The organism is Streptomyces griseoluteus (genome assembly GCF_004784465.1).
Taxonomy (GTDB): domain Bacteria; phylum Actinomycetota; class Actinomycetes; order Streptomycetales; family Streptomycetaceae; genus Streptomyces; species Streptomyces griseoluteus.
Genome location: NZ_SRRU01000006.1, coordinates 345798 through 401836 on the forward strand (window position 1 = coordinate 345798; position 56039 = coordinate 401836).

52 protein-coding genes and 1 pseudogene (2 of these 53 cut by a window edge) are annotated in these 56039 nt (G+C 73.3%); 27 read left to right on the forward strand and 26 right to left on the reverse strand.

Features of this window, described 5'->3' with window-relative positions:
• Window positions 1–649 carry the start of a glycogen debranching protein GlgX gene (glgX, locus tag E5082_RS18705; protein ID WP_135792376.1) on the reverse strand. The gene continues 1484 nt to the left of window position 1, outside the view, so the window shows 649 of its 2133 coding nt (coding positions 1–649); the start codon lies at window positions 647–649; the stop codon falls past the left edge of the window.
• 434 nt (window positions 650–1083) lie between these two features.
• Between glgX and E5082_RS18710 the strand changes: the two genes are divergently transcribed.
• Complete coding sequence (locus tag E5082_RS18710; protein ID WP_135792377.1) at window positions 1084–2325, forward strand: SAV2148 family HEPN domain-containing protein; 1242 nt, start codon at window positions 1084–1086, stop codon at window positions 2323–2325.
• Window positions 2326–2419: 94 nt separating this feature from the next.
• Entirely contained in the window at window positions 2420–3145 is a 726-nt protein-coding gene (locus E5082_RS18715) for a 3'-5' exonuclease (RefSeq protein WP_135792378.1), read from the forward strand.
• A 16-nt stretch (window positions 3146–3161) separates the two neighbouring features.
• On the opposite strand, the gene E5082_RS18720 is transcribed toward E5082_RS18715, so the two are convergent.
• Entirely contained in the window at window positions 3162–4022 is an 861-nt protein-coding gene (locus E5082_RS18720) for a phosphotransferase enzyme family protein (RefSeq protein WP_135792379.1), read from the reverse strand.
• 152 nt (window positions 4023–4174) lie between these two features.
• On the opposite strand from E5082_RS18720, the gene E5082_RS18725 reads away from it, so the two are divergent.
• The 6 genes from E5082_RS18725 to E5082_RS18750 all read left to right on the forward strand — a co-directional run bounded on the left by E5082_RS18725 (window position 4175) and on the right by E5082_RS18750 (window position 9651).
• On the forward strand, window positions 4175–5101 hold the full coding sequence (locus E5082_RS18725) for a carbohydrate ABC transporter permease (RefSeq protein WP_229918856.1): 927 nt from the start codon (window positions 4175–4177) through the stop codon (window positions 5099–5101).
• Window positions 5098–5931, forward strand: a complete 834-nt coding sequence (locus tag E5082_RS18730) for a carbohydrate ABC transporter permease (protein ID WP_135792380.1) — start codon at window positions 5098–5100, stop codon at window positions 5929–5931. The genes E5082_RS18725 and E5082_RS18730 overlap by 4 nt, the downstream gene beginning before the upstream one ends.
• Complete coding sequence (locus E5082_RS18735) at window positions 5931–7211, forward strand: ABC transporter substrate-binding protein (RefSeq protein ID WP_135792381.1); 1281 nt, start codon at window positions 5931–5933, stop codon at window positions 7209–7211. Before E5082_RS18730 ends, E5082_RS18735 begins: the two co-directional genes overlap by 1 nt.
• Before the next feature lie 56 nt (window positions 7212–7267).
• Complete coding sequence (gene mgt / locus E5082_RS18740) at window positions 7268–8470, forward strand: macrolide-inactivating glycosyltransferase (RefSeq protein WP_135792382.1); 1203 nt, start codon at window positions 7268–7270, stop codon at window positions 8468–8470.
• A 156-nt stretch (window positions 8471–8626) separates the two neighbouring features.
• Complete coding sequence (locus E5082_RS18745) at window positions 8627–9172, forward strand: DUF1697 domain-containing protein (RefSeq protein WP_135792383.1); 546 nt, start codon at window positions 8627–8629, stop codon at window positions 9170–9172.
• A gap of 176 nt (window positions 9173–9348) precedes the next feature.
• Window positions 9349–9651, forward strand: a complete 303-nt coding sequence (locus tag E5082_RS18750) for a hypothetical protein (protein WP_135792384.1) — start codon at window positions 9349–9351, stop codon at window positions 9649–9651.
• 21 nt (window positions 9652–9672) lie between these two features.
• On the opposite strand, the gene E5082_RS18755 is transcribed toward E5082_RS18750, so the two are convergent.
• From E5082_RS18755 to E5082_RS18820, 14 genes and pseudogenes are all read right to left on the reverse strand, one after another.
• Complete coding sequence (locus tag E5082_RS18755; RefSeq protein ID WP_135792385.1) at window positions 9673–10413, reverse strand: sirohydrochlorin chelatase; 741 nt, start codon at window positions 10411–10413, stop codon at window positions 9673–9675.
• Between the two features lie 6 nt (window positions 10414–10419).
• Window positions 10420–11304: an ABC transporter permease gene (locus E5082_RS18760; protein WP_135792386.1), complete on the reverse strand. Its 885-nt coding sequence runs from the start codon at window positions 11302–11304 to the stop codon at window positions 10420–10422.
• Window positions 11291–12070, reverse strand: coding sequence for an ABC transporter ATP-binding protein (locus E5082_RS18765; protein ID WP_135792387.1), 780 nt, complete (start codon window positions 12068–12070; stop codon window positions 11291–11293). The genes E5082_RS18760 and E5082_RS18765 overlap by 14 nt, the downstream gene beginning before the upstream one ends.
• A 36-nt stretch (window positions 12071–12106) precedes the next feature.
• A complete protein-coding gene (locus E5082_RS18770) occupies window positions 12107–13219 on the reverse strand; it encodes an aliphatic sulfonate ABC transporter substrate-binding protein (RefSeq protein ID WP_135792388.1) in 1113 nt (370 codons plus the stop codon).
• A 255-nt stretch (window positions 13220–13474) separates the two neighbouring features.
• Window positions 13475–14806, reverse strand: coding sequence for a sulfate adenylyltransferase subunit 1 (locus E5082_RS18780; RefSeq protein WP_135792389.1), 1332 nt, complete (start codon window positions 14804–14806; stop codon window positions 13475–13477).
• 2 nt (window positions 14807–14808) lie between these two features.
• Entirely contained in the window at window positions 14809–15753 is a 945-nt protein-coding gene (cysD, locus tag E5082_RS18785) for a sulfate adenylyltransferase subunit CysD (RefSeq protein ID WP_135792390.1), read from the reverse strand.
• Complete coding sequence (gene cysC / locus E5082_RS18790; protein WP_229918855.1) at window positions 15750–16286, reverse strand: adenylyl-sulfate kinase; 537 nt, start codon at window positions 16284–16286, stop codon at window positions 15750–15752. Before cysC ends, cysD begins: the two co-directional genes overlap by 4 nt.
• 29 nt (window positions 16287–16315) lie before the next feature.
• Window positions 16316–17026 (reverse strand): phosphoadenylyl-sulfate reductase, encoded by a 711-nt coding sequence (locus E5082_RS18795; RefSeq protein WP_135792392.1) that lies wholly within the window; start codon window positions 17024–17026, stop codon window positions 16316–16318.
• Window positions 17023–17205 carry a hypothetical protein gene (locus tag E5082_RS18800; RefSeq protein WP_030802517.1) on the reverse strand — a complete coding sequence of 61 codons (183 nt, stop codon included), beginning with the start codon at window positions 17203–17205 and terminating at the stop codon, window positions 17023–17025. Before E5082_RS18800 ends, E5082_RS18795 begins: the two co-directional genes overlap by 4 nt.
• Complete coding sequence (locus E5082_RS18805) at window positions 17202–18899, reverse strand: nitrite/sulfite reductase (RefSeq protein WP_135792393.1); 1698 nt, start codon at window positions 18897–18899, stop codon at window positions 17202–17204. The genes E5082_RS18800 and E5082_RS18805 overlap by 4 nt, the downstream gene beginning before the upstream one ends.
• 126 nt (window positions 18900–19025) lie before the next feature.
• Entirely contained in the window at window positions 19026–19109 is an 84-nt protein-coding gene (locus tag E5082_RS33730) for a putative leader peptide (RefSeq protein ID WP_350748019.1), read from the reverse strand.
• Between the two features lie 101 nt (window positions 19110–19210).
• A complete protein-coding gene (locus E5082_RS18810; RefSeq protein WP_135792394.1) occupies window positions 19211–19789 on the reverse strand; it encodes a GNAT family N-acetyltransferase in 579 nt (192 codons plus the stop codon).
• 58 nt (window positions 19790–19847) lie between these two features.
• Window positions 19848–21182, reverse strand: coding sequence for a hypothetical protein (locus E5082_RS18815; RefSeq protein WP_135792395.1), 1335 nt, complete (start codon window positions 21180–21182; stop codon window positions 19848–19850).
• Between the two features lie 271 nt (window positions 21183–21453).
• Window positions 21454–21720, reverse strand: a pseudogene (locus E5082_RS18820) (transcriptional regulator); the annotation flags it as partial.
• Between the two features lie 412 nt (window positions 21721–22132).
• Between E5082_RS18820 and E5082_RS18825 the strand changes: the two are divergent.
• Window positions 22133–23272: a YihY/virulence factor BrkB family protein gene (locus E5082_RS18825; RefSeq protein WP_135792396.1), complete on the forward strand. Its 1140-nt coding sequence runs from the start codon at window positions 22133–22135 to the stop codon at window positions 23270–23272.
• Between the two features lie 112 nt (window positions 23273–23384).
• Window positions 23385–24929 carry a carboxylesterase/lipase family protein gene (locus tag E5082_RS18830; RefSeq protein WP_190045304.1) on the forward strand — a complete coding sequence of 515 codons (1545 nt, stop codon included), beginning with the start codon at window positions 23385–23387 and terminating at the stop codon, window positions 24927–24929.
• Window positions 24930–24937: 8 nt separating this feature from the next.
• Here the strand turns inward: E5082_RS18830 and mmuM are convergent, their stop codons facing one another.
• Genes mmuM through E5082_RS18850 form a run of 4 tightly spaced genes read right to left on the reverse strand, consistent with a single transcriptional unit; the run spans window position 24938 to window position 28390 of the window.
• On the reverse strand, window positions 24938–25834 hold the full coding sequence (gene mmuM / locus E5082_RS18835) for a homocysteine S-methyltransferase (protein WP_135792397.1): 897 nt from the start codon (window positions 25832–25834) through the stop codon (window positions 24938–24940).
• Window positions 25831–26523 (reverse strand): alpha/beta fold hydrolase, encoded by a 693-nt coding sequence (locus E5082_RS18840; RefSeq protein WP_135792398.1) that lies wholly within the window; start codon window positions 26521–26523, stop codon window positions 25831–25833. Before E5082_RS18840 ends, mmuM begins: the two co-directional genes overlap by 4 nt.
• On the reverse strand, window positions 26520–27098 hold the full coding sequence (locus E5082_RS18845; RefSeq protein WP_135792399.1) for a TetR/AcrR family transcriptional regulator: 579 nt from the start codon (window positions 27096–27098) through the stop codon (window positions 26520–26522). Before E5082_RS18845 ends, E5082_RS18840 begins: the two co-directional genes overlap by 4 nt.
• A 41-nt stretch (window positions 27099–27139) precedes the next feature.
• Window positions 27140–28390 carry an FAD-binding protein gene (locus E5082_RS18850; RefSeq protein WP_135792400.1) on the reverse strand — a complete coding sequence of 417 codons (1251 nt, stop codon included), beginning with the start codon at window positions 28388–28390 and terminating at the stop codon, window positions 27140–27142.
• A gap of 174 nt (window positions 28391–28564) precedes the next feature.
• Between E5082_RS18850 and E5082_RS18855 the strand changes: the two genes are divergently transcribed.
• From E5082_RS18855 to E5082_RS18890, 8 genes are all read left to right on the forward strand, one after another.
• Window positions 28565–29884 carry a radical SAM protein gene (locus E5082_RS18855; RefSeq protein ID WP_086696122.1) on the forward strand — a complete coding sequence of 440 codons (1320 nt, stop codon included), beginning with the start codon at window positions 28565–28567 and terminating at the stop codon, window positions 29882–29884.
• 231 nt (window positions 29885–30115) lie between these two features.
• Complete coding sequence (locus E5082_RS18860) at window positions 30116–31582, forward strand: cellulose-binding domain-containing protein (RefSeq protein WP_135792401.1); 1467 nt, start codon at window positions 30116–30118, stop codon at window positions 31580–31582.
• Between the two features lie 38 nt (window positions 31583–31620).
• Complete coding sequence (locus E5082_RS18865) at window positions 31621–33594, forward strand: PE-PGRS family protein (protein WP_135792402.1); 1974 nt, start codon at window positions 31621–31623, stop codon at window positions 33592–33594.
• 180 nt (window positions 33595–33774) lie between these two features.
• The gene (locus E5082_RS18870) at window positions 33775–34233 is read left to right on the forward strand and encodes a hypothetical protein (protein ID WP_135792403.1); all 459 of its coding nucleotides are present in this window, start codon (window positions 33775–33777) and stop codon (window positions 34231–34233) included.
• Between the two features lie 270 nt (window positions 34234–34503).
• Entirely contained in the window at window positions 34504–35595 is a 1092-nt protein-coding gene (gene rsgA, locus E5082_RS18875; protein WP_135792404.1) for a ribosome small subunit-dependent GTPase A, read from the forward strand.
• A 72-nt stretch (window positions 35596–35667) separates the two neighbouring features.
• Window positions 35668–37059: a DNA-3-methyladenine glycosylase 2 family protein gene (locus tag E5082_RS18880; RefSeq protein WP_135792405.1), complete on the forward strand. Its 1392-nt coding sequence runs from the start codon at window positions 35668–35670 to the stop codon at window positions 37057–37059.
• Window positions 37060–37067: 8 nt separating this feature from the next.
• On the forward strand, window positions 37068–37562 hold the full coding sequence (locus tag E5082_RS18885) for a methylated-DNA--[protein]-cysteine S-methyltransferase (protein ID WP_135792526.1): 495 nt from the start codon (window positions 37068–37070) through the stop codon (window positions 37560–37562).
• A 134-nt stretch (window positions 37563–37696) separates the two neighbouring features.
• Window positions 37697–38857: an SGNH/GDSL hydrolase family protein gene (locus E5082_RS18890; RefSeq protein ID WP_135792406.1), complete on the forward strand. Its 1161-nt coding sequence runs from the start codon at window positions 37697–37699 to the stop codon at window positions 38855–38857.
• Between the two features lie 12 nt (window positions 38858–38869).
• Here E5082_RS18890 and E5082_RS18895 read toward each other — a convergent pair whose 3' ends face one another.
• On the reverse strand, window positions 38870–39352 hold the full coding sequence (locus E5082_RS18895) for a DUF456 domain-containing protein (protein WP_135792407.1): 483 nt from the start codon (window positions 39350–39352) through the stop codon (window positions 38870–38872).
• Window positions 39353–40253: 901 nt separating this feature from the next.
• Between E5082_RS18895 and E5082_RS33735 the strand changes: the two genes are divergently transcribed.
• From E5082_RS33735 to E5082_RS18910, 3 genes are all read left to right on the forward strand, one after another.
• Complete coding sequence (locus tag E5082_RS33735; RefSeq protein WP_350882833.1) at window positions 40254–41267, forward strand: protein phosphatase 2C domain-containing protein; 1014 nt, start codon at window positions 40254–40256, stop codon at window positions 41265–41267.
• A gap of 70 nt (window positions 41268–41337) precedes the next feature.
• Entirely contained in the window at window positions 41338–43080 is a 1743-nt protein-coding gene (locus tag E5082_RS18905) for a pyruvate dehydrogenase (protein WP_135792409.1), read from the forward strand.
• 330 nt (window positions 43081–43410) lie between these two features.
• Complete coding sequence (locus tag E5082_RS18910; RefSeq protein ID WP_135792410.1) at window positions 43411–43854, forward strand: ATP-binding protein; 444 nt, start codon at window positions 43411–43413, stop codon at window positions 43852–43854.
• Window positions 43855–43916: 62 nt separating this feature from the next.
• On the opposite strand, the gene E5082_RS18915 is transcribed toward E5082_RS18910, so the two are convergent.
• Together E5082_RS18915 and E5082_RS18920 are read right to left on the reverse strand one after the other, a co-directional pair.
• Window positions 43917–44954, reverse strand: a complete 1038-nt coding sequence (locus E5082_RS18915) for a DUF2637 domain-containing protein (protein ID WP_135792411.1) — start codon at window positions 44952–44954, stop codon at window positions 43917–43919.
• Between the two features lie 197 nt (window positions 44955–45151).
• Window positions 45152–45994 carry a (2Fe-2S)-binding protein gene (locus E5082_RS18920; RefSeq protein WP_135792412.1) on the reverse strand — a complete coding sequence of 281 codons (843 nt, stop codon included), beginning with the start codon at window positions 45992–45994 and terminating at the stop codon, window positions 45152–45154.
• Between the two features lie 178 nt (window positions 45995–46172).
• On the opposite strand from E5082_RS18920, the gene E5082_RS18925 reads away from it, so the two are divergent.
• Window positions 46173–46961 carry a GntR family transcriptional regulator gene (locus tag E5082_RS18925; protein WP_135792413.1) on the forward strand — a complete coding sequence of 263 codons (789 nt, stop codon included), beginning with the start codon at window positions 46173–46175 and terminating at the stop codon, window positions 46959–46961.
• Between the two features lie 23 nt (window positions 46962–46984).
• On the opposite strand, the gene E5082_RS18930 is transcribed toward E5082_RS18925, so the two are convergent.
• Together E5082_RS18930 and E5082_RS18935 are read right to left on the reverse strand one after the other, a co-directional pair.
• Window positions 46985–47752: a hypothetical protein gene (locus E5082_RS18930; protein ID WP_135792414.1), complete on the reverse strand. Its 768-nt coding sequence runs from the start codon at window positions 47750–47752 to the stop codon at window positions 46985–46987.
• A gap of 208 nt (window positions 47753–47960) precedes the next feature.
• A complete protein-coding gene (locus E5082_RS18935; protein ID WP_135792415.1) occupies window positions 47961–49634 on the reverse strand; it encodes a PucR family transcriptional regulator in 1674 nt (557 codons plus the stop codon).
• Window positions 49635–49917: 283 nt separating this feature from the next.
• On the opposite strand from E5082_RS18935, the gene E5082_RS18940 reads away from it, so the two are divergent.
• Genes E5082_RS18940 through E5082_RS18960 form a run of 5 tightly spaced genes read left to right on the forward strand, consistent with a single transcriptional unit; the run spans window position 49918 to window position 55616 of the window.
• Window positions 49918–50811: an FAD binding domain-containing protein gene (locus E5082_RS18940; RefSeq protein ID WP_135792527.1), complete on the forward strand. Its 894-nt coding sequence runs from the start codon at window positions 49918–49920 to the stop codon at window positions 50809–50811.
• Window positions 50811–51362, forward strand: a complete 552-nt coding sequence (locus E5082_RS18945; RefSeq protein ID WP_135792416.1) for a (2Fe-2S)-binding protein — start codon at window positions 50811–50813, stop codon at window positions 51360–51362. The genes E5082_RS18940 and E5082_RS18945 overlap by 1 nt, the downstream gene beginning before the upstream one ends.
• A 1-nt stretch (window position 51363) precedes the next feature.
• On the forward strand, window positions 51364–53757 hold the full coding sequence (locus E5082_RS18950) for a xanthine dehydrogenase family protein molybdopterin-binding subunit (RefSeq protein ID WP_135792417.1): 2394 nt from the start codon (window positions 51364–51366) through the stop codon (window positions 53755–53757).
• A gap of 25 nt (window positions 53758–53782) precedes the next feature.
• Window positions 53783–54922, forward strand: coding sequence for an XdhC family protein (locus E5082_RS18955; RefSeq protein ID WP_135792418.1), 1140 nt, complete (start codon window positions 53783–53785; stop codon window positions 54920–54922).
• A gap of 55 nt (window positions 54923–54977) precedes the next feature.
• Entirely contained in the window at window positions 54978–55616 is a 639-nt protein-coding gene (locus E5082_RS18960; protein WP_086695270.1) for a LysE family translocator, read from the forward strand.
• Between the two features lie 84 nt (window positions 55617–55700).
• On the opposite strand, the gene E5082_RS18965 is transcribed toward E5082_RS18960, so the two are convergent.
• Window positions 55701–56039 carry the 3' portion of an Immediate-early protein 2 gene (locus E5082_RS18965; RefSeq protein WP_086695271.1) on the reverse strand. The gene runs 102 nt beyond the window's last position, so 339 of the gene's 441 nt are visible here — the last part of the coding sequence; the start codon falls outside the window, past its right edge; the stop codon is at window positions 55701–55703.

Genomic DNA, 56039 nt, shown 5'->3' on the forward strand with positions numbered 1-56039 from the left:
CCATGTCGACCAGGCGGTGGTCGTTGACGAACTGGTGGACCGGCATCAGCTCCAGCGCGGTCACGCCGAGCCGGGTCAGGTGCTCGATGACGGCCGGGTGGGCGAGCCCGGCGTAGGTGCCGCGCAGCTCGTCCGGCAGCCCCGGATGGCGCATGGTCAGGCCCTTCACATGGGCCTCGTAGATCACCGTGCGGTGGTAGTCGGTGCGCGGCGGACGGTCGTCGCCCCAGTCGAAGTAGGGGTTGATCACCACCGAACTCATGGTGTGCGGCGCGGAGTCCAGGTCGTTGCGCCGGTCGGGGGCGCCGAAGTGGTAGCCGTACACCTCCTCGCCCCACTGGACCGACCCGCTGACCGCCTTCGCGTACGGGTCGAGCAGCAGCTTCGCCGAGTTGCAGCGCAGCCCCCGCTCGGGCGCGAAGGGGCCGTGCACCCGGAACCCGTACCGCTGGCCCGGCATCACACCGGGCAGGTACGCGTGCCGGACGAACGCGTCGCTCTCGCGCAGTTCCACCGCCGTCTCGGAGCCGTCGTCGTGCAGCAGACACAGCTCCACTCGGTCCGCGGCTTCGGTGAAGACCGCGAAGTTGGTACCGGCACCGTCATAGGTGGCGCCGAGGGGATACGCCTCTCCAGGCCAGACCTGCATGCACTCGACTCTTCCAGGTGCGGGGCCCCGGTGGGGGCGCGTTGGCGGCGAGTCTCCCCGAAAGTGAGGGCACCTGACGTCTACCGCCCTCCGCTGCCGGCCGACCCGTGGTCACGGATGACCTCTACCCCCACCCGAAGGAGGGAAGCCGCGCCGTCCCCGGCGAGCCCGGCTAGGTCCGCCCGCGGCCGGGACGCTCCGGGCGGGGGCCACCGGCACACGAGCCGCTCACCAGCGGCGCGCCGCCCTCCGCACCGGTTCGCGCCGCTATGACTCCGCTCACTCCCTCCGCTCCCGAACGCCCGGAACGGCCACTGACGCAAGGCAAGTTGAGAAACCTACCTGTCCATCCGGCTGCATCGCCGACCGCTCCCGGAGTACCCTTCCTTGATCGTTGGGACGGGGAAGGTCCGGGGGACGGAAGGCGGTGCAGGGTGGGCTCGGGAGGGCTGGAGCTGCCCCCTGGTGGCGAGGGTCACGAGGGGAGCGGTTCCACGGACGTCCCGCCCGGCGCGGTGTCCCTGGCGCGTCCGATGGGCGCGGGGTCGATCGGACCGGAACTGGACTGGGACGCGGGCGCCTGGCTGGAGGTGCGCACCCGGGCCCAGCGGGCGGGCCGCGCCTACATCTGGCTCAACCTCGTCGAGCAGCGGCTGCGCGCCGTGGTGGCCGCCGTGCTGCGCCCCGTCTACGAACCCGTCCACGGCGACGACTGGGTGGTGGCCGCCGCCGGGCCGGCCGGCCAGGAGTGGGTGCAGCGGGCCGTGGCGGTGCGTGAAGTCAGCCGCCGCAAGGGCTACTTGCTCGACCCGGCCGACGACAATGTGCTGAGTTTCCTGACGTTGCCGCAACTGCGCGAGCTGATGGTGCAGCACTGGCCGTGCTTCGAGCCGTACTTCGACGAGCGCCGGGACCTCGAACTCGCCCTGGACGAACTGGAGGTGACCCGCAATGTCGTCTCCCGCAACCGGGCGCTGTCCGAGGCGGTGCTGAACCAGGCCGAGCGTGCCTCCGCCCGGCTGCTGGAGCTGCTGGGCGCCGCCGGTGACGTGCCCTCGGCGGGCCGGCTCCCGGTGGACGCGGTCGAGGACCTGGTCGGCGACCGGTACGCGGACGTGGTCGCCGTGCACTCCGACCGGGTGCGGCTGATGGGCCAGTTCCCGGCCGAGGACCTGTTCGGCGGGGCCCGCCGGCTCGACGCCATCGGCATCGGGCTCAACCTGCTGGTGCAGAACTTCTCCGGCCGCCGCCTGGTCCGGCTCGCGGAGTCCGGCTGCCGGGTCCGGCTGCTCTTCCTCAACCCGGCCTCCAGCGCGGTCAAACGCCGGGAGCGCGAACTGGGCATGAAGCGCGGCGAGTTGGCGCGCTCGGTCGAGATGAACATCCTGCACATGCGCCGCGTCCGCTCCCGGCTGCGCGACCCGGGCGCCTTCGAGATCCAGGTGTACGACGAGACCCCGCGCTTCACCGCCTACCTGGTGGACGGCGACGGTGCGGACGGCGTCGCCGTGGTGCAGTCCTACCTGCGGGGGGCGCGCGGCATGGAGTCGCCGGTCCTGGTGCTGCGCGGCGGCAGCCGGGTGGTCACGTCGGACCAGTCGGGCGATTCCGGACTCTTCCCCACCTATCGGGAGGAGTTCGAGCTGGCCTGGGCGGACTCGCGGCCAGTGTCCTGAGGTCCGCCGCCGACGGGCGGCCGGGGGCGTTGTCAGTGCCCCGTGTCATGGTGGAGCCACTGGGGGAACGCACCACCAAGAAGGGGGGCCGCCCATGGGCTGGCACCGGGAGCCGCTGATCGGCTTCGACCTGGAGACGACCGGGACCGATCCGCGTCAGGCGCGCATCGTCACGGGCGCCGTGCTGGAGGTCAGGGCCGGCGAGACCCTGGGACGCCGGGAGTGGCTGGCCGATCCGGGCGTGGAGATACCGGCCGACGCGGTCGCCGTGCACGGCATCAGCAACGAACGCGCAGCGGCCGAGGGCCGCCCGGCCGACCAGGTCGCCGACGCCCTGGCGAACGCGCTGGTGTCCGCCTGGGACTCGGGCATGCCGGTCGTCGCGTACAACGCCGCCTTCGACCTCACCCTGCTCTCCGCCGAGCTGCACCGGTACGGACTGCCCTCGCTGGCCGAGCGGCTGGGCGGCCGTGTCCCGGCCCCGGTCGTCGACCCGTACACCATCGACCGCCGGGTCGACCGCTACCGCCGGGGCAAGCGCAACCTGGAGGCGGTCTGCGCGGTGTACGGGGTGGTGCTCGGCACGGCCCACGACGCCTCGGCCGACGCGCTGGCCGCCGCCCGGCTGGCCACCGCGATAGCCGAGCGGTACCCGAAGATAGCCGGGCTGGGGCTGGCGGAGCTGCACCGCTGCCAGGTCGAGTGGTACGCCGAATGGGCCGCCGACTTCGAGGCGTTCCTGCGGCGCAAGGGCGAGGCGGACGCGGTCGTCGACCGGGTCTGGCCGGTGCGCGAGCTGACGGACGCCGTCGTGCCGTAGGCCGCTCCGGTCAGGCTCAGAAGGGGTACCAGCGCACCGACTCGTCCCCGTCCCGGAGGGACGCCACCCGGCGTTCGAACTCGGCGAGTGCCTTGGGGTTGGCCGGGGCGTGCTGGGCGACCCAGGCGCAGCTCGCCGTCTCGCGGGCGCCGCGCAGCACCGAGCAGCCCTCCCACTCGCGCACGTCCCAGCCATAGGCCGAGGTGAAGGCGTCGTACGCCTCGGCGGGCAGGCCGTAGCGGTCGCGGGAGAGGGCCATCACCACGAGGTCGTGCTCGCGCAGGTCGGCGGAGAAGGTCTCCAGGTCCACCAGGACCGGGCCGTCCGGGCCGATGTGCACATTGCGGGGCAGCGCGTCCCCGTGGATCGGGCCGGGTGCCAGACGGGGGGTCAGCGCGGCGGCGGCCGAGGCGAAGCCGTCGCGCCGGGCGCGCAGATAGGCCGCGTCCTCGGGGTCGATCGCGTCGCCCGCCAGCCGCAGCCAGCGCTCCACTCCGCCCAGCAGTTCGCGGGGCGGCAGCGGCACCGGGGGAGCGGGCAGGGCGTGCACGAGCCGCAGCAGCTCGGCCAGGTCGCGGGGTTCGGCGGGGCGTACGGCGTCGGGCAGCCGGTGCCAGACGGTCACGGGGTGGCCGTCGACGAGCAGCGGTTCGGGCCCGGCCGCGCGTACCGAGGGCACCCCGGACTCGGCCAGCCAGGTGGCCACGGCCAGCTCGCGGCGGGCCCGGTCGAGCAGTTCGGGGTCCCGGCCGACCTTGACGACCAGGTCTCCGGCGGCGAACACGGCGTTCTCGCCCAGGGCGAGGAGGCGCGCGTCCGCCGCCGGGGACAGCACCTTCGCCCCGGCCAGTACCGCCCGCGCCCGTGCCTCGTCCATCGTCCGCCTCCGTGCCCTGTGGTCGTGTCGTGTGTCCCGATCCGGGCCAGTCTCGCATTCGCACAGGTCGGGCGGTGTGCGGTCCCTTGACGGACCGCGCCGCGTTCACGACCATGAACACGCCAACCGGGCCAGGCAAAGGGGCTGATGCCATGACCTCGCCGGTGACCTCGCCGGTCGAAGCGCGGCGTCCGCCCGTGCGCACCGGCGGCCGCGACCACGCCGTCTGGTTCCTGGTGCTGCCCGCCCTGATCCCGATCCTCGTGCTCAGCGTGGGCCCGCTGCTCTACGGCGTCCTGCTGTCCTTCACCGACGCCCAGTCCGGCCGCACCGCGCCGACCCGCTGGATCGGCGCGCTGAACTTCCGGGACCTCCTGCACGACACGCTGTTCTGGGAGTCGTTCCGGATCGGCCTGGTGTGGGCGGTCGGCGTGACCGTACCCCAGTTCCTGCTGGCGCTCGGCCTCGCCCTGCTGCTCAGCCAGGACCTCAGGCTGCGCTGGCTCGCCCGCGCCCTCGCCATCGTCCCCTGGGCGATGCCCGAGGTGGTGGTCGGCATCATGTGGCGCCTGGTCTACAACCCGGACGCGGGCATCCTCAACGAGACGCTGCGCGACCTCGGTCTCGGCGACGGCCGGGACTGGCTGAGCGGTCTGGCCACCGCGCTGCCCGCCGTCGTCGTCGTCGGCATCTGGGCCGGGATGCCGCAGACCACGGTCGCCCTGCTCGCCGGCCTGCAGAACACCCCGCGCGAACTTCACGAGGCGGCCGCCGTGGACGGCGCCGGCGCCTGGCGGCGGTTCCGCGCGGTCACCTGGCCCGCACTCAGACCCGTGGCCCTCTCCATCACCGCGCTCAACCTGATCTGGAACTTCAACTCCTTCGCCCTGGTGTACGTGCTCACCAGCGGCGGACCCGGCGGAAAGACCCGGCTGCCCATGCTGTTCGCCTACGAGGAGGCCTTCCGCTACGGCCAGTTCGGCTACGCGGCCGCGATGGGCTGCGTGATGGTCGCCGTCGTCTCCGTGGTGCTCGCGGTGTTCCTCGCGGGCCGGCTGAAGGGGGGCCAGGACGCGTGAGGACCCGGCCCGCGGCCCGCGCGGGGCAGTACGCCGCCCTGCTGGCCTATCTGATCTTCCTGGCGTTCCCGTTCCTCTGGCTGCTGTCCACCGCGTTCAAGCCGCCACGCGAACTCGGCAGCCTCCACCCCACCTGGATTCCGCACCGCCCCACCCTCGCCAACTTCCGGCAGGCGTTCGACGAGCAGCCCCTCCTGCACGCCGCTCTCAACTCCCTGCTCGCGGCGCTCGGCGCGGCTGTCATCGCCGTACTGATCGCTACTCCGATGGCGTATGTCATGGCCCGGCACCGCACCTGGCCGGCGCGGGCGGCGAGCGGGTGGGTGGTGGTCAGCCAGGCGTTCCCGTTCGTGCTGGTCATCATCCCGCTGTTCCTGGTGCTGAAGCGGCTGCGGCTGATCGACTCCCTGGCCGGGCTGACCCTGGTCTACGTGGTGTGGTCGCTGCCCTTCGCGCTGTGGATGCTGGTCGGGTACGTACGGGCGGTCCCCGTCGAACTGGAGGAGGCGGCGGCCGTCGACGGGGCCGGGCGGCTGCGGACCCTGGTGTCGGTGACGGCGCCGCTGCTCGCGCCGGGCATCGCGGCGACCGCGCTGTTCGCCTTCGTCACGGCGTGGAACGAGTTCTTCTTCGCGCTCGTGCTGCTCAAGAGCCCCGGCAACCAGACCCTGCCGGTCGTGCTGACCCATTTCATCGGCGCGGAGGGCGTCGCCGACCTCGGCCCGCTGGCCGCGGCCGCGTTCCTCGCCACCCTGCCCTCCCTCGTGGTGTTCGCCCTGCTCCAGCGGCGGATCACCGGGGGTCTGATCGCCGGAGCGGTGAAGAGCTGATGCGGACCAGGATCACCATGGCGGTCGCCGCCCTCCTGCTGCTCCTCGCGGGCTGCTCCTCCGGCGGTCAGAAGGAGGGCGGGCCCGTCACCCTGCGCTTCCAGTCCCTCGCCTGGCAGCAGGAGTCGGTCGCCGCCAACAAGGAACTCGTGCGGGAGTGGAACGCCGCCCACCCGGACGTCCGGGTCGAGTACGTCCAGGGCAACTGGGACAGCGTGCACGACCAGTTGCTCACCTCCTTCGAGGGCGGCGAGGCCCCCGACGTCATCCACGACGCCTCCGACGACCTGGCCGACTTCGCCTACGGCGGCGACCTCGCCGACCTGAGCGGGCTGCTGCCGGCCCGGCTCAAGGCGGACATCCCGCAGCGCAGTTGGCAGGCGACCACCTTCGGCAAGGGCGTCTACGGCGTGCCCTTCCTCCAGGAACCCCGCGTGCTCATGGCCAACTCCGTCTGGCTGCGGAAGGCCGGGGTGCGCATCCCGACGCCCGAACACCCGTGGAGCTGGGCGGAGTTCCGCAAGATCACCGCGCGGCTCAGCGGTGACGGCAGGTACGGCGTCGCCTGGCCGCTGAAGGAGCCCGTGTCCGTCACCCTCAACCTCGGGCTCTCGGCGGGCGGCACGCTCTTCCAGCGGGGGAGCGACGGCAAGGTGAGTGTGCGGTTCCGGGCCGGTGACGCCGTCGTGCCGCGCACCGTGCACGACCAGGTCGCCCGCGACCGCAGCGCGCCCGCCTCGACGCTCGGCAGCGGGGGCTCGGACACGCTGCCCGGCTTCTTCGCCGGGCGGTACGCGATGGTCCCGCTGGGCTTCTCCTACCGCCAGCAGATCGAGCAGCAGGCCCCCAAGGGCTTCCAGTGGGAGGTGCTGCCCGCCCCGGCCGGCGCCGACGGGCTCACCCAGGGCGTCAGCCCGCAGACCCTCTCCATCGCCGAGGACTGCCCGCACAAGAAGGAGGCCGCCCGGTTCATCGACTTCCTGCTCAGGCCCCAGAACATGGTGCGTCTCGCCCTCGGCGACTGGATGCTCCCCACCGGCACCGAGGCCCTCGCCGACCCGGCCCTGCACACCACCGACCGCGGCTGGGCCACCGGCACCGCCCTGGCCGCCCGGCTGCGCCCGGCGCCCGCCCAGTCGGTGCGCGGCTATCCGGAGTGGAAGGACAAGATCGCCACTCCGGCCCTCCAGGAGTACTACAGCGGCGCCATCGGCCTCGCCGACCTGCGAAAGAGGCTGGAGAAGGACGGCAACCTGGTCCTCGCCCGCTACCAGCGCTGAGCGGCCGGGCGTAATTCGCTGGAGCGGGCCACCGGGCGCCACCTAGCCTCGACGGCATGACCCCCCAGCGCCCCGCACACATCGCCATGTTCTCCATCGCCCAGCACGGCCATGTGAACCCCAGCCTGGAGGTGATCAGGGAACTCGTCGCACGCGGCCACCGCGTCACCTACGCCATCCCGCCGCTCTTCGCCGAGAAGGTCGCCGCCACGGGCGCCGTGCCCGTGCCCTACACCTCCACCCTGCCCGGCCCCGACGCCGACCCCTCGGCGTGGGGGACCACGCTGCTGGACAACGTCGAGCCCTTCCTCGCCGACGCCATCCAGGCGTTGCCGCAGCTCATCAAGGCGTACGAGGGCGACGAACCCGACCTGGTCCTGCACGACATCGCCTCCTACCCCGCCCGCGTCCTGGCCCACCGCTGGGGCGTGCCCGCCGTCTCGCTCTCCCCGAACCTCGTCGCCTGGGAGGGCTACGAGAAGGAGGTCGCGGAGCCCATGTGGGCCGAGCCGCTGAAGACCGAGCGCGGCCGGGCGTACTACGCCCGGTTCGCGGGATGGCTCGCGGAGAACGGCATCACCCAGCATCCGGACCCCTTCGCCGGCCGCCCCGCGCGTTCGCTGGTCCTCATCCCCAAGGCGCTGCAGCCGAACGCCGACCGGGTCGACGAGCGCGTGCACAGCTTCGTCGGCGCCTGTCAGGGCGACCGCGCGGACCAGGGCACCTGGGAGCGGCCCCAGGGCGCCGAGAAGGTGGTCCTCGTCTCTCTCGGCTCGGCCTTCACCAAGCGGCCCGCCTTCTACGCCGAGTGCGTACGCGCCTTCGGAGACCTGCCCGGCTGGCACCTCGTCCTCCAGATCGGCCGGCACGTGGACCCGGCCGAACTCGGTGAGCCGCCCGCCAACGTCGAAGTGCACTCCTGGGTACCACAGTTGGCGGTGCTCCGGCAGGCCGACCTGTTCGTCACCCACGCGGGCGCGGGCGGCAGTCAGGAGGGGCTGGCCACGGCCACCCCGATGATCGCCGTCCCGCAGGCCGTCGACCAGTTCGGCAACGCCGACATGCTCCAGGCGCTCGGTGTGGCCCGCACCCTGCTCACCGAGGACGCCACCGCCGACCGCCTCCGCGAGACGGCCCTCGCCCTGGTGGACGACCCCGAGGTGGCGGCGCGGCTGCAGCAGATCCAGGCCGGCATGATGCGTGAAGGGGGCACGACGCGGGCCGCCGACCTGATCGAGGCGGAGCTGCCGGGGCGCTGACCTCGGTGGAGAAAGGTTGTTGAACCAGTCACAAGATCGTGGAGGAGTTGCCCGGCGCCCACTCGATCCGACAGAGTTTCCCGCGACGGGCGTACCGTCGGGTATGGCCGTCGTGCCCGCCCCCACGGGGCACGACGGCCGTTCTATCGTGGGCGGATGACGACGACGTACGCGGCGCTGCTGCGCGGGATCAACGTGGGCGGCAACAAGAAGCTTCCGATGGCCGACCTGCGGACTCTCCTTGCCGAGCTGGGCCATGACGACGTTCGCACCCATCTCCAGAGCGGCCAGGCGGTGTTCACCGCCTCCCAGGGCGACGAGGGCATCCTGGCCGGGGAGTTGAGCGCGGCCATCGAGAAGCGGTTCGGCTTCCCGGTCGACGTGATCGTGCGGGATCACGCCTATCTGACGGCGGTCGCGGAAGCCTGCCCGTTCCCCGCCGACGCGCTGGAACCCAAGCAGGTGCACGTCACCTACTTCTCCGGCCCGGCGGACCCCGAGCGCTTCGCCGGGATCGACACCGCCGCCCGCCTCCCCGAGGAGTTCCGCCTGGGGGACCGCTGTCTGTACCTCTACGCACCCGACGGGCTCGGCCGCTCCAAGCTGGCCGAGGAGCTGGGCCGCCCGCGCGTCACCCAGGGCCTGATCGCGACCACGCGGAACTGGAACACCGTCCGCAAACTGGTCGAGCTGACCGGCTGACGGCGCCCTCTACCGGAGGGCCGGCGAAAGTCAACCCCTTTCACTCCAAAGGGGTTGATTGCTGGTGCCGTCGGCCGCTTCGTGGGTAACGTCACCGACCGAGCCGACCCGGCACGCTTCCCTCGCCGCAGCCCGGCCCCCGTAAGGCCCCCGGATCAGGAGTGAGGACGACAGACGTGAACGCGTACAACCAGCCCGGCAGCACCTCCGGCCGACCGGTACCCGGCGGCGACGGTACCGACCTGGAGACCCTGATCCGGCTCGCGGACGGACTCGTCGCCGCGCTGCACGCCGAGTACCCGGTGCTCCTCGAACACGGCGAGATCATCCAGGCCGAGCTGGCCCTCGCGGCCGACGACGGCTTCCCGCCCAACCGGGGGCGCATCCGCCACCAGCTCGACGACCTCTGCATCGGCGCCGCCGCCGGCACCGGCACCCTCGAGTACACCCGGCGCCTGACCACGGCGCTCAATCTGTAGAGCGCTCGTTCTGTGGAGCGCTCAGGCGCCCACGGCCACCGGGACCGACCGCAGCGCCTCGGCGTAGCGGTCGAGCAGCACCCGCGCCACCTCCGGCGCCGGGCCCAGCACATCGGCCAGGACGTCCGCGTCGGCCGCGCCCCGCGCGATCCGGTCGGGCAGGAAGCCCGGCGCCAGCACATAGGGCGCGACGGCCACCCGCTCGCACCCCTGGGCGCGCAGCTCGCGCACGGCGTCCTCGGTGTGCGGGAGGCGGGCGGAGGCGAACGCGGGTCGCACGGCGCACCAACCGGTGCGCCACCACTCCCGCGCGATGTCGGCGATCACCGCGATCGCCTCCGCGTCGGAGGACCCCGCCGAGGCCAGTACGACCCCGGTCGAGGACTTGTCGGCGGGGCTGACCCCCGCCTCGTACAGGCGCCGTTCCAGCGCCGAGACCAGCAGCGGCGACGGGCCGAGCACCTCCGCCTGCCTCACCCGCATCCCGCGCGGTGCCTCCCGCAGCACGGCCGGGATGTCGGCCTTGGCGTGGAAGGCACGGGTCAGCAGCAGCGGCTGCGCGACCACCTCGCGCACCCCGTCGGCCGCCAGCGACTTGAGCACACCGCCGACCGAGGGCACGTTGAAGTCGAGGAAACCGGTCACCACCCTGAGGTCCGGCCGCATCGACCTCACCCGCGCGACCAGGGCGTGCACGGTCGCGGCGTGCCGGGGGTCGCGGCTGCCGTGGGCGACGATCAGGAGAACGGGTTTGTGGTGCATGGGAGTTCAGCTCTTCACCAGCAGGCCCCGGCTGCGCAGCACCCACCGCTCCAGCGGACTGAAGATCAGCAGGTCGACCGCGATGCCGACGAACAGGATCAGCAGGATGGCCTCGAACACCATCGCCATGTCGAGGGCGTTGCGGCCGTTCTCCAGCAACTGGCCGAGGCCGACGCCCAGATCGGGGAAGGACGCGATGATCTCGGCGGCCATCAGCGAGCGCCAGGAGAACGCCCAGCCCTGCTTCATTCCGGCCACATAGCCGGGCAGCGCGGCGGGCAGCGTGATGTGCCAGACGCCGCGCAGCCCGCCGGCGCCCATGGTGCGGCCCGCCCGCAGGAACAGCGGCGGCACCTGGTCGATGCCGGACACCAGGCCGTTGGCGATGGAGGGCACCGCGCCGAGCAGGATCACCGCGTACATCATCGAGTTGTTCAGCCCCAGCCAGATCACCGCCGGGGGCACCCAGGCCACCGAGGGCAGCGACTGGAGGCCGGACAGGATCGGCCCGATGGCCGCGCGCACGAATTTCACCCGCGCCACCAGCAGGCCGAGCGGGGTGCCGATGAGCAGGGCCAGGCCGAAGCCGAGCAGACCGCGCGAGACGCTGGTCCAGATGTAGCCGAGGAGCTTGCCCGCCAGCCAGTCCCGCTGGACCGCCTCCCACACCGCCCTCGGCGCGGGCAGCTTGGTGGGATCGGAGACGATCCCGAAGGACACCAGGGCCTGCCAGACCAGCAGCACCACCAGTACGGCGGTGACCGGCGGCAGCACCTTGGTGACCAGGGTCTGCCTCAGCGGCACCCGTGCGCCGTGCGGGGTCTCCAGGGCGTCGAGGCCCGCTTCCACGCTCCCCGTGTCGGGAGCCCGTGTCGTCTCAGTGCTGGCCATGGCGGCGGATCTCCCCTCGCAGCGCCTCGGTGATCTCCAGGGACAGTTCCGCCACGGGGGCGTCCTCGATGCGGCGGGGCTGCGGGATGTCCACCGTCCACTCGTGGGCCACCTTGCCCGGCCGGGAGGACAGCAGCACGACCCGCTGGGCCAGCCGTACCGCCTCGCGCACGTTGTGCGTCACGAAGAGCACGGACAGGCCGGTCTCCGTCCAGACGCGGGTCAGCTCGTCGTGCAGCACATCGCGGGTGATGGCGTCGAGGGCCGCGAACGGCTCGTCCATCAGCAGCAGTCCGCTCTCCTGCGCCAGCGCGCGGGCCAGTGCCACCCGCTGCCGCATACCGCCGGAGAGTTCGTGCACCCGCTTGCCGTACGCGCCCCCCAGCCGGACCAGTTCGAGCAGCGACTCGGCCTTGTCGCGGCGGTCGCCCTTGGGCACGCCCCGCAGGCGCAGGGCGAGTTCGACGTTCTTGCCCGCGGTCAGCCACGGGAAGAGGGCGTGCTCCTGGAACATCAGGGCCGGACGGCCGTCGGTGTCGATGGACCCGGTGCTGGGCCGGTCCAGGCCCGCGACCAGGTTGAGCAGGGTCGACTTGCCGCAGCCCGAGGCCCCCAGGAGGGTGACGAACTCGCCGGGCGCGACATCGAGGCTGATGTCGTCCAGCACGAGCTGCTGTCCGCCCGGGCCCGGATAGGACTTCGAGACGTGGTCGAGGCGGGCGGCGTACTCGACTGCCGGGCCGGCCTTGGTGAGGGTGGTGGCCATGGTCGTCACCTCCTGGGAACTCATGGGTTGGCGTCGTCAGTCGGTGCCGAGCCCGGCGGCGTCGACCTTGGGGGCGCCTTCGGCGCCGAGGACCTTGTTGAGCAGGGTCAGGTCGTAGATGCCCTTGAGGTCGGGCTTGGCCAGCAGGCCCGCCTTGACCGCGTGGCCGGCCTCGGTGTTCAGGGTCGCGGCCAGCGGGTCGTCGGTGGTCTGGATCGACTTCCACGCCGGGTCCAGCACGGCCGGGGCCAGCGCCTTGCCGGAGTCGGCCTCCAGCTGCTTGTTCGCCGACTCCTTCGCCGCGTCCGGGTTGGCCTTGATCCACTTGTTGGTGCGCACCGAGGCCCGCAGCACCGCCTCGACGGCCTTCGGGTGGGCCTTGAGGAACTTCTGCGACACGATCACGTTGGTGATCACGAACTTCTTGTCCGGCCACAGGTCGGACTCGTCCAGCAGCACCTTGCCGCCCTCGGCGACCAGCTTGGACGCGGTCGGCTCCGGCACCCACGCACCGTCCAGGGAGCCGGCCTTGAAGGCGTCCGGGGTCACCTTGTTGTCGCTGCGGACCACGGTGACGTCACCCTTGCCGCTCTGCGCGTCGATCTGGTAGCCCTGCTCCGCCGCCCAGTTGAGGAAGGCGACGTCCTGGGTGTTGCCGAGCTGGGGCGTGGCGATCCGCTTGCCCTTGACGTCCTTCAGCGACTTGATCTTCTTGGGGTTCACGACCAGCTTCACCCCGCCGGACGCCGAACCGCCGATGATCTTCAGGCTGCGGCCGCCGGACTTGGTGTAGCCGTTGATGGCGGGGGAGGGGCCGATCCAGCCGATGTCGATGGAGCCGGAGTTGAGCGCCTCGATCTCGGAGGGGCCCGCGTTGAAGGTGGCGTAGTCGGCCTTGGTGGCGCCCAGTTCCTTCTGGAAGAGGCCCTGCTGGCGGCCGACCAGCGCGGTGGCGTGGGTGAGGTTGCCGAAGTAGCCGATCTTGACCGAGTCCAGGCCGTCGATCTTCTTGGCTCCGGAGGCGACCTTCTGGTTGGCGGGGACGTCCTTGGCCTCGGACCCGTAACCGCAGGCGGCGAGGGCCAGCAGGGGGAGTACGGCGAGGACGGCGAGACCGCGGCGCGGCAGCGGCGAACGGTTGGCAGGCACGGGAGGCGTTTCCTCTCGTCGGCCCGGCGGTCACGGTGTCAGGCCGTGGCCGGGAGGTCGATGGGTCTTCGTCGTCGCAACCGGGACGTCGTCGGGTGGGGGGAGGGCATCGCGTGGGGGAGCAGGGCGCGCGAGCGGTGCGCGTACGTCAGCGCGCACATCGCGCGACCCCGCCCTGCCCGGAGCCGAGCGCGCCGCTGCCGATGCGGCCGCCCTCCTTGGCGAACGTCGAGAAGACCTCGGTGGTCTGCATGGTCAGAAGTCCCACCCGTCGTCGTCGGCCTCGGTCACCGGCTCGGGCGCGGCGAAGGACTCGCCGACCATGCCCGCGGTGAGGGTGGTGCCGTCGGCCGGGTCGATCAGGATGAAGGAGCCGGTGCGGCGCGAGTCGGCGTAGGAGTCGACCGGCAGCGGCTCGGCGGTACGGATCTTCACCCGGCCGATGTCGTTGGCGGCGAGCGTCCCCGGATGCGGGTGCAGGGACAGGTCGGCCAGGGTGAGCCGGGACGGGATGTCCTTGACGATCGCCTTGACCGTGCGGGTGCCGTGCTTGAGCAGCACCCGGTGGCCCACGGTCAGCGGCTGGTCGGCGACATGGCACACGGTCGCCTCCACGTCCTGCGTGGTCGCGGGCGCGTCCTTGCTCGGCACGATCAGGTCGCCGCGCGAGACGTCCACGTCGTCCGCCAGCAGCACGGTCACCGACTGGGTGGTCCAGGCCACGTCCACCGGCTCGCCCAGCAGGTCGATCCCGGCGATCCGGCTGGTGCGGCCGGACGGCAGCACCGTGACCTCCTCGCCCACCCGGAAGGTGCCGGACGCGATCTGTCCGGCGTAGCCCCGGTAGTCGGGGAGTTCGGCGGTCTGCGGACGGATCACGTACTGCACCGGCAGCCGGGCGTGGCAGTGCGCCAGGTCGTGGCTGACCGGCACCGTCTCCAGGTGCTCCAGCACGGTCGGGCCGCCGTACCAGTCCGTCCGGGGGGAGGCGTCGACCACGTTGTCGCCGGCGAGCGCCGAGATCGGGATCGCGGTGACCTCGGGGACGCCCAGCTCGGTCGCGTACGCCGTGAACTCCTCGGCGATGGCCGCGAAGACACGCTCCTCGTAGCCGACCAGGTCCATCTTGTTCACCGCGAGCACCACGTGCGGCACGCGCAGCAGGGCGGCGATGGCCGCGTGCCGGCGGGTCTGCTCGACCACGCCGTTGCGGGCGTCGACCAGGACCACGGTCAGCTCGGCGGTGGAGGCGCCGGTGACCATGTTCCGGGTGTACTGCACGTGTCCCGGCGTGTCGGCCAGGATGAAACGGCGGCGCGGGGTGGCGAAGTAGCGGTAGGCCACGTCGATGGTGATGCCCTGCTCCCGCTCGGCCCGCAGGCCGTCGGTGAGCAGCGCCAGGTCCGGCGCCTCCTGGCCCCGGCTCGCGGACGCCCGCTCCACGGCCTCCAGCTGGTCCACCAGGACCGACTTGGAGTCGTGCAGCAGCCGTCCCACCAGGGTGGACTTGCCGTCGTCGACGGAGCCCGCGGTGGCGAACCGGAGCAGGGTGGTGGCCGACAGCGCCTCGGCGGTGATCGTGCTCATGGTCAGAAGTACCCCTCGCGCTTGCGGTCTTCCATCGCGGCCTCGGAGAGCTTGTCGTCGGCGCGGGTCGCGCCCCGCTCGGTGAGCCGGGACGCGGCGATCTCGGTGATGACCGCCTCCAGCGTGGTCGCGTCGGAGTCGACGGCGCCGGTGCAGGACATGTCGCCCACGGTGCGGTAGCGCACCAGCCGCGTCTGGACCGGCTCGGTCTCCTTCGGCCCGCCCCACTCGCCGGCGGTCAGCCACATGCCGCTGCGGGAGAAGACCTCGCGCTCGTGCGCGAAGTAGATCTCCGGCAGCTCGATCTTCTCGCGGGCGATGTACTGCCACACGTCCAGCTCGGTCCAGTTGGACAGCGGGAACACGCGCACGTGCTCACCGGGGGCGTGGCGGCCGTTGTACAGATTCCACAGCTCCGGGCGCTGGCGGCGCGGGTCCCACTGGGAGAACTCGTCGCGCAGCGAGAACACCCGCTCCTTGGCGCGGGCCTTCTCCTCGTCGCGCCGGCCGCCGCCGAACACCGCGTCGAACCGCTCGCTCTGGATCTTCTCCGTCAGCGGCAGCGTCTGCAGCGGGTTGCGGGTCCCGTCGGGACGTTCCTTGAGCACACCCCGGTCGATGTAGTCCTGTACGGAGGCCACATGGAGGCGCAGCCCATGTGCGGCCACCACACGGTCCCGGTACTCCAGCACCTCGGGGAAGTTGTGCCCGGTGTCCACATGGAGCAGGGCGAAGGGCACCGCCGCGGGCGCGAACGCCTTCAGCGCCAGATGCAGCATGACGATCGAGTCCTTGCCCCCGGAGAACAGGATCACCGGGTTCTCGAACTCGCCGGCCACCTCGCGGAAGATGTGCACCGCCTCGGACTCCAGCGCGTCCAGGTGGGAGAGGGCGTACGGGCTGTCCGTGCCCTCGCCGCCACCCGTCACCTCGGCGACGGTCGTCATGCCAGTCCCCTCTCGTCCAGCAGGGCGCGCACCGCGGCCGCCGACTGCGTGACGCTCTGTCCCTGCGTCTCGATCCGGAGGTCCGGCGCCGCCGGCTCCTCGTACGGGTCGTCCACGCCGGTGAGTCCGGTCAGCTCGCCCGCGGCCTGCCGGGCGTACAGCCCCTTCACGTCCCGCTCGCCGCACACCTCGACCGGGGTCGCCACATGGACCTCCAGGTACGGGGTGCCGTTCGCCGCGTGCCGCTTGCGCACCGCCTCCCGGCTGTCCGCGTAGGGCGCGATCACCGGAACCAGCGCCAGCACGCCGTTGCGCGCGAGGAGTTCGGCCACGAAGCCGATGCGCTGGACGTTGGTGTGCCGGTCCTCGCGGGCGAAGCCGAGCCCGGACGAGAGGAACTCGCGGATCTCGTCGCCGTCGAGCACCTCCACCCGCCGTCCCTCGGCGCGCAGGCGGCCGGCCAGTTCGGTGGCGATGGTGGTCTTGCCGGCGCTCGGCAGACCAGTGAGCCAGACGGTGGCTCCGGTCGTCACGTGTTCTCGCTCCTCGTATCGGTCGGTGGTCATCCGTGCAGCCCGCATTCGGTCTTGCCCCGCCCGGCCCAGCGGCCGGCCCGCGCGTCCTCGCCCTCCAGCACCCGCCGGGTGCAGGGGGCGCAGCCCACCGAGGCGTAGCCGTCCATCAGCAACGGGTTGGTCAGCACGCCGTGTTCGGCCACATAGGCGTCCACGTCGTCCTGGGTCCAGCGGGCGATGGGGGAGACCTTGACCTTGCGGCGCCGGGCGTCCCAGCCGACGACCGGGGTGTTCGCCCGCGTCGGCGACTCGTCCCGGCGCAGTCCGGTCGCCCATGCCTGATACGCCGTCAGGCCCGCTTCCAGCGGCTTGACTTTACGCAGGGCGCAGCACAGGTCGGGGTCGCGGTCGTGCAGCCGGGGCCCGTGCTCCGCGTCCTGCTCGGCCACCGTCTGCTCGGGGGTGAGCGTGATGACGTTGACGTCCATCACGGCGTCGACCGCGTCACGGGTGCCGATGGTCTCCGGGAAGTGGTAACCGGTGTCGAGGAACACCACGTCCACGCCGGGCCGCACCCGTGCGGCCAGGTGGGCCACCACGGCGTCCTCCATGGAGGAGGTCACGCAGAACCGGTCGCCGAAGGTGTCCACCGCCCAGCGCAGCACCTCCAGCGCGGGCGCGTCCTCCAGCTCACGGCCCGCCCGCTCGGCCAGCTCCCTCAACTCGTCCTCGGTGCGCTCTGTCTGAGCGGTCGTCATATCCGGTCGTCCCCTCCGTCGTCGCCCCGCTTCAGCCCCCGGGCGAGCAGCCCGAGGAACTTCAGCTGAAAGGCGCGATTGCAGGCTCCGCATTCCCAGGCGCCGTGGCCCTCCTCGCTCGGGCGCAGGTCCTCGTCCCCGCAGTAGGGGCAGTGGAACGGTGCGGCACGCTCGCTCACGACAGCGCCTCCTCGTCGGCCCGCGCGGCCCACGCGGCGAACCGCTCGCCGTCCGCGCGCTCGGCCTCGAAGCGGCGCAGGACCCGCTCGACGTAGTCGGGCAGCTCCTTCGACGTCACCTTCAGACCGCGCACCTTGCGGCCGAAGCCCGCCTCCAGACCGAGCGCGCCGCCCAGGTGCACCTGGTAGCCCTCGACCTGGTTGCCGTCCTCGTCCACCACCAACTGGCCCTTGAGGCCGATGTCCGCCACCTGGATGCGGGCGCAGGCGTTCGGGCAGCCATTGAGGTTGATGGTGATCGGCTCGTCGAACTCCGGCAGGCGGCGCTCCAGTTCGTCGATGAGGGCGCTGCCGCGCGCCTTGGTCTCGACGATGGCCAGCTTGCAGAACTCGATGCCGGTGCAGGCCATCGTGCCGCGCCGGAACGGCGAGGGGCTGACCCGCAGGTCCAGCGCCTCGAGGCCGGCGACCAGGGAGTCGACCCGGTCGGCCTCGACGTCCAGCACGATCATCTTCTGCTCGGTGGTGGTGCGGACCCGGCCGGAGCCGTGCTCCTCGGCCACTCCGGCGATCTTCGCCAGGGTGGCGCCGTCGACCCGGCCGACGCGGGGGGCGAACCCGACGTAGAAGCGGCCGTCGCGCTGGCGGTGCACGCCGACGTGGTCGCGCCAGCGCTCCACCGGCTGCTCGGGCGCCGGGCCGTCGAGCAGCTTGCGGCCGAGGTACTCGTCCTCCAGCACCTGCCGGAACTTCTCCGGGCCCCAGTCCGCGACCAGGAACTTCAGCCGGGCGCGGTTGCGGAGCCTGCGGTAGCCGTAGTCCCGGAAGATCGAGATGACGCCCTCGTGGACGTCGGCCACCTCGTCGAGCGGCACCCAGGCGCCCAGCCGGACGCCGATCTTCGGGTTGGTGGACAGGCCGCCGCCCACCCACAGGTCGAAGCCCGGCCCGTGCTCGGGGTGCTCCACGCCGACCAGCGCGATGTCGTTGATCTCGTGCGCCACGTCCAGCAGGGGGGAGCCGGAGATCGCCGACTTGAACTTGCGCGGCAGGTTGGAGAACGCCTTGTTGCCGACGACCCGGCGCTGGATCTCCTCGATGGCCGGGGTGCCGTCGATGATCTCGTCCTCGGCGATGCCCGCGACCGGGGAGCCGAGGATCACGCGAGGGGTGTCGCCGCACGCCTCGGTGGTGGACAGCCCGACATCCTCCAGGCGCCGCCAGATCTCGGGCACGTCCTCGATCCTGATCCAGTGCAACTGGATGTTCTGCCGGTCGGTGATGTCGGCGGTGCCGCGCGCGAACTCCTGCGAGATCTCGCCGATCACCCGCAGCTGGGCGGTGGTCAGCCGGCCGCCGTCGATGCGGACCCGCAGCATGAAGTACTTGTCGTCCAGCTCCTCCGGCTCGAGCACCGCGGTCTTGCCGCCGTCGATACCGGGCTTGCGCTGGGTGTACAGACCCCACCAGCGCATGCGGCCGCGCAGGTCGTTGGGGTCGATGGAGTCGAAGCCCCGCTTGGAGTAGATCGTCTCAATGCGTGTCCGCACATTGAGACCGTCGTCGTCCTTCTTGAACTGTTCGTTGCCGTTGAGCGGGGTGTGGTGTCCCGCCGCCCACTGGCCCTCACCACGGTGACGACTCACCTTGCGGCGGGGCGCGGCGGCAGCGGGATCCTGGGGACTGGGGGCCATGGTTTCTACGTCCTTAGGAACAGGCGGAAAATCAGCTCTGGCCTGCGCGCGTCTGCGCACGCGGGCACACCTGCGCGGCGTTGCGCTGAACGGGGGGTGGAGCAGAGGCCGGCGGTGCTGGAGTGCTCAGCTCGCCCGACACATGGCGCTGGACATGCGGCCGAGGTCGACGTGGCGTCGACTCACCAAGGCGATTCCAGTTCCAGACATGACGGCAGCGTGTCACGCACGTCTCCGGGCAGTCCACCGTTGTCCGTCATCTGGACGGATCTATTCTGAATACCGAGACAACTATGGGTGGCGAGCACTGCTCAGTCGCCGAGGAACGCACCCGGCCACGGTCCGGGCGTCGGAAGGTCAGCCTCCAGCTCCACCTTCGTGTCGAACAGCGTGAAGCCGCGCCGCAGATAGTTGTCCAGGGCGTACGGGCCGTCCTTGCTGCACGTGTGCAGCCACACCCGCTTCACCGGGGTGAGATCCGGCCACCGCATCGCCAGGTCCCAGGCGCGCGCCGTCCCCACCGACAGCAGATGCCCGCCGATCCGGCGCCCCCGGAACGCGGGCAGCAGCCCGAAGTAGGCGATCTCCACCACGCCCTCCCCGGTCGCCTCCAGCTCGACGTACCCGGCGGGCGTGCCCCGCTCGTACGCCACCCAGGTCTCCACGCCGGGCCGCCCCAGATACTCCCGCCACCGGGCGTGGGTCCAGCCGAGCCGGTCGGTCCAGCGGATGTCGCCGCCGACCGAGGCGTACAGGAACCGGCTGAACTCGGGGGACGGCACCTCGGCCCGTACGATCCGCACCGCGTCGCCCTCGGGTGCCGCCGCGGGCAGGAGGTCGGACGGCGAGGTCTGTTCCAGGGACCAGGTGGTGACAGGGACGCTGCTCATGGGCACAGGGAATCATCCCGCCCACCGGACTGTCGATCGTCTTCGGCGGGATCACGGCTCAGTCCAGCGAGCGTTCCAGCGAGGCGAGCGGGACGGCGAAAAGCATCCGGTCCGACAGCGACCACACCTCGCCGGTCTCCTGCCAGTACGACAGCGACACCGCCGACTCGGTCCAGCAGTGGTGCGAGCCGTCCGACCCGCAGCGGGCCCCCTTCGCGCCGTCCGCGTCCTGCCGCCACAGCCCGCCCCGGCCGTCCTCGGCGCCGGGCAGCTGGCCGGTGTACCAGGACGCGCCGTCCGCGCCCGCGTGCCGGTACGACAGGACACCCCGCACCCCCCGCGCCTTGGTCCGGAACACCTCTACGGCGTCGGCGCGGCCGGTGGAGTCGGTGGCGAGCAGCCCGGCCCGCGTCGGGGCGGCGCTGAAGGCGTACCGCCACAGCCGGGCGCGGCGGGCGCCGTCCGGGGAGGTGCGCTCGGCCGCGACCAGGCTGTCCGGGGCGGTGCTCCGGTCCAGCGCCAGCGGGCCGGGACAGGGCGGGCGGCCACCTTCGCAGCGGCCGCGGGTGTAGCGGTAGGAGCCCACGGCGGGCAGCACGTACCGGTACCCGGCGGCCGACCAGCCGTGCGGCACCCGGCCGACGGCCGGCTCGTTGGTGGTGGTGCGCTGGATGCGGTCCAGGTCGTAGACGTAGAGCGCCTCGGCGCCGCCGTCGGACGCGGTGACCAGCAGCTTGCCGTGGTTCCAGACCATGCCGGAGATGCCCGAGGTCAGCGCCCGGTAGTCCCGGCCGCCGTCGGCCGGCACCACCAGCAGGACCCAGCGGTAGACCGGGCGGGCGGGGTCGTCGAGATTCGTGAAGGCGACGCGGGTCAGGCCGCGTTCGGCCGCGCGCCCGGTGTCGGTGGCGTGCGTCCAGCCGGTGAGTACGACGCGGTGGCTGCCCCAGACGCCGTCCTCGTCGGCGTCGCCGGAGGTGGTCACGGCGGCGGGGCGCCAGGCGGTGTCGGCGGTGTCGGCCGGGTCCCAGCAGTAGGAGCGGGTGGCCTCGGGGGTCAGCGGCAGGGAGGAGCGGTCGTCGTCCGCGCAGTCGGCGCCCGTCCGCATCCGGCGGTCGGCGTCGCCGAGCACGGTGTCCACGCCGACCGGGCGGCCCATGGCCGCGGCGAGCCGGTTCAGCACGGGGGCGGGCTCAAGGCGCTCCTGGAGGCGCAACGGGGCGGTGTCGGAGGCGGAGGTGAGCGGTTTGAGCGCGCCGGGGTTCCCGGCGACCTCGGCCTGGGAGGTGCTGATCAGCGTGGCCGCCGCGGTGAGCGCCAGCCCGGTCCCGGTGAGGGCCGCGCGCAACGCCACGCCCCGTCTGCGCCTGCGGTGTCTGCCGCGTTGCTTCATGTCTCCTCCCGAGGCGGGCCAACTGCGCCCGGCGATCGTCATGTTGCTCACCCGGCACGGGGCGGACCCGCCTCGGATGCTACGGCAGCATGCGGCGCGCCGGGGCCAAGAGGCCGCAAATACGCGGCAGGTGCCCGGTGTGCGGCAGGAGGCGCCCGGCGTGAAGGGGGGCGCTCAACGCGTCCCGTGTGCCGTGCGGCGCACCGCCACCCCCGGTGCCGTGGAGCGCGGCAGCAGGTCACGGGGGTCGTTCGGGAGCAGCACCTCGGCCTCCGCGCCCTCCCGCGACGACCATGATGTGCCGGGCCACGTCCGCGACCGAAAGCAGCCCCTCGCGCAAGCCCGGCAGGACGTGCCCCAGCGGCGACTCCTCCCGGCGGCGGCGCACCTCCTGGGCCGTCAAGAGCCCCGCCCGCACGTCCCGGTCGGGGTCGGCGCCGTCGCGCAGCATCCGGTCCCAGGACTGTCCGATCACCGGCCGGGGTGCCATCGGCGCACGTCGCCCGGCGAGCGTCGCGTCGCGGACCCGCGCGAGCATCCGCGCCGTGCGCGGCGCGACGGCGGCGGTCGGACGCGCCACGTCCCTCGGCGGGTTCACCACGGGAGTCCTTTCCTGACCGGACACGGCCTCCTCAAGCCGTCCGGACGGCGGTTTCCAGTCGGCCGACGCCCTCATGCTGCCGTCGGTCCGGGGCCGGGGAACACCGTCCGCGCACAGTCGGCGACAAGTTGCAACCCCCTGCGACCCTGGTGAACCCGGAAGGGCGGCAGGAGACTTGAGTCCCGCGCCGCCCGAGGGCGGCGTTCGCGCCCCGTCGCGGGCCCGTGTCGCGGGGGCGGTGCCGAGTCGGCGCGGCACCACCCCCGCGGCGCCGCACCGCCGGCCGGCCCGCTGCACAGCGCGCCCCCGCGAGGTGAGGGGCGCGTGGTGCGGCGGATACCGTTAGGACGTGCAGTCAGCAAGCGAATCCTCCCAGCGGCCCCACGGTCGCCTCCACCGGGCCAAGGCTCTCTACCGGAACGTCTCCAAACGGCGGACGGCCTGGCTGCTGCTGACGGACACCGTCAATTCCTGCATGGAGTACCGCATCCTGGGCCTCGCCGCCGAGGCCGCGTTCTTCACGCTGCTGTCCGTGCCCCCGCTGCTGCTCAGCCTCATCGGCCTGCTCGGCTACGTCGACGACTGGACCGGCGCGGACACCATCCACAGCCTGGAGACCAACCTCCTCGATGCCTCCCGCACCGTCCTGTCCGACAAGGGCGTCAAGGAGATCGCCGAGCCGATCCTGAACGACGTGATGAAGGGCGGCCGGCCCGACGTCATCTCCATCGGCTTCCTGTTCGCCCTCTGGTCGGGCTCGCGCGCGGTGAACGTCTTCATCGACACCATCACCGTGATGTACGGCCTCGACGGCGTCCGGGGCATCGTCAAGACCCGGATCATGGCGTTCCTGCTGTTCGTGGTCGCCCTGCTGATCGGTTCGGTGGCGCTGCCGCTGATGGTGGCCGGACCGGACGCGGTGGTCGGGGTGCTGCCCTGGTCGGCGACGGTCGTCCAGGTGCTGTACTGGCCGGTCGTCATCGTGCTCTCCATCGTCTTCCTGACCACGCTCTACCACGTCTCCGTACCGGTCCGCTCGCCCTGGATCGAGGACGTGCCCGGCGCGCTGGTCGCCCTCGCCATGTGGGTCCTCGGCAGCCTCCTGCTGCGCGTCTACCTCACCCACACCATCGAGGGCGCCACCATCTACGGCTCCCTCGCCGCCGCCGTCGCCGTGCTGTTGTGGATCGGTGTGTCCGCGTTCGCCGTGCTGGTCGGCGCCGCCGTCAACGCCGCCATCGACCGGGTCTGGCCCGCGGCGGCCACGGCTGCCGCCCGCGAGGCCAACGAGCGCCAGCGGGAGGCCCAGGTCGCGGACTACGTCGCCTGGGCGGCCGGGCTGCGCGACGCCGACCCGGACGACCCGGACATGCCGTCCGAGTTCCCCGAGCGCTGGTCCCGCTTCCTGCCCCCGGAGGACATCACCGGCCGGCTGCGCGGCCACACCCGGAACGGCCACCAGCCGCCCAGGGGCACCGAGGACGACTGACCGTACGTACGGTCGGTGCGCCGGAATAGATCCACTCCGCGCGGCGCTCTGGGAGACAGATGTGGTGCGTGCCGCCACGGCGGCCGCACCGGCGACGAAGGGCTGGTGGGCGATGACGGCTGACCGGACGGGCCCGGTGGCCCGCACCCCGTACGGCGCGGTACGCGGCCGGTACGAGCACGGGAACGCGGTGTTCCGCGGCATCCCGTACGCGGCACCCCCCTTCGGCGTCCGCCGCTTCCGCGCGCCCGAGCCGCCCGAGCCCTGGGCCGGCGTGCGCGACGCCGGAGCCTTCGGGCCGACCCCGCCGAAACCCCCGTACTCCGAGGCGTTCGCCCAGTACCTCTCCGACCCCTCGGTGCCCGGCGACGAGTGTCTGAACCTCAACGTCTGGACCCCCGAGCCAGGCCCCGGCGCCCGTCTCCCGGTGCTGGTCTGGCTGCACGGCGGCGCGCTGACCAGGGGTTCCTCGGCGGTGCCGGTGTACGACGGGCGGGCCTTCGCCCGCGACGGCGTCGTCCTCGTCTCGGTCAACTACCGGCTCGGCGTCGAGGGCTACGGTCTCTTCCCGGACGCCCCCGCCAACCTGGGCCTGCACGACCAGCTGGCCGCGCTGCGCTGGGTGCACGAGTCCATCGCGGCCTTCGGCGGCGACCCCGGCAATGTCACCCTGGCCGGGCAGTCGGCCGGCGCCATCAGCACGGGCGTGCTCATCGCGGCCCCGCAGGCACGCGGGCTGGTCCGGCGGGCAGTGCTGCAGAGCGGGGCGCCGGAGGTCTCGGACCGGCAGAAGGTGCGGCGCATGGTCCGCCGGATGGCCACCCGCCTGAAGATCCCGGCGACCGCGGCCGCCTTCGCCGGCGTCGACCGCGACCTGCTGCTGCGCACCCAGGCCGAGGCCGGCCGGCGCAGCAGCCCCGTCCTGGGCGGGCCCGGCTTCGGCGTCGTCGTCGACGGCGACCTCGTCCCCACCGACCCGCTGGCCGCCCTGACCGACGGCGACGCGGCGCCCGGCGTCGACCTGCTGATGGGCTGGACCCGCGACGAGTACCGGCTCTGGCTGGTGCCCGGCGGCCTGGTCGAGCACGTCGACCGGCTCGGCGCGGTCGCCCTGGCCGGCGCGATGGCCCGCTGCCACGTCGGCTCCGAGGTCCCGCGCGGCTACCGCGCCCTGCGCCCGGCCGCGGGCGCCGCCGAACTGGTCGGCCAGATGGTCACCGACCACATGCTCCGCCTCCCCCTGCACCGTCTGGCCGACGCCCGCCCGTCCGGCTCCCACGTGTACGAGTTCGCCTGGCCGTCCCTCCTCCCCGCCCTCGGTGCCTGCCACTCCCTGGAGCTCGGCTTCGTCTTCGACACCGGCGAGGTCGAGGAAGCCGTGAAGCTGGCCGGCAAGGGTACCCCCCAGTCCCTGGCCGACACCATGCACACCTCATGGGTCGACTTCGCCACCACGGGCGACCCCGGCTGGCCCTCCTGGGACGCCTCCCACCCGACCCGTGTCTTCGACACCACCGGTCCCCACCTGGCCCACGGCCCCCGGGACGCGGAACTCGCCCTCTGGACCCACCCCCTCGTCCCCCACCAGGCCCCTTCCGTCAGCCGGCTCGCGGCGGTCCGGCGACTGCGGAGGTCGCCGGTGCTGCGGAGGCGCTGACCGGAGGGTCAGAGGCGGCCCAGCGCCCGGGCGATCGCGGTGATCGTCTCCGGACCCACGCGGCAGCAGCCGCCCACGAGGCGGGCGCCCGTGGCCGAGAAGGCGGGGGTGAGGGTGGGGGAGTCGTCCCAGGCGCGGGTCCGGGCGTTCCAGGTCTCGCCACTGTTGGGGTAGGCGACCACTGGCTTTCCGGTTGTCCGGGCCGCTGTCTCCACCGCGTGCGGGACGTCCTCGGGGGCGCAGCAGTTCACGCCCACCGCGATGATCTCCTCGGCGTCGGCGGCCAGGGCGAACGCCTCTTCCAGGGGCTGGCCGGCGCGGGTGCGGTCGCCGTCGACGCTGTAGGAGAGCCAGGCCGGGACGCCCAGGCCGCGGACCGCGCGCAGGAGGGCTTCCGCCTCGTCGGTGTCGGGGATGGTCTCCAGGGCCAGGATGTCGGGAGCGGCCTCCGCCAGGACCTCCAGGCGGGGGCGGTGGAAGCGTTCCAGTTCGGCTCGGGTCAGGCCGTAGCGGCCCCGGTACTCGGAGCCGTCCGCGAGCATCGCGCCGTACGGGCCCGCGGAGGCGGCCACCCAGAGGGGGCGGGTGGCCTCGGCGCGGCGGGCGGCCTCGCGGGCCAGTTCCACGCTGGAGGCCAGCAGGCGCGCGGCTTCCGCGCGGTCGATGCCGCGCCCGGCGAAGCCCTCGAAGGTGGCCTGGTAGCTGGCGGTGATCGCCACGTCCGCCCCGGCCGTGTAGTAGGCGAGGTGGGCCTCGGTGATCGCCTCCGGAGCCTCCGCGAGCAGACGGGCGGACCACAGCTCGTCGCCGAGGTCGTACCCGGCCGACGCCAACTGGTTGGAGAGCCCGCCGTCCAGGACGAGCGGTGGCCCCTCGGTGAGGGCGGTGGCGAGGTCGGTGCTCATCCTCCGACGCTAGTCGAGGTGAGGGCCTCGGCGAGCCGGTCCGCGAACTCCTCAGGGTGTTCCAGGGCGCCGAGGTGACCGCCGGGGAGTTCCAGGAGGGAGCCGTCGGCCAGGAACTGGGCCGCACGGTAGGGGAGTTGACCGTGCGAGTCCGTTCCCGCGGCGAGCGTCAGCCGGGCGAGCGCGGGCGCGGGGACGTACGCGGTGAACGGGTGCAGGACGTGTGCGAGGAAGACGCCCATCGGAGTCGCGTCCGGCCCCTCGGCGGGCGGCCGGCCGGGCCCGTCCAGCGCCGCGATCAGCTCCCGGCGCCGCTCCGCCCCGTCCGGCAGCACCAGCGCGCACGGCGGCTCGTGCGCGAGAACGTGCGCCAGCCGGGCCGGGTGCCGCGCGGCCAGCGCGAGCGCCGCGATCCCGCCCGAGCTGGTCCCGAAGACGTACCCGCGCTCACCGGGCGGCAGCACGGCGGCCAGCACCCGGTCCGCGCCGTCGGCCCAGTCCTGCGGCCGCTGGTCCGGCACCGGCTCCCCGAGGCGCCCGTGCGCCAGGCCCAGCGGGTCGTACGTCACCACGGTGAACCGGCGCGCCAGCCGTGCGGTCAGCGGACCCAGTCCCATCGGATGCCCGGCGCCGCCCGGCAGGAGCAGCAGCACGGGGCCGGTGCCGGTGAGGTCGAAGTCGGGTGTCATGCCTGAGCCTCGCTGGGCCAGTGTTCGAGCGCCCGGTGCAACGCCTCGACCCCCTTCTCCCAGGAGGCGTCCACCGCGCGGTCGGCGCCGAAGCCGCCCGCCGATTCGAGTACGCAGTAGCCGTGGAAGGTGCTGCGCAGCAGGCGTACCGCGTCCGTGAGGTCGGGTTCGGAGAGGCCGTAGGCGCGCAGCATCCCGTAGGTGATCTCGGCGGTGCGGCGCAGGGCGGGGGAGTCCGCGATCAGGGACTGGTCGATGCGGATCTGGGTGGCCGCGTACCGGCCGGGGTGCTCCAGGGCGTAGGCGCGATAGGCGTCCGCGAAGGCGGTCAGCGCGTCCCGGCCCGCGCGTCCGGCGACCGCCGCCGCGATGCGGTCGATCAGCTCGCCGCCCGCGTACAGCGCCAGCCGGGTGCGCAGGTCGTTCAGGTTCCGGACGTGCGAGTACAGGCTCGCGTCCTTCACCCCGAAGCGCCGGGCCAGGGCGGAGAGGGTGACGTGCTCGAAACCGGCCTCGTCCGCGAGTTCGGCGGCGGCCGCGACCAGCCGGTCGGCCGTGATCCCCGCACGCGCCATGGACCCACCTCCTTGGATGCCTAGCCCACATCCTAGAGGCTCTAGGAAAGAATCTCCCGCACGAATGCATTGGCGAACTTGCCCGCCGGGTCCAGCCCGGCCACCAGTGCCCGGAAGTCGGCCAGCCTCGGGAACCGCTCCCGCACCACCGCCGCCGGCATTTCGAACACCTTCCCCCAGTGCGGCCGGGCGTCCAGCGCGCCGAGCGCGGCCTCCACCGCGCGCACCACGGGAAGCACGGCCGCCGCGTCCTCGATCCAGGTGAAGTGCAGGGCCACCGAGTCCCGCCCGTACGCCGGGCTGAGCCACTGCGCGTCGGCCGCGACCGTCCGTACCTCGCAGGTCAGCACCACCCCGGCGAGCGTCGTCCGGATCGCCTCCAGGGCGTGCAGCGCGGCCGGGGCGTCCGCCCTCGGCAACAGGTACTCCGACTGGAGTTCCGAGCCGCTGCTGGGCGTGAACTCGGCCCGGAAGTGCGGCAGTCGCTCGTGCCAGGGGCCGGGCACGCCGCCCTGCTCGGTGCAGTTGACCGCAGGCATCCCCGGCACCGGATGCATCGCCCCGGCCGCCGGCTCCGCCCACGGGAAGTCCACCGGCGCCTGATCGGTGCGCCGCTTCAGCCACACCTGCCGGAACCCCGGCGCCCGCCAGTCGGTGAACAGGCTCACGCTGTACGCCGAGGCCGCGACCGTCTCGTAGTCCAGTCCCTCCAGGGGGAGTTCGGCGAAGACATGCTGCTCGACCTCGTACGCCGGTTCCAGGTCGAGGGTGAGCGCGGTGACCACGCCGAGCGCGCCGAGCGAGGTCACGGCGCCGTCGAAACGGGCGTCGCCGCGGGCGATCCGCAGCGTGCCGCCGTCCGCCGTGATCAACTCGACCTCGCGTACCGCCGAAGCGAGCGGGCCGTTGCCCACGCCGGAGCCGTGGGTGCCCGTGGCGACCGACCCGGCGACCGAAATGTGCGGCAGGGACGCCATGTTGGCGAGCGCCAGCCCGTGCGCGTGCACCGTGCGGGCCAGCTCCGCGTACCGGACCCCGCCGCCGACACGTACCGTCCGGGCCGTCGTGTCCACGTCGATCACGGGGGGCAGTCCGGCCACCGACAGCAGCACGCCCCCGGCGCCTGGGTCCGCGATCCGGTTGAAGGAGTGCCCGCTGCCCAGCACCCGCACCCGCCCGCTGTCCGCCACCAGCGCCCGCAGCGCGTCCGGCGAGGTGGGCCGGTGGAACTCGTCGGCCGTGTACGTGATGTTCCGCGCCCAGTTGGTGACCGCCCGCGCCGACTTGGTCATCCCTGCCGTCCCTCCCGAGAGTGCCTGTGCCCAGACCCTCTCATCACTGCCACGACCTGCGAAGACCCGGACCGCGGGACAACACGTCGCATGCCTCACAGCCCCCCGCGAGGGCTTGCCGCGAAGTGGGGGCATACGGTGTGAGATGTACGTGTGAGCCGGGAGGAGACAGGGATGGGCAGCCGCACCGCGCTGGTCGAGGATCTGATGGAGCGGTTCCCGCATGTGCCGAGGGAGGCCGTCTTCAAGGAGGACCTGCTCCGGGGCGGAGTCGCCTTCGACGCCTCGGCCCTCAGCGACAACGAGGGCGGCGAGGTCAAGCCGAAGTCGTACTTCATCTTCTCCTTCGACCACGGCACCCTCCCGGAGCTGGGTGAGGCCGCCCTCCGCAGGCCGCCGGAGGAGATCATCCTCACCGGCGGCCCCTACGACCTGCGCCGTACGGTCGTCTCCGTGCGGGTGAACCCCGCCTCCCCCTACCGGGTCGCCGCCGACGAGCACGGCCGGCTCGGCCTCTACCTCGACGGCAAGCGCATCTCCGACGTCGGAGTGCCGCCGATGCCGGAGTACTACCGGCACAAGCTCTCCAACGGAAAGTCGGTCATGGAGGTGGCCCCGACCATCCAGTGGGGCTACCTGATCTACCTGACCGCGTTCCGTGTCTGCCAGTACTTCGGCGCCAAGGAGGAGTGCCAGTACTGCGACATCAACCACAACTGGCGCCAGCACAAGGCGGCGGGCCGGCCGTACACAGGCGTGAAGGACGTCGACGAGGTCCTCGAGGCGCTGGAGATCATCGACAAGTACGACACCGCCAAGATCTCCACCGCGTACACCCTCACGGGCGGGGCGATCACGACGAAGGTCCAGGGGCTGGACGAGGCCGATTTCTACGGGCGGTACGCCAAGGCCATCGAGGAGCACTTCCCGGGCCGCTGGATCGGCAAGGTCGTCGCCCAGGCGCTGCCCAAGCCGGACGTGCAGCGCTTCAAGGACTACGGCGTGCAGATCTACCACCCCAACTTCGAGGTGTGGGACGAGTACCTGTTCAAGATGTACTGCCCCGGCAAGGAGCGGTACGTCGGCCGGGACGAGTGGCACAAGCGCATCCTGGACTCCGCCGACGTGTTCGGCGCGAGCAACGTGATCCCCAACTTCGTGGCGGGCGTGGAGATGGCCGAGCCCTTCGGCTTCACCAGCGTCGACGAGGCCATCGCCTCCACCACCGAGGGGCTGCGCTTCTTCATGTCGCACGGCATCACGCCCCGCTTCACCACCTGGTGCCCCGAGCCGACCACCCCGCTCGGCAAGGCCAACCCGCAGGGCGCGCCGCTCGAGTACCACATCCGGCTGCTGGAGGCGTACCGCAACACCATGGACGACTTCGGCCTCTCCTACCCGCCCGGCTACGGCCCGCCCGGCCCCGGCAACGCGGTGTTCTCCGTCAGCTCCTTCATGGACAGCCTGTCCGCGGAGGAGCGGGTGGAGGTCTGAAGCGGCTTCGGGCCGCGGTTCTGAACCGCTGAGCGCCCGCTTCCGTATCCCCTGACGGAGTGGCGGGCGCGCGGCGGGCGGTCACGGTCACGCCGGGCGACGAGCCGCTCACCCGATCCGCCGGGTCCGCTTGTCAGCCCGGCGGCGGCGTGAAAGGCTCCTGCCTCCGCGAGGCCCCAACTCCACCATTACTGTGGTGAGTTGCCCCTCGCTCGTGGACGCTGGAGACCGATGCCCGATCTGCCGCCCCCTCAGGATGCCCCCGAGGCAGCGCTGTTCGCCGAGTGCTGGGACGCGGTTCTCTCCTACGCCGACCTGTGCACGGCCGGGGCGGGAACGGCACACCAACTGGCCGACGAGGCCTTCACGTTGGGGATGCGTGAGCTGCGGGCCGCGCAGGGCGCCGTGCGCGGCCGCACCGCCCGGCTGCCGGTCATCCCCCAACTCCTCACCGCTGTGAGGGAGACGGCGGCCGGGTGGGAGAGCGCGGGCAAGGGACACCAGCTCGACCCCGACCTCCGCCTCTGGCTCAACTCCGAGGCGGCCGCCCGTTACACGGGTCCTCCGCTGGGCCGGCCCATCGCGCTGCGGGGCCTGCGGGACATGCCCGAGGCCGACGCCACGCTGCTCTGGCTCGCCGAGGTGGAGTCGCTCCCGCTGCCCACGGTTGCCCGCCGGCTGGGCCTGGACCCGCTGACCACGGGCGCCGAACTCGACCAGGTCCGCGTGCTGTTCCACGACCGCTGCCACCGCGCCCACCGCGACACCCCGCTGGACGCCGAGTGCCGCAGCTACGCCCGCCTGCTGGACGCCGTCACCCGCTCGTCCGGCGCCGAGACCCCCGAGGACCTCTCCCGCCACCTCGCCACCTGCGTCCCCTGCGCCGAGGCCGCCGCCTGCCTGCGCCTGCACGGCGGCGGCGTCCCGGCCGCGCTGGCCGGGGGCGTCATCGGCTGGGGCGCCCTCGCCTACCTGGAACGCCGCCGCCGCGCCGCCGAGGTCCGCCTCGGCGTGGGCGCGCCCTCGGCGGCGGGGGCGCGGACGGACGACGAGGCGGCACGTGGCCGCGTACTGCGCGGCAGCCTCCTCGCGGCGGCGGGCCTGCTGTCGGCGGTGGCCCTGGGGGTCTCCCTGATGCCGTTCGGCACCACCCCGGACGACGCCGACGTGTCGGCCCGCTACGACCAGAAGCCGGTCGCCGCACCCGACACCCCGCACCCCGACCCCACCCCGGCCCCCTCCCGCTCGGCCGCGCCGGCCACCACGCGCACCGTCCCGGTCCCGGCGTCCCCGATTCCGACTCCGACCCGGTCTCGCAAACCGGCGCCCCCGGCACCGAAGCCCTCCGCGACCCCTGCCCCCACGTCCGCCCCGAGCACCCCCGCGACCTGCCGCGTCGCCTACCACCTCGACGACGAATGGAGCGACGGCTTCCAGGCCAGCCTCCGCATCACCACCGACACTCCCCTCTCCGACTGGCAGCTCACCTGGACCTTCCCCGACGGCCAGCACATCGGCCAGACCTGGGACGCGACCTCGCACCAGACCGGCGCCCAGGTCACGGCCGAGGCCAAGAGTTACAACCGCGAGGTAGCCGCCCACGGGACGATCGCGTTCGGCTTCGTGGGGACACATGACGGGGGGAACGGGGCGCCACGGGCGTTCCGGCTCAACGGGGAGCCGTGTGCGAACGGTTGACCGCTGCCGTTCGTGGGCCGTGGGGGAGGATGGCCGTCATGACGGACCGCCATGGTGAACTGCACGAACTGCTCCATCGCGCCGGCCTGGAGAAGGCCGGACACGGCCAGGTCTCCGACGCGTGGCCCGCGCGGGCTGCCTGGCGTCCCGTGATCGCGGCGAGCACGGAGCCCACGCTCGCGGTGCCGGACGACCGTCCCGATCTGGTCGCCGAGCTGAACCGGCAGTGGCACCGGCTCGCCGTCGAGCACGGTGTGATCGACGGGGACGGTGAGTTTCTGATCAGCGTCGCCGATCAGGGCTGCACGTGCTGGACCAGAGTGCGGCTGGCGGAGCAGTGGGATCTGGCCGGTCTCCTCGGCCCCAGGGCGGGTCAGCCGGAGTTCGTGACGATGTCCCCGGACGGGAAGAGTGTCCTGGGCGTCACCTGCGAGGAGTACGAGGTCTGGTTCGTGGCCGTAGCCCCGTTCACCGACTGGCTGGAGTCGTCGGCACGGGAGCGGGCGGTGGAGAGGCAGGGGGAGCGGGAGGCCGGGTGGGACATCGTCCTGCGGTGGAAGACCGCCTCGGCCCGGCTGCGCGGCGCGTGGCGCGAGGGGCTGGCCAGAAACCCCGCCGCCTCTCCCGCCGTACTGCGCCGCCTCCTCGATGTCGGTCCCGAGGAGCGGCTCTCGTCCTGGCTCAACTACCGCGACCTCCCCGATGACATGCTCGATGCCTGGGTCGCGCATCCCGAGTGGCGGGTACGCAGGAACTTGGCGGAGCGATGGCAGCTCGACGCCGAACGGCGCGCCGGACTCTTCCACGATCCCGACCCCCGACACCGGTGGGGATTGCTCACCTGCGCGGTGGACGGCCGCTCGCCGCTCACCGCCGCGACCTTCGCCCAGCTCGCCACCGACCCCGACCCGCGCGTGCGCGCCGAACTGGTGCGTCACCGCGACCTGCCGGCGCGCCATCTCGTCGCGCTCGCCGCCGACCCGGACCCCGACGTACGCAAGGAGGCCGTTCCGCGCGCCTGGACGCATCTGACTCCTCAGGCGCGGACGGCCCTGCTCGCGGACCCGGACGCCGGTGTGCGCGCCGAAGCCGTGCTGCTGCATCACGGCTCCACCCCGCTTCCGGCGGCCGGCTTCGCCGCGCTTCCCGGTGCCGCCGTGCGGGAACGCGCTGCGCGCACCTGCGTTCTCACCCGTGAGCTGGCGGAGGAACTGGTGAACGGCGCCGAGACCGCCCTGCGCAGCGCCGCCGCTCAGAACCCGCACCTGGACGCCGACTTGGTGACCGTGCTCGGCCAGGACCAGGACCCCGGCGTCCGCTGGCTGGTGTCCGTCCGCCCGGAACTCACCGAGGTGGAACGCGCCCGCGTGGCCATCGAGTTCGATCCCAGCGCCCGCTGTCACCCACTTCCCTGGGTCCGGGACCTGGAGCACGACGAGGAGGCCATGCGCCGCTGCGCCACCTCCGCGCACGTCATGCTCCGCCGCAGTGCCGCGTGCGCGACGAACCTGCCGCCCGACGTGGTCGAGCTGCTGGCCCACGACGAGGACTGGGTCGTCCGGCTCTTCCTCGCCGAGCACTGCGCCCAGGCCCCGGCCGGCCTTCTGCTGGAGATGGTGCGGAGCTGGAACGGCTACTCGTCCGCCCGGATGGCCGACCACCCGAACTTCCCCCGGCAGGGCACCCTCCGCTTCGCGGACGACCCCGACCCCCGCACCCGCCGGCTCGCCCTTCTCGATCCGGAGGCGCCCACCGAACTGGTGGAACGCTTCAGCCGGGACGCGGAGTGGGGCATCCGCCACTCCGCGCTGGGAGACGAGCGGCTGTCCGTCGCCTCCGTGATCCGCCTGCTCGACGACCCGCACTGGTTCGTACGCGAGACCGCGGCCGCCGACCCCCGCCTCCCCACCCGCGTCGTGGCCACCCTGCTGAACGACTCCACCACCGCGAAGTCCGCCGCGGCCAACCCCACCATCCCGGAAACCGTCATGCACCACCTGCTGGACCGGTAACCGGAGCGCACTGTCAGTGCCCGCCACCAGGTTCGGGACGTGGCCAACTCCTGCGCCGTGCCGTGCACCGATGACCTGCGCCGTAGGCGGAGGTCATGATGGCCGAAGACGCTCCGCAACCCACGACGTGGCCCGACGCCGTCCACCGCCTCGCTCGAACACCTCAGGGGACCACGACCGATGACGACCACCCCACTACGTCTCTTCGCCGACTACTTCCAGGTGCACGTGATGGACGAGGACGCGGAGGACGACCTCGGCGAGGCGTGGACGAATGAGGCGGTGTCGGACGGCATCGCCGTCTCCGGGCGGACACTCGGCATCGGTACCGGGACCAACGGGGACGTCGAGGTCCTGGTCGCACTGCTCGGCCATCCGCCGGGTGACGACACCGACGCCTTCGACCACGTGGTGGAAGCGAGCCTCCGGGTGCCCTCCGGCCGCATCGCGGTACTGGGCTGCACCGACTACCTACCGGACGCCGCCCGCTTCGACGTCCCCGCGGGCTTCGTCCGGGTCCGCGCCTCCAGGGCGAACCCGGAAGACATGCCCCAGGCGATCGAGCGGGTACACCTCCAGATCTGGCCGGCCCCCTACAGCGCCCCCGCCGTGCTCAAGCGGTGGTCAACCGGGGACTGACCGCTGGGGCAGCGCCTCGACGACTGCCACCCTCCGCGGCGAAATTCGATAGCGGCTCAGCGGAGGTGCCTCTAGAGTGAGAACCGCTTCGCGCGGCGGTAGTTCGCCTGCGCTTCAGGCCGAGTGAGGAATGGGAGGTGTGACCGATGGCTGTCTCTGCGATGGGCCTTGCCCGCGACCAGAAGTTCATCCACTCCACCTCCGTGGCCACCGGCTGATCCGATCGCGCCGTAGGCGCTCGCCGGGGTCACCCTTGTGAAGGGTCTTCCCTTGCAACTCTCCTCCTCGCACGCTCTTCTCCCCCTCGGCTGGGACTCCCACTGGGAAGCCGAGTTCACCCCCTACGCCCGTCAGGGTCTGCTTCCCGGGCGGGTCGTCCGGGTAGACCGGGGGCAGTGTGATGTCCTCACCGCGGACGGGGTCGTCCGCGCCGACACCGCGTTCGTGACGCCCAACGACCCGATGCGGGTGCTGTGCACGGGGGACTGGGCCGCGGTCGACCCCGACGGCGGCAGTCCCCGGTACGTCCGGGCCTACCTCCCCCGCCGGACGGCCTTCGTGCGGTCCACCTCGTCCAAGCGGTCGGACGGGCAGATTCTGGCGGCCAATGTGGATCACGCCGTGGTCGCCGTGTCGCTCGCCGTCGAGCTGGACCTCGGGCGGGTCGAGCGGTTCCTCGCGCTGGCGTGGGAGTCCGGGGCGCAGCCGGTGGTCGTGCTGGCCAAGGCCGACCTGGTGCCGGACCCCGCGACGCTCGCGCATCTCGTACAGGACGTCGAGACCACCGCGCCCGGCGTCCCCGTACTCACCGTCAGCGCGCTGCACGGCGACGGGCTGGACGTGCTCCGGGCGCTGATCGGCACCGGTACCGCCGTGCTGCTCGGGCAGTCCGGCGCGGGCAAGTCCACGCTGGCCAACGCGCTCGTCGGCGCGGACGTGATGGACGTCCAGGCCGCGCGGGACGTGGACGGCAAGGGCCGGCACACCACGACCACCCGCAACCTGCTCCCGCTGCCCGGCGGGGGCGTGCTCATCGACACACCCGGACTGCGGGGTGTCGGCCTGTACGACGCGGAGAGCGGGGTCGGCCAGGTGTTCTCCGAGATCGAGGAGCTGGCGGCGCGCTGCCGGTTCCACGACTGCTCCCACGCCACTGAGCCCGGCTGCGCGGTCGCCGCCGCCGTGGACTCCGGCGAGCTGCCCGTCCGGCGGCTGGAGAGCTACCGCAAGCTGGTCCGCGAGAACCAGTGGATCGTCGCCAAGACCGACGCCCGCCTGCGCGCCGAGATCCGCAGGGACTGGAAGCGCAAGGGAGCCGAGGGCCGCGCGGCGATGCGGGCCAAGCGGGGGCCCTGGACCTGACCCGTACGGGGGCCGGGCTGCATGTCCGTTTTCCGCTGGCCCGGCCCCCCTCCCACGTCCCACACTGGACGCATGACGGACGATGACAGCAGGTACGAGGCGGTGCGCAGCCGCGACGGGCGGTTCGACGGCGTCTTCTTCTTCGCCGTCCGGACCACCGGCATCTACTGCCGCCCGAGCTGCCCGGCGGTGACCCCCAAGCGGTGCAACGTGCGGTTCTTCCGCACGGCCGCCGCCGCCCAGGGGGCGGGCTTCCGGGCCTGCCGCCGCTGCCGCCCGGACGCCGTACCGGGGTCGGCCGAGTGGAACGTCCGCGCGGACGTCGTCGGCCGGGCCATGCGGCTGATCGCGGACGGCGTCGTCGACCGTGAGGGCGTCACCGGCCTCGCCGCCCGTCTCGGCTACAGCGCCCGGCAGGTGCAGCGTCAGCTCACCGGCGAGGTCGGCGCGGGGCCCGTCGCCCTCGCCCGCGCCCAGCGCGCCCACACCGCGCGCACCCTGCTGCGCACCACCGAACTCCCGGTCACCGAGATCGCGTTCGCGTCCGGCTTCCGCAGCATCCGCCAGTTCAACGACACCATCCGCGAGGTCTACGCCCACACCCCCACCGAGGTACGCGACGCCGCCCCGCGCTCCCGCCGGAGTGCCCCGGGCACCGGCATCCCGCTGCGCCTCGCCCACCGGGGCCCCTACCAGGCCGGCGCCGTCTTCGACCTGCTCGCCCGCGAGGCCGTACCCGGCGTCGAGGAGGTGACCGGCACCCCTGGCGGCCGCGTCCACCGACGCACCCTGCGGCTGCCGTACGGCACCGGCATCGCCGTCGTCCACGAGCGCGCCCACACCCCCGCACCGCGCGGCGGCACCCGGCCCGGCGGCTGGCTCGACGCCCGGCTGCTGCTCACCGACCCCCGCGACCTCACCACCGCCGTGCACCGGCTGCGCCGGTTGTACGACCTGGACGCCGACCCCTACGCCGTCGACGTCCGCCTCGGCGCCGACCCCCGGCTCGCCCGGCTGGTCGCCGCCCGGCCCGGCCTGCGCTCACCCGGTGCCGTCGACCCGCTGGAGATCGCCGCCCGCGTCCTGACCGGGTCGCCCGATGAGGTCGCACGGCTCGTTCTCCGGTACGGCAAGGCGCTCGACGCGCCCAGCGGCACCCTCACCCACCTCTTCCCCGAGCCCGCCGTCCTCGCCGAGGCGGAGGCCGGCACGCCGCTGGGCACGCTCGCCGCCGCCCTCGCCGACGGCCGACTGCGTCTCGACCCCGGCGCCGACCGGGACGAGGCCCGGCGCACCCTTGACGCCCTGCCCGGCATCACCCCGGCCGCCGTCGCCGCCCTCCGGGCGCGCGTCCTCGGCGACCCGGACGTCACCCCACCCGGTACGGACCTGCCCGAAGCCTGGCGGCCCTGGCGGTCCTACGCCGTTCAACACCTACGGGTCGCCGAGGAGCTGACCGACTGATGGCGATCATGGACAACCCCTACTGGACCGAACTGGCCTCCCCGGTCGGCCCCCTGCTGCTCACCGCCGACGCCGACGGCGCGCTGACCTCGGTCTCCGTGCCGGGCCAGAAGGGCGGCCGGACCGTCCAGGAGGGCTGGCGGCACGACCCCGGACCCTTCCGGGAAGCCACCGAGCAGCTCACCGCCTACTTCGCCGGTGACCTCAAGGAGTTCGACCTGCCGGTCCGTGTGCGGGGCACCGAGTTCCGCGAGCGGGTGTGGGCCGCCCTGGACGCCGTCCCCTACGGGGCCACCACCACGTACGGCGCGATCGCGGCCCGGGTCGGTGCCCCGCGCGCGGCGATCCGCGCGGTGGGCGGCGCGCTGGGCGCCAACCCTCTGCTGATCGTCCGCGCCTGCCACCGGGTCATCGGGGCCGACGGCACGATGACCGGGTATGCGGGCGGGCTCGAGCGGAAGATGTGGCTGCTGCGTCTGGAGGGGGTGCTGGGCGACGCGTAAGCCCGTAGGGGACGCCCGCGCTGGGCCGTGCGAGTGGCCCCCGGCGCTGGCGCCCCCTGGGGGCCCGCCGCGTGTGACACCGTCGCCTCCGGCGGCCCGGACACGCGGACGGGCCCGGCGCGAAAGGGCGGACAGTGGGCTACGTCGTACGGTTCCTCGCGGCCCTGCTGCTCGTCCTCACCCCGGCCCCGGCACGGGCCGCCGAGGCGCAGTCCTGGACCGGCACCTGGGAGGCCGCCCCCTCCGGCACCGCCCCCGCCCTGCCCGGCGCCGCGATCCGCAACATCGTCCACCTCAGCGTCGGCGGCCCCGAGCTGCGAGTACGCGTCACCAACCGGCTCGGCACCACCCCGCTGCACCTCGGCGCGGTCACCGTCGCCCTCCGGCAGGGCCAGGGCCCGGACGCCGTACCCGGCACCCTGCGCACCGCCACCTTCCAACGCGCGACCACCGCCACGGTCCCGCCCGGCCGGGACCTCCTCACCGACCCGGTCCGGCTCACCGTCCCGGCCGCCGCCGACCTCCTGGTCACCGTCCTCACCCCGGACGACTCCGGCCCCGCCACCCAGCACGGCACCGCCCTCCAGACCAGCTGGGTCGCGCTGGTCGGCGCCGGGCACGCGGCCGACGAGGACGGGTCCGCCTACCGCACCCCCATCAGCAACTGGTACTACCTCGCCGGTGTCGACGTACGCGGCACCGCCACCGGCAGCGTCGTCGCCTTCGGCGACTCCCTCACCGACGGCCACGGCTCCACCCACGGCGCCAACCACCGCTGGCCCGACCTGCTCGCCGCCCGCCACCGCCGGCTCGGTGTCCTCAACGCGGGCATCGGCGGCAACCGCCTGCTGCGCGACGGCACCGGCCCCGGTGCCCTCGCCCGGCTCGACGCGGACGCGCTGGACCGCGCCGGAGTCCGCTTCCTCGTCGTCTTCGAGGGCGTCAACGACATCAACGGCAAGCCCACCGCCGACGACGTCAGCGCCTACGCCGACGCCTACCGCACCCTCGTCGCCCGCGCCCACGCCCGGCACCTGCGCGTGGTGGGCCTCACCCTCACCCCGTACGCCGGCTACCCGGCACACACGCCGGCCCGCGAGAAGGTACGGCAGGGGGTCAACGACTTCATCCGCACCGGCGGGGCCTTCGACGCCGTCTGCGACGCGGACGCGGCGCTGCGCGATCCGGCCGACCCGGTGCGGCTGCTGCCGCGCTACGACCCCGGCGACCATCTGCACTTCGACGACGACGGGATGCGCGCGGTCGCCGACTGTGTGAGCCGCGTCCTGCTGTGACCCCGTGCGGGGTCAGCCCCACAGCACCGCGCCCAGCCACCCGGCCGCGATCAGCAGGCAGGCGAAGAGTTCCGTGAACACGCTGGAGCCACCCGAGCGCATCGCCGTACGCAGCGCGGCCATCGCCTCGCCGTGGCGGCCGAGCCGGAGTCGTTCGCCCAGGTAGATGCCGCCCATGAAGCCGGGCAGCGCGCCCACCACGGGCAGCAGCACGAAGCCGACGAGCGCGCCGACGCCCGCGTACACCGCCATCCGGGGCGTCGCGCCGCTCGCCCGCAGCCGGCGTGGGGGCAGCGTCCAGCGGACGATCTGCGCCAGCAGCAGGACGACGGTCGCGCCGAGCAGGAGCGCCCAGGCCAGGCCGGACGGGTTCGTCAGCGCCCACCACAGGACCCCGGCCCACACCAGCCACGAACCCGGCACGCCGGGCACCAGCACCCCGCACAGGCCGAGCGCGATCACCAGGCCGACCAGCAGGAGTTCCCACGCTCCCATCTGCCCAGCGTGCCCGAGCCCGTACGGAACCGCAGATCTCGTACGGCCGTTCGCCCAGTCCCCCGATGCGCTGGGCGAGGAGGGCCCGATTTCGCCGATGCCCCGTTTCCGCGCGGCCCGCGTGGTGACAATTACCGGCATGAGTCAGCAGGGGGACGGGCCCACTCGCCAGGACGACGACTGGTGGGGTCAGCTCTACGACGAAACGGCCGACGACACCGGACCGGCACCGGCCCCGGATTCCCTGGACGACCGGTACGCCTCGGCGAAACGCACGACGGGGCGGGGGCCTGGCGGCGCCGAGGACAGGGGAGCGCGGCGGGAGGGCTCGCCGTCCTCGCCGGGCAAGAGATCCGACGGCCCGGCTCCCGGGCAGCGCCCGTCGTTTCCGCCCCAGCGGGGCGCCGAGCCCGCTGCCGGCGGAGGGGAGCCTTCGGTTCCCGGTGCTCAGCCAGGGGCCACGCCGGCGTCGGATGCGCGGCGGACCCCGCCGACCGCTCCTCCCGCGCCGGGTGCTCCGGCGCCGCCGACCGCTCCTCCCGCGCCGGACGCGCGGGCGCCCCGGCCCGCCGGCCCGCCCCTTCCGGGCACCCCGGTCTCGCCTCCCGTACCGGATGCGCGGCGAACTCCGCCGGCCGAACCGGCGGTCCCTCCGGTGCCGGATGCCCCGGTACCGCCGACAGAGCCCTCTGCGCCGGACCCCCGGCGGGCGACGCCCACCGCTCCAGGGCGGACGCCGGTTCCGCCGAGCGCCCCGGACACACCGGCAGGCCGGGCCCCGGTGTCGCCCGCCGCCCCGGACCCGCGGCCGGACCGCCGGCCCGCCGCCCCGGACCCGCGGCCGGACCGCCGGCCCGCCGCCCCCGACCCCCGGCCCGGCCGGCCCCCCGCCGTCCCGCCCATGCCCGGCTGGCCCGCCCCCACGGCGGAACAGCCCCCCGAGCCCCGCGACCCCGGCGCCCCCCGAGGTCCCGTGGTCAGCGGTGTAGCCCACTTCACCCCCGCCGCGCCCCCCACCCCCGACTACGTCGGCTCGCGGCCGCCCACCTACGCGCCCGAGCCCACCGCGCTGCCCGCCGCCGATCCCGAGGAGCTCGGGGAGTTGGTGCCGGACACCGTGCTGGAGGGGGCGCGGTACGGGGCGTACACCTTGCGGGCGGTGTCGCTGCGGGGCGACTCCGCGCGGTATCGGGGGGAGGCGCGGCGGGACGCGCTGCTGGTGGCGCGGTTCGGCGCGGGCGAGCAGGCGCTCGTGCTGGTGGCGATGGCGACCGGCACGCGGGCGGTGCCCGGTGCGCACCGGGCGGCGGCCGAGGCGTGCCGGTGGATCGGGCAGGCGGTGGGACGCAGCCACGAACGCCTGGTCGAGGACCTGCGGGCGGGCCGGCGCGGCGACCTCAAGTCCGGGCTGAACCGCCTCACCGACCGCACCCTGGGCAAACTCCGCGCCGCCTCCGGCGAGCCCACCGCGAGCCTGCGCTGTCTGCTGCTGCCCGCCGACCCCGACTGCCGCACCCGCGTGTTCTTCGGCGCCGGCGAGGGCGGCCTGTTCCGGCTGCGGGACGGCGAGTGGGGGGACATCGAACCGGCCGTACCGGCGGAGGGCACCCAGGACGGCGACCGGCTCACCATGGACCTCGGCATCCCGGTCCCGCCGAGCCCGTACGAGCCCGCCGAGCCGGCGCAGATGCCGTTCCGGTTCCGGGCCGCCCTAGCCCGGCCGGGTGATGTGCTGATGATGTGCACCTCCGGCCTCGCGGACCCGCTGCGCGGCGAGGCGTCCCTCGGGGCGTTCCTGGGGCGCCGCTGGTCGCGCGCCGCCGCGCCCGGTCTCGCCGGGTTCCTGGCGGACGTCCGGACGAGGGTGAAGGGGTACGCCGACGACCGTACGGCCGCCGCCGTTTGGGAGGCGTAACCGCGGCCCCTGTGACTTCATGGAAGCGCAGGGGCGTATCCCAGGGACCGCGAAGGGGCGGACGACCGTCATGGCCAAACAGAACGTCGCCGAGCAGTTCGTCGACATCCTCGCCCGCGCCGGCGTGCGCCGTATGTACGGCGTCGTCGGCGACAGCCTCAACCCGATCGTGGACGCCGTGCGCCGCAACGCCGCGATCGACTGGGTGCATGTGCGGCACGAGGAGGTCGCCGCCTTCGCGGCCGGCGCCGAGGCGCAGATCACCGGCAAGCTCACCGCGTGCGCGGGCTCCTGCGGCCCCGGCAACCTGCACCTGATCAACGGCCTCTACGACGCCCACCGCTCCATGGCGCCCGTACTGGCGCTGGCCTCCCACATCCCGTCCAGTGAGATCGGCCTCTCCTACTTCCAGGAGACGCACCCGGAACGGCTGTTCCAGGAGTGCAGCCACTACAGCGAGATGATCTCCAACCCGCAGCAGATGCCCCGGCTGCTCCAGACCGCGATCCAGCACGCCATCGGCCAGCGGGGCGTCAGCGTGGTCACCCTGCCCGGCGACGTCGCCGACCAGCCCGCGCCCGACCGGTCCTTCGAGAGCGCCCTGGTCACCTCCCGGCCCACGATCCGCCCCGGCGACGCCGAGATCGACCGCCTGGTGGAGCTGATCGACCAGGCCGACAAGGTCACCCTGTTCTGCGGCGCGGGCACGGCGGGCGCGCACGCCGAGGTGATGGAGTTCGCGGGCCGTATCAAGTCCCCGGTGGGCCACGCCCTGCGCGGCAAGGAGTGGATTCAGTACGACAACCCGTTCGACGTCGGCATGAGCGGGCTGCTCGGGTACGGCGCGGCCTACGAGGCCACCCACGAGTGCGAGCTGCTGCTCCTGGTCGGCACCGACTTCCCGTACAACGCGTTCCTGCCGGACGACGTGAAGATCGCGCAGATCGACGTACGGCCCGAGGTCATCGGACGGCGTTCGCGGCTGGACCTCGCGGTGTGGGGGGACGTCCGCGAGACGCTGCGGTGTCTGATCCCCCGGGTGCGGGAGAAGACGGACCGCCGCTTCCTGGACAAGATGCTGAGGAAACACGCCGACGCGCTGGAGGGCGTGGTCAAGGCGTACACCCGCAAGGTGGACAAGCACATCCCCATCCACCCCGAGTACGTGGCGTCCGTGCTGGACGAGCTGGCGGACGACGACGCGATCTTCACCGTCGACACCGGCATGAACAACGTCTGGGCCGCCCGCTACATCTCGCCCAACGGCCGCCGCCGGATCATCGGTTCGTTCTCGCACGGCTCGATGGCCAACGCGATGCCGATGGCCATCGGCGCCCAGCTCGTGGACCGGGACCGGCAGGTCGTCGCCATGGCCGGTGACGGCGGGTTCACCATGCTGATGGGCGACTTCCTGACCCTGGTGCAGCAGGATCTGCCGGTCAAGCTCGTCCTGTTCAACAACTCCGCGCTCGGCATGGTGGAGTTGGAGATGCTGGTCGCCGGGCTGCCGTCGTACGGCACCACCGACGTCAACCCCGACTTCGCCGAAGTCGCCCGCGCCTGCGGGGTGTTCGGGGTGCGGGTGGAGAAGCCCAAGCAGCTGGCCGGGGCACTGAAGGACGCCTTCAAGCACAAAGGCCCGGCGCTGGTGGACGTCGTCACCGACCCCAACGCCCTCTCGATCCCGCCGAAGATCAAGGCCGACATGGTCACCGGGTTCGCGCTGTCCGCCTCGAAAATCGTGCTGGACGGCGGCGTCGGCCGGATGCTCCAGATGGCCCGCTCCAACCTCCGCAACGTCCCCCGGCCCTGAACTCGCCCTGAGAAGCGGCGATTTCCGGTCAGTTTCACCGGGAGTGACCGATTGGGGGCACAGGGTGCCCGGATGGGCCCGCAGGAGCCCTCAGACGGCTCCTGCGGCGCCTTTCGGCCGTCTCGGCGCTTTCCGTACGCGTGTCGAGGCGGTCGGTGGACGGCCCGTACGGCCGCCGCGCGTGGCCGAACACCCGGCGGTCGGGCCGCGGCCATGACTGGCCGTTGGTCCGCTGGGCAACCATCCGTCGTGGACGCGGTCGACCAGAAGGAGAGGGCCGGCGACGTGTGGGCGGGGGTCATGACGAGGCAGGTGCGAGGGGGCGGTCCCATGACGGCGGGGGCCTCTCCGGCGGACACGGGAGACGGCGAGACCGGCGGTACACGTGAGGCGCGCCGGCTCAGACGCGAACTGGCGCGGGCCGACCTCGCGGCGGTGCCCGCGGCGCGGCGCGAACTGCGCGCCCTGTTACGGCACTGGGACCGGCCCGACCGGTCCGACATAGCGGAACTGCTCACCAGCGAACTCGTCACCAACGCCCTGGTGCACACCGACGACGACGCGGTCCTCACCGCTGTCGTCTCCCCGCGCGGACTCCGTGTGGAGGTGAGGGACTTCATGACCAGAGGGCCCCTGATGCGCACCCCCACCCCGGACGAGGACACAGGCGGCCGCGGCCTGGTCCTGGTGCGCTCCCTCGCGGACGCCTGGGGGGTACGGGCCCACGCGGTGGGCAAGTCGGTCTGGTTCGAACTGGGTTCGGCGGCCGCATAGACGACGACGGGGTGGGGACGCGCTCCTGACGAATCGCGTCCCCACCCCGTCGCCGCTCGGCCTCAGCCGAACTGCTGCTCAAGGTCCTTCAGTTTGCGCTCCAGCGAGTCGAGCCGGGGCAGCGTCATCGTGTCGTCCTCCGCGGTGAGGTCGACGGTGAGCGGTTCGGTGCCCTTGCGGACCGACTGCAGCGAGGGCCGTGAGCGGGCGGTGAGCTTTTCCGCCGCTATGGCCGGCTCCCCGGTCGCCGGTGCGGGGGCGCGGTCCATCTGCACATCCACCGTCCGCGCGGGCGTCCGGCTCACCAGGCTCCGGCCGCCTCGGCTCAGCGCTTTCAACTGGGCGCGCTCCACGCGTTGCTGGTCGCGCCGGCGCTGACGTGCCTCGCTCTTCTCCCGCTTGTCGTCGCGTACTTCCTCGACCGCCTCGTCCAGGCTGCGCACACCCTCCAGGAGCATGAGCGACCACGCCCCATACGTCTCGCGCGGCGCCCGCAGCCAGCGGACGATACGGATCTGCGGCAACGGGCGCGGCACCAGGCCCTGTTCACGCAGGGCCGCCCGACGGGTCTGCTTCAGCGCCCGGTCGAACAGCACCGCCGCCGACAGGGACATGCCGGAGAAGAACTGCGGCGCTCCGTCGTGGCCGATTCCCCGGGGCGCGTGCACCCAGTTGAACCAGGCCGCGGCGGCGGCGAACATCCACACCAGCATCCGGGAACCCAGCGCGGCGTCGCCGTGGCTGGCCTCGCGCACGGCGAGGACGGAGCAGAACATGGCCGCGCCGTCCAGGCCGAACGGCACCAGGTACTGCCAGCCGTCGGTGAGGCCGAGGTTCTGCTCGCCGAAGCCGACCAGGCCGTGGAAGGAGAGGGCCGCCGCCACCGCGGCGCAGCAGAACAGCAGGACGTACGAGGCGGTGCCGTAGATCGCCTCCTTGCGCCTGCGGCGCTCCTCGCTGCGTTCCCAGGAGTCGTCCGCACCCGCCTTCTCCCCGGAGGAGCGCTTGCCGCGCGCGAGCACCGCGATCGCCGCCAGCACGCCCAGGAGCAGCACGGCGCCCGGAAGCAGCCAGTTCAGCGATATGTCGGTCATTCGCATCAGGGGTCCCTTGCCTTGGGATAGGGCGTATCGCCCGTCATAGTGACCCATCCCCGGCGGTCGGCCGGGGATTTCGAGGCAACGGTCCTTCAAAGGGGCGCGAGGGCGGTGCGATGACGCCGTTCTGCTCGAACTGTGTGCTGCGGAGGGGTAGTTGAGTTCGATTTCCGCCGCTCGAACGAGTGGTTCCGGCTAGCTCAGGCCGCGGCGGCCGCCGTCAGCCTGGCGACGCGGTCGTTGTCGCAGGTGCGGGGGCAGGTGGCGCAGGTGTCCTCGGGGCGCAGCGTGTAGAACATGCAGCAGCTCACCCGGTCGCGGGTGGCCAGCGGGGCGCCGTCCGGACCGGTCAGCTCACGGAACGCAGCCGAGCCCGCGTACGGGCGGGTGCTGCCCGGCAGCAGCAGTTCCAGCTCGCGCATCGCGCGCCGCTCCTCGCCCTCGCCGAAGAGGGAGGCGAGGTACCACAGGCCCTCGACGATCTCGTCCGTCGCCATGCCCCACAACGCGCGGCCGCGCCGCCGCATCCGCGGGCCGAAGCCGCCCAGTACCGGTTCGAGATGCTCGGCGACGGCCGCGCGCACCTCGGCGCGCAGCGCCTCCTCGTCGGCCACCACGACCGCCTCCGGCAGCCCGGCCGCCGGGTCGTCCGGCAGACAGGCGAAGGTGCCCGGCCGTACGGTCATCCGGCCCTCGGTGCGGTGGTAGGCGACGTGGGCCGCGGGCAGCCGCGGGACGCGCCGGTGCAGGAACCAGGGGACGGTGATCAGCAGGCAGGCGGGCCACGCGTAGCGGTGCAGGCCGAAGCCGGCGATGACGTCCGGCCGCGCGCGCCGGCCGTAGTCCCGCAGCACCTGGGCGTCGTCCCAGGCGAGGAAGGAGTCGAGCTGGGCGCCGCCCGCCGCGAGTCCGTCGGCGGTGACCCAGCCGTCGCCCACGGGCAGGGGGTGTGCCGGGTCCTCCGTGACCGTCACGGTCAGTCCCGGAAAGACCTCGCCGAGCCGGGCGTACGCTGCGGTGAGCGGCGAGGCCGTAGCGAGCATGGCGGGACCACCGATCCTTCGAACACGAGGGCGGGCGTACAGGTAAGGCTAACCTTACCCATCTTTCCGGGAATTTGAAGTGCCGCCTCCTGCGCCTAAGGTGCTTGACGGACATGTGACGGTCCGTCGTCCGTGTCCGGGGCCGGACCCCGGCCGCCGAACAGCCCGAGGAGGACCCGTGACGCAGGGCCTGCACGACGTCTCCGGTACGGGGCTGCCCCGGCACGCCGCCCAGCCCGCCACGCGGGTACCGGACCGGTCCCGCGAGCGGGCCGAGGGCGTCTCGGCGGTACGGGGCGAGCACACCCACAGCGAGCCGCCGCTGCCCCGGCCGCGCGCGGTCGTGCAGCGGGCCTCGGTGCGCGGGCAGATCCTCGACGCGCTGCGCTCCGCGCTGACGACCGGGGAACTGTGTCCCGGCGAGGTCTATTCGGCGCCGGTGCTCGGCGAGCGGTTCGGGGTCTCCGCGACGCCCGTCCGCGAGGCCATGCAGCAGCTCGCGCTGGAGGGGGCCGTCGAGGTCGTCCCCAACCGGGGGTTCCGGGTGGTGCGGCGCGGGGCCCGCGAGCTGGCCGAGCTGGCGGAGGTACGGGCGCTGCTCGAAGTCCCCGTCCTGCTGCGGCTGGCCGGTACCGTCCCGGCCGCCCGTTTCGCCGAGCTGCGCCCGCTCGCCGAGGACACCGCCCGCGCGGCCGCCGCCGGCTGCCCGGCCCGCTACGCCGAGGCCGACCGCGCCTTCCACCGCGCCCTGCTCGCCCTCGCGGGCAACGAACAGCTCCTCCGTATCGCCGAGGACCTCCACCGCCGCGCCCAGTGGCCCCTCGCCACCACCCCACCCCGGCAGCACCGCGCGGTCCTCCTCCGCGACGCCGCCCAGCACACCGCCCTGCTCGACGCGTTGGCCTGTGGGGACGTGGACGTGGTGGGGGACCTGGTGGCGGAGCACTTCGCGCAGCGGGACCAGTAGCGGGACCGGGGGACCCAGCCCCCTCAGGCCGTGGCCGCCCCCGCTGCCGGTGGGCTCAGGTGGTCGGCGAGCCAGGTCGGAAGGCCGCCCAGCAGGCGGAAGAGGCGGCCGGCCTCCTCGCGGAGACGGGTCGCCTCGGGTTCGGGTTCTGTCTCGGCGAGGGAGACCAGGGCGGGGGCGGTGCCGATCAGGTAGCCGAGGTCTTCGCGGAGGCGGAGGGATTCGGCGAAGCCATGTCGGGCCTCGGCCAGCTCGCCCTCGCGGAGGGCCAGTTGGGCGAGGTGGCGCCAGGTGCAGGAGAGGAGGAGCGGGTCGGACTGGGCGGTGGCGCCCGCGTGGGCCCGGCGGTACGCGGCGCGGGCGGCCTGCGGGGAGTGGGTCAGGTTCTCGGCGAGCAGGCCCCGGCGGAAGTCCAGCAGGGCCCGCCCCGGAGCCCCCGGCGGGATCAGCGCGGCGGCCCGGCCGAGCGCGGCCCGCGCCTCGTCCGCCCGGTCCCGTACGCGGTGGAGCGTGGAGGTGTAGGCGAGCCGGCCCCGCTCGCAGGCGGCCGCCCCGCGCTCCTCGTCGGTGTGGGCCCGTGCCTCGGCGGTGCGCAGCGCGTCCTCGGCCGCCTCCCAGCCCCGCTCGGTGTACAGGCACCGCTCCACCAGCAGCGCGGCCCGCTGGAGCGTCGCCCGGGGGGTGTCCGTGGGCAGGAGGGCCGCCGCGTCGGCCCAGCAGGCCCGTGAGCGCAGCCGCCACACCGCGGTCTGGAGCGGATCGTCATCGGCGGTCGTTCCGTCACCAGACATGGCGGGATGCGCCACGTTGCCCTCCCCGAGCACGCCGTCGAGCTGTTGAGTGCGTGCATTCCAGCACCGATCACCGGGCCGGGCCAAGAGGGTGGGTGAAACTTTTCACAAAGTTGCGGACCGGGGGCCGAACGGCCGTCCCGTGGCGCCGGAAGATCGAATCCGCTCCCCGGCGCCGACCGCGCTGATCACGCCCGTACGGCCGTACTCAGCTCATCCGCAGCGCGAGGAAGAAGTCCAGCTTGTCCTCCAGCCGGGACAGGTCCCGGCCCGTCAGCTGCTCGATCCGCCCCACCCGGTACCGGAGGGTGTTGACGTGCAGATGGAGCCGGCTCGCGCACCGCGTCCAGGAGCCGTCGCTGTCGAGGAACGCCTCGAGGGTCGGGATCAGCTCGGCCCGGTGCCGCCGGTCGTACTCGGTGAGCGGGTCCAGCAGCCGGGCGGTGAAGGCGCGCCGCACGTCGTCCGGGACGAACGGCAGCAGCAGCACGTGCGAGGCCAGCTCCTGGTGCCCCGCCGCGCACACCCGGCCGGGCCGGGCCGCGGCGACCCGGCGGGCGTGCCGGGCCTCCTCCAGTGCCCCGCGCAGCCCCTCCGCCGAGTGCACGGCGGCGGACACGCCGAGGGTGAGCCGCCCGTCGCCCTCCAGCCCCGCCGACAGCGCCTCGCGCACCGACCGCAGCAGCGCGTCGGCGTGCAGTCCGGCCTCGGAGCCGTCGTGCTCGGCGGAGACCGCGGGCAGCGGCACCAGCGCCACCGCCTCGTCCCCGGAGTGCGCGACGGCGACCCGGTCGGCCGGCTCCGGGCCGGTGGCCAGCGGGTCGACGAGGACCTCCTCCAGCAGCGACTGGGCGACCGGCCCGCCCGCCGCCGTCCCGTCCTCCCACTCGACCCGGGCCACGACGACCTGCCAGTGCGGCGCCGCCCCGAGCCCCGGCAGCAGCACGGGCGCGGCGACCCTGAGGCGGGCCGCGATCTCGGCGGGCGCGGCCCCGCCCTGCACCAGCTCCAGCACCTCCTGGGCGAGCCGGCGCCGTACCGTACGGGCGGCGTCGCGCCGGTCCTGCTCGACGGCGATGAGCTGGGTGACACCCCGGAGCAGGTCGAGCCGCTCCTCGGGCCAGTCGGCGGCGTCCGCCTCCACGGCCAGCAGCCAGTCCGACAGCACGGTCTCCCGTACGTCCGGCACCGCCTGCGGCGCGCGGCCGGAGGAGCGGACCGGGAACAGGGAGTACGTGACGCCGTCGAGCTGCACCCGGTGCGGTCCGCGCCGCCCGGTGCGTACGGCGGCCAGGTGCTCGGCGGCGAGCCGCGCGCAGGTCTCCGGCGGCAGTGCCGGGCCCGCGACCTCGGACCCGGCGATCAGGCGGCCCGTGGGGGAGAGCACCCAGGCGCGCAGGTCGAGATCGCTGCCGAGCAGGTCGAGGACCACGTCCGGCCCGCCGCCCGCCGGGCCGGAGGTCATCATGCGCCGGTGCCGGTCCACCACGGCGGCGAGGTCACCGGCGCGCTCGCCGGAGACCTGGCGCACCACGTGCTCGGTGATGGTGGCGAAGGCCACCGACTCGTGCACCGCGAACAGCGGCATCCGGTGCTGGGCACAGGCCACCAACAGGTCCTCGGGTATGTCTCCCAGCTCGGCCTCCCCGGCGGCCAGGGCGGTGACCCCGGCCTGTACCAGGAGGCGGACGAACGGCTCGGAGTCGGTGGCGTCCCGGCGCCAGGCCAGACCGGTGAGGACCAGCTCGCCGCCGGAGAGGTAACGGCTCGGGTCCCGCAGGTCGGTCGTCATGACCCCGCGGACCGTACGGTCCAGTTCGTCCTCGCCGCCGAGCAGCCGCAGCCCCAGCGCATCGGTGTCCAGCAGTGCGCGCAGCCGCATCTCGTCGCCGCCGTTCTGTGTCGAAACTCTTCGTGATCTGGATGGGTGACGGAGGCGGAGCCGGCGCGGGGCGCGCGGCCCGTGCCCCGCGCCTGCGGTGTCTCCTGTGTTTCCGGAGGAAAACGGAGGGGTTGCCGAGGGCCTTCGTTCATACGAATCTACAAGATGACCGCCGTGGCCAGCCAACTCCTTCGGGTTTTCGGTGACTGACCCCGTTGGAAGAAGGACCGGTGTACTGACTTCACGAGCCCCGTGTCATGAGACGGAAGAAGAGAGCCGGGCCATGGAATTCCTTCGCCCCGCAAGCTGGCAGGAGGCGCTCGCCGCGAAGGCCGAGCACCCCACCGCCGTGCCGATCGCCGGGGGCACCGATGTGATGGTGGAGATCAACTTCGACCACCGCCGCCCCACCCACCTCCTGGACCTCACCCGCATCGGCGAGCTGACCGAGTGGGAGACCGGCACGGACTCCGTACGCCTGGGCGCCTCCGTCCCGTACGCCCGGATCATGCGCCACCTGCGTGCCGAGCTGCCCGGTCTCGCGCTCGCCGCGCACACCGTCGCCTCGCCGCAGATCCGCAACCGGGGCGGGGTCGGCGGCAACCTGGGCACCGCCTCGCCCGCCGGGGACGCCCACCCGGCGCTGCTCGCGGCCGGGGCCGAGGTCGAGGCGGAGTCGGCGGCGCGCGGCACCCGGCTCATCCCCGTCGACACCTTCTACACCGGGGTCAAGCGCAACGCCCTGGAGCCCGACGAGCTGATCCGCGCCGTCCGGATCGCCCGGGCGGACGGCCCCCAGCAGTACTCCAAGGTCGGCACCCGCAACGCCATGGTCATCGCGGTGTGCGCCTTCGGCCTCGCCCTGCACCCCGAAACCCGTACCGTCCGCACCGGCATCGGCTCCGCCGCGCCCACCCCGATCCGGGCCGAGGTGGCCGAGCAGTTCCTCAACTCGGCCTTGGAGGAGGGCGGGTTCTGGGAGAGCGGACAGATCATCGCGCCGTCGGCCGTGAAGCAGTTCGCCACCCTGTGCGCCGCCGCCTGCAACCCCATCGACGACGTGCGCGGCACCGCCGGCTACCGGCGCCACGCGATCGGCGTGCTGGCCCGCCGCACGCTGATGTGGGCCTGGGAGTCCTACCGGGGCGGGCACCGGGTCACCGAAGGAGCCGCGTGATGCGCGTCAGTCTGACCGTCAACGGACGCCCGCAGCAGGCCGACGACGTCTGGGAGGGCGAGTCCCTGCTCTACGTGCTGCGCGAACGCCTCGGCCTGCCCGGTGCCAAGAACGCCTGCGAACAGGGTGAGTGCGGCTCCTGCACCGTCCGCCTGGACGGCGAGCTGGTCTGCTCCTGCCTGGTCGCGGCCGGCCAGGCCGAGGGCCGCGAGGTCGTCACCGTCGAGGGCCTGGCCGACCACGCCGCAGGGCGCCGAGCCACCGCGCCCGGCGTCGGCCTGGACGAGGCCCGGCGCTGGCAGCCGGTGCCCGGGGAGGGCGCACGACTGGCGCCGATCCAGCAGGCGTTCATCGACGCCGGCGCCGTCCAGTGCGGCTTCTGCACCCCCGGCCTGCTGGTCGCCGCCGACGAACTCCTGGAACAGAACCCGGAGCCCACCGACGCCGACATCCGCGAGGCGCTCTCCGGCAACCTGTGCCGCTGCACCGGCTACGAGAAGATCATGGACGCGGTCCGCCTGGCGGCCGCCCGGCAGGCCGAGGAGGTCTGACATGCCCGCATCCGGACCGGCCGGCGTCCCCACGAAGATCACCCAGGGCGCCCAGGCAGCGGGCGGCATCGGCGAGTCCACGCTCCGCCCGGACGGCATCCTCAAGGTGACCGGCGAGTTCGCCTACTCCTCCGACCTGTGGCACGAGGACATGCTCTGGGGCCACCTGCTGCGCTCCACCGTCGCCCACGCCGAGATCGTGAGCATCGACGTCTCCGAGGCCCTCGCCCTGCCCGGCGTGCACGCCGTCCTGACCTACGACGACCTGCCCACCGGCGTACGCACCTACGGCCTGGAGATCCAGGACACCCCGGTGCTCGCCCACGGCAAGGTCCGCCACCACGGCGAACCCGTCGCCGCCGTCGCCGCCGACCACCCCGAGACCGCCCGCCGGGCCGCCGCCAGGATCCGCGTCGAGTACCGCGAACTGCCCGTCATCACCGACGAGTCGTCCGCCACCGCCCCCGGCGCGGTCCTGGTCCACGAGGGCCGCACCGACCACTACGCCCCCTACGTGACCCACCCCAACATCCTGCACCGCCAGCCCATCGTGCGCGGCGACGCGGCCGCGGCCGCCGGGCGGGCCGATGTGATCGTGCGCGGCGAGTACACCTTCGGCATGCAGGACCAGGCGTTCCTCGGCCCCGAGTCCGGGCTGGCGGTGCCCGAGGAGGACGGCGGGGTCCACCTCTACATCGCCACCCAGTGGCTCCACTCCGACCTGCGCCAGATCGCCCCCGTCCTGGGCCTGCCCGAGGACAAGGTCCGTATGACGCTGGCCGGGGTCGGCGGCGCGTTCGGCGGCCGCGAGGACCTGTCGATGCAGATCCAAGCCTGCCTGCTGGCCCTGCGCACCGGCCGGCCGGTGAAGATCGTCTATGACCGGTTCGAGTCCTTCTTCGGCCATGTCCACCGCCACCCGGCCAAGCTGACCTACGAGCACGGCGCGACCAGGGACGGCCTGCTCACCCATGTGAAGTGCCGGATCGTGCTGGACGGCGGCGCCTACGCCTCCGCCTCCCCGGCCGTCGTCGGCAACGCCGCCTCCCTCGGCATCGGCCCGTACAACGTCGGCGACGTGGACATCGAGGCCCTCGCGCTCTACACCAACAACCCGCCCTGCGGGGCGATGCGCGGCTTCGGCGCCGTCCAGGCGTGCTTCGCCTACGAGGCCCAGATGGACAAGCTGGCCAAGGAACTCGGGCTCGACCCGGTGGAGTTCAGGCAGCGCAACGCGATGGAGCAGGGCAGCACGCTGCCCACCGGACAGGTGGTGGACTCGCCCGCACCGGTCGCCGAACTCCTGCGCCGCGTCAAGGCGATGCCCATGCCGCCCGAGCGCCAGTGGGAGTCCAGCGAGGGCGCCGACGTACGGCAGCTGCCCGGCGGTCTCTGCAACACCACCCACGGCGAAGGGGTGGTGCGCGGGGTCGGGTACGCGGTCGGCATCAAGAACGTCGGTTTCTCCGAGGGGTTCGACGACTACTCCACCGCCCGGGTCCGCATGGAGGTCGTCGCCGGGGAGCCGGTCGCCGTCGTGCACACCGCGATGGCGGAGGTCGGCCAGGGCGGGGTCACCGTGCACGCGCAGATCGCCCGCACCGAACTCGGCGTGGAGAAGGTCACCATCCAGCCCGCCGACACCCGTGTGGGCAGCGCCGGTTCGACCTCCGCCTCCCGGCAGACCTACGTCACCGGCGGCGCCGTCCGCAACGCCTGCGCGCTGGTGCGGGAGAAGGTGCTGGAGATCGGACGCCGCAAGTTCGGTACGTACCACCCCGCCTGGGCCACCGCCGAACTCCTGCTGGAGCGCGGCAAGGTGGTCACCGACGGGGGTGAGGTGCTGGCCGGCCTCGCGGACGTGCTGGAGGGGGAGAGCGTCGAGATCGAGCGGGAGTGGCGGCACCGGCCGACCCAGCCCTTCGACCGGCTCACCGGCCAGGGCAACGGCCATGTGCAGTACTCCTTCGCCGCGCACCGTGCCGTCGTGGAGGTCGACACCGAGCTGGGCCTGGTGAAGGTGGTCGAGCTGGCCTGCGCCCAGGACGTCGGCAAGGCCCTCAACCCGCTCTCCGTGCTCGGCCAGATCCAGGGAGGCACCGTGCAGGGGCTCGGGGTCGCGGTGATGGAGGAGATCCTCGTGGACCCGGTGACGGCGAAGGTGCGCAACCCGTCCTTCACCGACTATCTGATCCCGACCATCCTCGACACCCCGACCATCCCGGTCGACGTCCTCGAACTCGCCGACCACCACGCCCCCTACGGGCTGCGGGGCGTCGGCGAGGCCCCCACCCTGTCGTCCACCCCGGCGGTGCTCGCCGCCGTCCGCGCCGCCACCGGACTCGAGCTGAACCGCACCCCGGTCCGGCCCGAGCATCTCACCGGCACGGCATGAGAGCGATGCGTCAGGAGGCCGTCGGATGCTGGACATCGCCGAGGAACTGAACGTGTGGGCCGCCGAGGGCCGGGACTTCGCGGTCGCCACCGTGGTCGCCGTCAGCGGCAGCGCCCCCCGCCGCCCCGGTGCCGCCCTCGCGGTCGACGCCGGGGGCACGGCCGTCGGGTCGGTCTCCGGCGGCTGCGTGGAGGGCGCGGTGTACGAGCTGTGCCAACAGACACTGGCGGACGGCAGGCCCGCGCTGGAGCGCTTCGGGTATGACGACGAGGGCGGCCTGGGAGTGGGTCTGACCTGCGGGGGAGCCATCGACGTCCTGGTGGTCCCGGTCCGCGCCGACAGCCGTCACCGGCCGGTGCTCGCCGCCGCGCTGGACGCCGCCGCCGGCAGCCGGGCCGTAGCGCTCGCCCGGATCACGGCGGGTCCGCCCGAACTGCTCGGCGGCGCGCTCCTGATCGACAGTGACGGCAACCCGCACGGCGGCCTCGGCGGCCACCCGGATCTCGACCGCACGATCGCCGCCGAGGCGGCCGCCTTCCTGGACGCGGGCCGCACCGGCACCGTGCAGCTGGGGGTGCGCGGCGCGCGCTGCGGGGACCCGGTCACCGTGCTGATCGAGGCGGCCGTCCCACCGCCCCGCATGATCGTGTTCGGCGCCGTCGACTTCGCAGGCGCGCTGGTCCGGGTCGGCAAGTTCCTCGGGCACCACGTCACCGTGTGCGACGCCCGGCCGGTGTTCACCACCCGCGCCCGGTTCCCCGAGGCCGACGAGGTGGTCGTCGACTGGCCGCACCGCTACCTGGAGCGCACCGCGACCGACGCCCGCACGGTGCTGTGCGTCCTCACCCACGACCCCAAGTTCGATGTACCGCTGCTCCGGCTGGCCCTCGGCCTGCCCGTCGCCTACGTCGGCGCGATGGGCTCCCGGCGCACCCACCTCGACCGGCTGGAGCGGCTGCGCGAGGCGGGCGTCACCGACCGTCAACTGGCCCGGCTGCGCTCGCCGATCGGGCTCGACCTGGGCGCCCGTACCCCGGAGGAGACGGCGCTGTCCATCGCGGCGGAGATCGTCGCCGCCCGGCGCGGCGGCACCGGCATCTCGCTGACCGGCGCCCACACCCCGATCCACCACGACCTCCCCCTGGGGCTGGGCTCGTCCGCCTGAGCGCGCGCGGAAAAACCGGTTACGGCCCCTGCGGCGGGCGTGCTTGCATGACGGCATGCTTCCTGCCGACCGGCTCCTCGCCTTCGCCGCGCTGTCCCTGCTGCTGATCGTGGTGCCGGGGCCGAGCGTGCTGTTCGTCGTGGGCCGGGCGCTCGCCCACGGACGCCGGGCGGCCCTCACCACCGTCGTCGGGAACACGCTGGGCGCGTATGTGCTCGTCGCGGCCGTGGCGCTCGGTGTCGGGTCGGTCGTGGAGCGCTCGGTCCTCGCCTTCACCGTGCTCAAGCTCGCGGGCGCCGCCTACCTGGTGTACCTGGGGGTCACGGCGTGGCGGCGGCGCGGCTCGCTGCGGGCCGCGTTCACCCCGGACGCCCCGGCGCACAGCGGGCCGCGCACCCTGTGGGACGGGTTCGTGGTCGGGGTGGCCAACCCCAAGACGATCGTGTTCTTCGCCGCCGTCCTGCCCCAGTTCACCGACCCCGCTCGGGGCCGGGTGCCCCTTCAGATGCTGTTGCTCGGGCTGGTGTTCAACGCCATCGCGCTCGTCTGCGACAGCGTCTGGGGGCTTGCCGCCTCGGCCGCGCGGGACTGGTTCGCCCGCTCACCGCGCCGGCTGGCGGCCGTCGGCGGCGCGGGCGGGCTCGCCATGGTCGGGCTCGGGGTGACGGTCGCGGTCACGGGCCGTACGGACTGACGGTCCGCGCGCCCCAACTCCCACGCGCGCCCAAGTCCGACGTGCGCCCAAGTCCCACGCGCGCCCAAGCCCCGCCCCGAGGGCTCACTCCCGCCTGAGCAGCCCGTTCACCACGCGTCCGAACATCCACTGCGCGGCGCTCGTCACCACGCCGTCGAAGGCGCGGGGCAGGAAGGACACGCGCAGTTCCTCCCGCCACACCACGCGGGCCCGCCCGCCGGGCCCCGGCCGTACCTCGATCTCCGCCCAGCCGAGCACCACCCGGCCGCGCTTCTCCAGCCGGCAGAACCCCGGTTCGCCGTCCAGCGGAGGGCGCCACACGGTGATGTCCATCGGATCGTCGAAGACCAGCGGGCCGACACCCGTACGGGCCAGGATGCGGGTGCCCACCCCGGTCGGCGGGGGCGTCACCACCGTCATCCG

Excerpts from the sequence above, each read along its gene's own strand:
- E5082_RS18950 (WP_135792417.1), top strand. The coding sequence starts at position 51,364 with ATGCCCGCATCCGGACCGGCCGGCGTCCCCACGAAGATCACCCAGGGC.
- E5082_RS18930 (WP_135792414.1), bottom strand. The coding sequence starts at position 47,752 with ATGTCTGGTGACGGAACGACCGCCGATGACGATCCGCTCCAGACCGCG.
- E5082_RS18745 (WP_135792383.1), top strand. The coding sequence starts at position 8,627 with ATGACGACGACGTACGCGGCGCTGCTGCGCGGGATCAACGTGGGCGGC.
- E5082_RS18780 (WP_135792389.1), bottom strand. The coding sequence starts at position 14,806 with ATGAGCACGATCACCGCCGAGGCGCTGTCGGCCACCACCCTGCTCCGG.
- mgt (WP_135792382.1), top strand. The coding sequence starts at position 7,268 with ATGACCCCCCAGCGCCCCGCACACATCGCCATGTTCTCCATCGCCCAG.
- E5082_RS18910 (WP_135792410.1), top strand. The coding sequence starts at position 43,411 with ATGACGGCGGGGGCCTCTCCGGCGGACACGGGAGACGGCGAGACCGGC.
- mmuM (WP_135792397.1), bottom strand. The coding sequence starts at position 25,834 with ATGAGCACCGACCTCGCCACCGCCCTCACCGAGGGGCCACCGCTCGTC.
- E5082_RS18755 (WP_135792385.1), bottom strand. The coding sequence starts at position 10,413 with ATGCACCACAAACCCGTTCTCCTGATCGTCGCCCACGGCAGCCGCGAC.
- E5082_RS18940 (WP_135792527.1), top strand. The coding sequence starts at position 49,918 with ATGGAATTCCTTCGCCCCGCAAGCTGGCAGGAGGCGCTCGCCGCGAAG.
- E5082_RS18810 (WP_135792394.1), bottom strand. The coding sequence starts at position 19,789 with ATGAGCAGCGTCCCTGTCACCACCTGGTCCCTGGAACAGACCTCGCCG.
- E5082_RS18895 (WP_135792407.1), bottom strand. The coding sequence starts at position 39,352 with ATGGGAGCGTGGGAACTCCTGCTGGTCGGCCTGGTGATCGCGCTCGGC.
- E5082_RS18735 (WP_135792381.1), top strand. The coding sequence starts at position 5,931 with ATGCGGACCAGGATCACCATGGCGGTCGCCGCCCTCCTGCTGCTCCTC.
- E5082_RS33735 (WP_350882833.1), top strand. The coding sequence starts at position 40,254 with ATGCCCGGCTGGCCCGCCCCCACGGCGGAACAGCCCCCCGAGCCCCGC.
- E5082_RS18885 (WP_135792526.1), top strand. The coding sequence starts at position 37,068 with ATGGACAACCCCTACTGGACCGAACTGGCCTCCCCGGTCGGCCCCCTG.
- E5082_RS18860 (WP_135792401.1), top strand. The coding sequence starts at position 30,116 with ATGCCCGATCTGCCGCCCCCTCAGGATGCCCCCGAGGCAGCGCTGTTC.
- E5082_RS18905 (WP_135792409.1), top strand. The coding sequence starts at position 41,338 with ATGGCCAAACAGAACGTCGCCGAGCAGTTCGTCGACATCCTCGCCCGC.
- E5082_RS18855 (WP_086696122.1), top strand. The coding sequence starts at position 28,565 with ATGGGCAGCCGCACCGCGCTGGTCGAGGATCTGATGGAGCGGTTCCCG.
- E5082_RS18945 (WP_135792416.1), top strand. The coding sequence starts at position 50,811 with ATGCGCGTCAGTCTGACCGTCAACGGACGCCCGCAGCAGGCCGACGAC.
- E5082_RS18870 (WP_135792403.1), top strand. The coding sequence starts at position 33,775 with ATGACGACCACCCCACTACGTCTCTTCGCCGACTACTTCCAGGTGCAC.
- E5082_RS18830 (WP_190045304.1), top strand. The coding sequence starts at position 23,385 with ATGACGGCTGACCGGACGGGCCCGGTGGCCCGCACCCCGTACGGCGCG.
- E5082_RS18795 (WP_135792392.1), bottom strand. The coding sequence starts at position 17,026 with ATGACGACCGCTCAGACAGAGCGCACCGAGGACGAGTTGAGGGAGCTG.
- E5082_RS18915 (WP_135792411.1), bottom strand. The coding sequence starts at position 44,954 with ATGCGAATGACCGACATATCGCTGAACTGGCTGCTTCCGGGCGCCGTG.
- E5082_RS18720 (WP_135792379.1), bottom strand. The coding sequence starts at position 4,022 with ATGGACGAGGCACGGGCGCGGGCGGTACTGGCCGGGGCGAAGGTGCTG.
- E5082_RS18955 (WP_135792418.1), top strand. The coding sequence starts at position 53,783 with ATGCTGGACATCGCCGAGGAACTGAACGTGTGGGCCGCCGAGGGCCGG.
- E5082_RS18840 (WP_135792398.1), bottom strand. The coding sequence starts at position 26,523 with ATGACACCCGACTTCGACCTCACCGGCACCGGCCCCGTGCTGCTGCTC.
- E5082_RS18960 (WP_086695270.1), top strand. The coding sequence starts at position 54,978 with ATGCTTCCTGCCGACCGGCTCCTCGCCTTCGCCGCGCTGTCCCTGCTG.
- cysD (WP_135792390.1), bottom strand. The coding sequence starts at position 15,753 with ATGACGACCGTCGCCGAGGTGACGGGTGGCGGCGAGGGCACGGACAGC.
- E5082_RS18805 (WP_135792393.1), bottom strand. The coding sequence starts at position 18,899 with ATGGCCCCCAGTCCCCAGGATCCCGCTGCCGCCGCGCCCCGCCGCAAG.
- E5082_RS18725 (WP_229918856.1), top strand. The coding sequence starts at position 4,175 with ATGACCTCGCCGGTGACCTCGCCGGTCGAAGCGCGGCGTCCGCCCGTG.
- E5082_RS18815 (WP_135792395.1), bottom strand. The coding sequence starts at position 21,182 with ATGAAGCAACGCGGCAGACACCGCAGGCGCAGACGGGGCGTGGCGTTG.
- E5082_RS18765 (WP_135792387.1), bottom strand. The coding sequence starts at position 12,070 with ATGGCCACCACCCTCACCAAGGCCGGCCCGGCAGTCGAGTACGCCGCC.
- E5082_RS18760 (WP_135792386.1), bottom strand. The coding sequence starts at position 11,304 with ATGGCCAGCACTGAGACGACACGGGCTCCCGACACGGGGAGCGTGGAA.
- E5082_RS18845 (WP_135792399.1), bottom strand. The coding sequence starts at position 27,098 with ATGGCGCGTGCGGGGATCACGGCCGACCGGCTGGTCGCGGCCGCCGCC.
- E5082_RS18920 (WP_135792412.1), bottom strand. The coding sequence starts at position 45,994 with ATGCTCGCTACGGCCTCGCCGCTCACCGCAGCGTACGCCCGGCTCGGC.
- E5082_RS18880 (WP_135792405.1), top strand. The coding sequence starts at position 35,668 with ATGACGGACGATGACAGCAGGTACGAGGCGGTGCGCAGCCGCGACGGG.
- E5082_RS18850 (WP_135792400.1), bottom strand. The coding sequence starts at position 28,390 with ATGACCAAGTCGGCGCGGGCGGTCACCAACTGGGCGCGGAACATCACG.
- E5082_RS18935 (WP_135792415.1), bottom strand. The coding sequence starts at position 49,634 with ATGCGGCTGCGCGCACTGCTGGACACCGATGCGCTGGGGCTGCGGCTG.
- E5082_RS33730 (WP_350748019.1), bottom strand. The coding sequence starts at position 19,109 with ATGTCTGGAACTGGAATCGCCTTGGTGAGTCGACGCCACGTCGACCTC.
- E5082_RS18865 (WP_135792402.1), top strand. The coding sequence starts at position 31,621 with ATGACGGACCGCCATGGTGAACTGCACGAACTGCTCCATCGCGCCGGC.
- E5082_RS18715 (WP_135792378.1), top strand. The coding sequence starts at position 2,420 with ATGGGCTGGCACCGGGAGCCGCTGATCGGCTTCGACCTGGAGACGACC.